The organism is Ostreibacterium oceani, assembly GCF_009362845.1.
GTDB classification, from domain to species: Bacteria; Pseudomonadota; Gammaproteobacteria; order Cardiobacteriales; family Ostreibacteriaceae; genus Ostreibacterium; species Ostreibacterium oceani.
On the sequence record NZ_WHNW01000012.1, the window covers coordinates 1 to 57671 of the forward strand.

General features: G+C 46.7%; 52 protein-coding genes, 2 tRNA genes and 1 pseudogene. 18 read left to right on the forward strand and 37 right to left on the reverse strand.

What is annotated here, in order from left to right; all coding sequences use genetic code 11:
* Positions 1-141: 141 nt before the first annotated feature.
* Positions 142-1335 (forward strand): annotated as a pseudogene (locus GCU85_RS08750) (alanine/glycine:cation symporter family protein); the annotation flags it as partial.
* A gap of 308 nt (positions 1336-1643) precedes the next feature.
* Here GCU85_RS08750 and GCU85_RS08755 read toward each other — a convergent pair.
* From GCU85_RS08755 to GCU85_RS08765, 3 genes are read right to left on the reverse strand one after another with little or no spacing between them, the layout of a single operon-like run.
* The gene (locus GCU85_RS08755) at positions 1644-2459 is read right to left on the reverse strand and encodes a TatD family hydrolase (protein ID WP_218110634.1); all 816 of its coding nucleotides are present in this window, start codon (positions 2457-2459) and stop codon (positions 1644-1646) included.
* 26 nt (positions 2460-2485) lie between these two features.
* A complete protein-coding gene (locus GCU85_RS08760) occupies positions 2486-2905 on the reverse strand; it encodes a PilZ domain-containing protein (protein ID WP_152810805.1) in 420 nt (139 codons plus the stop codon).
* On the reverse strand, positions 2892-3956 hold the full coding sequence (locus GCU85_RS08765) for a DNA polymerase III subunit delta' (RefSeq protein WP_152810806.1): 1065 nt from the start codon (positions 3954-3956) through the stop codon (positions 2892-2894). Before GCU85_RS08765 ends, GCU85_RS08760 begins: the two co-directional genes overlap by 14 nt.
* A 408-nt stretch (positions 3957-4364) precedes the next feature.
* On the opposite strand from GCU85_RS08765, the gene GCU85_RS08770 reads away from it, so the two are divergent.
* Positions 4365-4967 (forward strand): LemA family protein, encoded by a 603-nt coding sequence (locus GCU85_RS08770; protein ID WP_152810807.1) that lies wholly within the window; start codon positions 4365-4367, stop codon positions 4965-4967.
* 75 nt (positions 4968-5042) lie between these two features.
* The gene (locus GCU85_RS08775; protein ID WP_152810808.1) at positions 5043-7034 is read left to right on the forward strand and encodes a M48 family metallopeptidase; all 1992 of its coding nucleotides are present in this window, start codon (positions 5043-5045) and stop codon (positions 7032-7034) included.
* 91 nt (positions 7035-7125) lie between these two features.
* Here GCU85_RS08775 and tmk read toward each other — a convergent pair whose 3' ends face one another.
* The 13 genes from tmk to ilvA all read right to left on the reverse strand — a co-directional run bounded on the left by tmk (position 7126) and on the right by ilvA (position 22042).
* The gene (gene tmk / locus GCU85_RS08780) at positions 7126-7797 is read right to left on the reverse strand and encodes a dTMP kinase (RefSeq protein WP_218110635.1); all 672 of its coding nucleotides are present in this window, start codon (positions 7795-7797) and stop codon (positions 7126-7128) included.
* Positions 7798-7847: 50 nt separating this feature from the next.
* On the reverse strand, positions 7848-8918 hold the full coding sequence (mltG, locus tag GCU85_RS08785; protein WP_152810809.1) for an endolytic transglycosylase MltG: 1071 nt from the start codon (positions 8916-8918) through the stop codon (positions 7848-7850).
* Positions 8903-9781, reverse strand: a complete 879-nt coding sequence (pabC, locus tag GCU85_RS08790) for an aminodeoxychorismate lyase (RefSeq protein ID WP_152810810.1) — start codon at positions 9779-9781, stop codon at positions 8903-8905. Before pabC ends, mltG begins: the two co-directional genes overlap by 16 nt.
* Positions 9781-11130: an aminodeoxychorismate synthase component I gene (locus tag GCU85_RS08795; protein ID WP_152810811.1), complete on the reverse strand. Its 1350-nt coding sequence runs from the start codon at positions 11128-11130 to the stop codon at positions 9781-9783. Before GCU85_RS08795 ends, pabC begins: the two co-directional genes overlap by 1 nt.
* A 15-nt stretch (positions 11131-11145) precedes the next feature.
* Positions 11146-12390 carry a beta-ketoacyl-ACP synthase II gene (fabF, locus tag GCU85_RS08800; RefSeq protein ID WP_407944983.1) on the reverse strand — a complete coding sequence of 415 codons (1245 nt, stop codon included), beginning with the start codon at positions 12388-12390 and terminating at the stop codon, positions 11146-11148.
* 118 nt (positions 12391-12508) lie between these two features.
* Positions 12509-12745: an acyl carrier protein gene (gene acpP / locus GCU85_RS08805; RefSeq protein ID WP_152810813.1), complete on the reverse strand. Its 237-nt coding sequence runs from the start codon at positions 12743-12745 to the stop codon at positions 12509-12511.
* A gap of 275 nt (positions 12746-13020) precedes the next feature.
* Positions 13021-13096, reverse strand: a tRNA-Thr gene (locus GCU85_RS08810).
* Positions 13097-13756: 660 nt separating this feature from the next.
* Positions 13757-14731, reverse strand: coding sequence for an MBL fold metallo-hydrolase (locus tag GCU85_RS08815; protein WP_152810814.1), 975 nt, complete (start codon positions 14729-14731; stop codon positions 13757-13759).
* Positions 14732-14808: 77 nt separating this feature from the next.
* Complete coding sequence (gene msrB, locus GCU85_RS08820) at positions 14809-15255, reverse strand: peptide-methionine (R)-S-oxide reductase MsrB (protein WP_152810815.1); 447 nt, start codon at positions 15253-15255, stop codon at positions 14809-14811.
* A gap of 195 nt (positions 15256-15450) precedes the next feature.
* Complete coding sequence (gene putA / locus GCU85_RS08825) at positions 15451-18612, reverse strand: bifunctional proline dehydrogenase/L-glutamate gamma-semialdehyde dehydrogenase PutA (RefSeq protein ID WP_152810816.1); 3162 nt, start codon at positions 18610-18612, stop codon at positions 15451-15453.
* Between the two features lie 240 nt (positions 18613-18852).
* Entirely contained in the window at positions 18853-19632 is a 780-nt protein-coding gene (locus GCU85_RS08830) for an MOSC domain-containing protein (protein WP_218110636.1), read from the reverse strand.
* Positions 19633-19645: 13 nt separating this feature from the next.
* Positions 19646-20473, reverse strand: coding sequence for a ferritin-like domain-containing protein (locus GCU85_RS08835; protein ID WP_152810818.1), 828 nt, complete (start codon positions 20471-20473; stop codon positions 19646-19648).
* Positions 20474-20518: 45 nt separating this feature from the next.
* The gene (gene ilvA / locus GCU85_RS08840; RefSeq protein WP_152810852.1) at positions 20519-22042 is read right to left on the reverse strand and encodes a threonine ammonia-lyase, biosynthetic; all 1524 of its coding nucleotides are present in this window, start codon (positions 22040-22042) and stop codon (positions 20519-20521) included.
* Positions 22043-22060: 18 nt separating this feature from the next.
* Between ilvA and rpiA the strand changes: the two genes are divergently transcribed.
* Positions 22061-22714, forward strand: coding sequence for a ribose-5-phosphate isomerase RpiA (gene rpiA / locus GCU85_RS08845; RefSeq protein ID WP_152810819.1), 654 nt, complete (start codon positions 22061-22063; stop codon positions 22712-22714).
* A 92-nt stretch (positions 22715-22806) separates the two neighbouring features.
* On the opposite strand, the gene GCU85_RS08850 is transcribed toward rpiA, so the two are convergent.
* Positions 22807-22893 (reverse strand) — tRNA-Leu (locus tag GCU85_RS08850).
* 166 nt (positions 22894-23059) lie between these two features.
* On the opposite strand from GCU85_RS08850, the gene ilvD reads away from it, so the two are divergent.
* Positions 23060-24739 carry a dihydroxy-acid dehydratase gene (gene ilvD / locus GCU85_RS08855; RefSeq protein WP_152810820.1) on the forward strand — a complete coding sequence of 560 codons (1680 nt, stop codon included), beginning with the start codon at positions 23060-23062 and terminating at the stop codon, positions 24737-24739.
* Between the two features lie 133 nt (positions 24740-24872).
* Positions 24873-26045 carry a cell division protein ZapE gene (gene zapE, locus GCU85_RS08860; protein ID WP_152810821.1) on the forward strand — a complete coding sequence of 391 codons (1173 nt, stop codon included), beginning with the start codon at positions 24873-24875 and terminating at the stop codon, positions 26043-26045.
* A 78-nt stretch (positions 26046-26123) separates the two neighbouring features.
* On the opposite strand, the gene GCU85_RS10045 is transcribed toward zapE, so the two are convergent.
* The 5 genes from GCU85_RS10045 to GCU85_RS08880 form a co-directional block, all read right to left on the reverse strand.
* A complete protein-coding gene (locus GCU85_RS10045) occupies positions 26124-26294 on the reverse strand; it encodes a hypothetical protein (protein ID WP_218110638.1) in 171 nt (56 codons plus the stop codon).
* A 220-nt stretch (positions 26295-26514) separates the two neighbouring features.
* On the reverse strand, positions 26515-27171 hold the full coding sequence (locus GCU85_RS08865; protein WP_218110639.1) for a DNA-3-methyladenine glycosylase family protein: 657 nt from the start codon (positions 27169-27171) through the stop codon (positions 26515-26517).
* Between the two features lie 16 nt (positions 27172-27187).
* Complete coding sequence (locus GCU85_RS08870) at positions 27188-28714, reverse strand: peptidoglycan-binding domain-containing protein (RefSeq protein WP_152810822.1); 1527 nt, start codon at positions 28712-28714, stop codon at positions 27188-27190.
* Between the two features lie 82 nt (positions 28715-28796).
* Positions 28797-29219 carry a hypothetical protein gene (locus tag GCU85_RS08875; protein ID WP_152810823.1) on the reverse strand — a complete coding sequence of 141 codons (423 nt, stop codon included), beginning with the start codon at positions 29217-29219 and terminating at the stop codon, positions 28797-28799.
* 89 nt (positions 29220-29308) lie between these two features.
* Complete coding sequence (locus tag GCU85_RS08880; protein ID WP_152810824.1) at positions 29309-29917, reverse strand: NUDIX domain-containing protein; 609 nt, start codon at positions 29915-29917, stop codon at positions 29309-29311.
* A 194-nt stretch (positions 29918-30111) separates the two neighbouring features.
* Between GCU85_RS08880 and GCU85_RS08885 the strand changes: the two genes are divergently transcribed.
* The 4 genes from GCU85_RS08885 (at position 30112) to serB (ending at position 33998) form a co-directional block, all read left to right on the forward strand.
* Positions 30112-30750, forward strand: a complete 639-nt coding sequence (locus GCU85_RS08885) for a DUF192 domain-containing protein (RefSeq protein ID WP_152810825.1) — start codon at positions 30112-30114, stop codon at positions 30748-30750.
* Between the two features lie 3 nt (positions 30751-30753).
* A complete protein-coding gene (locus GCU85_RS08890; protein ID WP_152810826.1) occupies positions 30754-31716 on the forward strand; it encodes an LD-carboxypeptidase in 963 nt (320 codons plus the stop codon).
* A 418-nt stretch (positions 31717-32134) separates the two neighbouring features.
* Complete coding sequence (locus GCU85_RS08895; protein ID WP_152810827.1) at positions 32135-33088, forward strand: hydroxyacid dehydrogenase; 954 nt, start codon at positions 32135-32137, stop codon at positions 33086-33088.
* A 61-nt stretch (positions 33089-33149) separates the two neighbouring features.
* A complete protein-coding gene (gene serB / locus GCU85_RS08900; RefSeq protein WP_152810828.1) occupies positions 33150-33998 on the forward strand; it encodes a phosphoserine phosphatase SerB in 849 nt (282 codons plus the stop codon).
* Positions 33999-34026: 28 nt separating this feature from the next.
* Here serB and GCU85_RS08905 read toward each other — a convergent pair whose 3' ends face one another.
* The gene (locus GCU85_RS08905) at positions 34027-34605 is read right to left on the reverse strand and encodes a hypothetical protein (RefSeq protein ID WP_152810829.1); all 579 of its coding nucleotides are present in this window, start codon (positions 34603-34605) and stop codon (positions 34027-34029) included.
* A gap of 95 nt (positions 34606-34700) precedes the next feature.
* Here GCU85_RS08905 and GCU85_RS10050 point away from each other — a divergent pair, with 95 nt between their 5' ends.
* From GCU85_RS10050 to GCU85_RS08920, 4 genes are all read left to right on the forward strand, one after another.
* Positions 34701-34871 (forward strand): hypothetical protein, encoded by a 171-nt coding sequence (locus GCU85_RS10050; protein ID WP_218110640.1) that lies wholly within the window; start codon positions 34701-34703, stop codon positions 34869-34871.
* A 63-nt stretch (positions 34872-34934) separates the two neighbouring features.
* Positions 34935-35801, forward strand: a complete 867-nt coding sequence (locus tag GCU85_RS08910; RefSeq protein ID WP_152810830.1) for a DMT family transporter — start codon at positions 34935-34937, stop codon at positions 35799-35801.
* An 89-nt stretch (positions 35802-35890) separates the two neighbouring features.
* Positions 35891-36427, forward strand: coding sequence for a hypothetical protein (locus GCU85_RS08915; RefSeq protein WP_152810831.1), 537 nt, complete (start codon positions 35891-35893; stop codon positions 36425-36427).
* Positions 36428-36477: 50 nt separating this feature from the next.
* Positions 36478-37323, forward strand: coding sequence for a hypothetical protein (locus GCU85_RS08920; protein WP_152810832.1), 846 nt, complete (start codon positions 36478-36480; stop codon positions 37321-37323).
* On the opposite strand, the gene GCU85_RS08925 is transcribed toward GCU85_RS08920, so the two are convergent.
* The 9 genes from GCU85_RS08925 to GCU85_RS08965 form a co-directional block, all read right to left on the reverse strand.
* Positions 37318-38547: an NADH:flavin oxidoreductase/NADH oxidase family protein gene (locus GCU85_RS08925; protein ID WP_218110641.1), complete on the reverse strand. Its 1230-nt coding sequence runs from the start codon at positions 38545-38547 to the stop codon at positions 37318-37320. The genes GCU85_RS08920 and GCU85_RS08925 overlap by 6 nt on opposite strands.
* A 69-nt stretch (positions 38548-38616) precedes the next feature.
* Positions 38617-38919, reverse strand: coding sequence for an ArsR/SmtB family transcription factor (locus GCU85_RS08930; protein ID WP_152810833.1), 303 nt, complete (start codon positions 38917-38919; stop codon positions 38617-38619).
* Between the two features lie 196 nt (positions 38920-39115).
* The gene (panD, locus tag GCU85_RS08935) at positions 39116-39463 is read right to left on the reverse strand and encodes an aspartate 1-decarboxylase (RefSeq protein WP_152810834.1); all 348 of its coding nucleotides are present in this window, start codon (positions 39461-39463) and stop codon (positions 39116-39118) included.
* Positions 39464-39599: 136 nt separating this feature from the next.
* Positions 39600-40355: a 3-oxoacyl-ACP reductase FabG gene (gene fabG / locus GCU85_RS08940; protein WP_152810835.1), complete on the reverse strand. Its 756-nt coding sequence runs from the start codon at positions 40353-40355 to the stop codon at positions 39600-39602.
* A 33-nt stretch (positions 40356-40388) separates the two neighbouring features.
* Positions 40389-41414: an ACP S-malonyltransferase gene (locus GCU85_RS08945; RefSeq protein ID WP_152810836.1), complete on the reverse strand. Its 1026-nt coding sequence runs from the start codon at positions 41412-41414 to the stop codon at positions 40389-40391.
* Positions 41415-41608: 194 nt separating this feature from the next.
* Complete coding sequence (locus GCU85_RS08950) at positions 41609-42580, reverse strand: beta-ketoacyl-ACP synthase III (RefSeq protein ID WP_152810837.1); 972 nt, start codon at positions 42578-42580, stop codon at positions 41609-41611.
* Between the two features lie 15 nt (positions 42581-42595).
* Positions 42596-43717 carry a phosphate acyltransferase PlsX gene (gene plsX / locus GCU85_RS08955; RefSeq protein WP_152810838.1) on the reverse strand — a complete coding sequence of 374 codons (1122 nt, stop codon included), beginning with the start codon at positions 43715-43717 and terminating at the stop codon, positions 42596-42598.
* Between the two features lie 37 nt (positions 43718-43754).
* Complete coding sequence (rpmF, locus tag GCU85_RS08960) at positions 43755-43964, reverse strand: 50S ribosomal protein L32 (protein ID WP_152810839.1); 210 nt, start codon at positions 43962-43964, stop codon at positions 43755-43757.
* A gap of 9 nt (positions 43965-43973) precedes the next feature.
* On the reverse strand, positions 43974-44453 hold the full coding sequence (locus tag GCU85_RS08965) for a YceD family protein (RefSeq protein ID WP_218110642.1): 480 nt from the start codon (positions 44451-44453) through the stop codon (positions 43974-43976).
* Between the two features lie 215 nt (positions 44454-44668).
* Here GCU85_RS08965 and hemE point away from each other — a divergent pair, with 215 nt between their 5' ends.
* The gene (gene hemE / locus GCU85_RS08970; protein WP_152810841.1) at positions 44669-45754 is read left to right on the forward strand and encodes a uroporphyrinogen decarboxylase; all 1086 of its coding nucleotides are present in this window, start codon (positions 44669-44671) and stop codon (positions 45752-45754) included.
* 27 nt (positions 45755-45781) lie between these two features.
* Here the strand turns inward: hemE and GCU85_RS10200 are convergent, their stop codons facing one another.
* The 3 genes from GCU85_RS10200 to ttcA all read right to left on the reverse strand — a co-directional run bounded on the left by GCU85_RS10200 (position 45782) and on the right by ttcA (position 49974).
* Positions 45782-47599 (reverse strand): LTA synthase family protein, encoded by a 1818-nt coding sequence (locus tag GCU85_RS10200; RefSeq protein WP_218110643.1) that lies wholly within the window; start codon positions 47597-47599, stop codon positions 45782-45784.
* Positions 47600-47655: 56 nt separating this feature from the next.
* On the reverse strand, positions 47656-48903 hold the full coding sequence (locus GCU85_RS08980) for a PilT/PilU family type 4a pilus ATPase (protein ID WP_152810843.1): 1248 nt from the start codon (positions 48901-48903) through the stop codon (positions 47656-47658).
* Positions 48904-49035: 132 nt separating this feature from the next.
* Positions 49036-49974 carry a tRNA 2-thiocytidine(32) synthetase TtcA gene (ttcA, locus tag GCU85_RS08985; protein ID WP_152810844.1) on the reverse strand — a complete coding sequence of 313 codons (939 nt, stop codon included), beginning with the start codon at positions 49972-49974 and terminating at the stop codon, positions 49036-49038.
* A gap of 98 nt (positions 49975-50072) precedes the next feature.
* Here ttcA and GCU85_RS08990 point away from each other — a divergent pair, with 98 nt between their 5' ends.
* Positions 50073-50555, forward strand: coding sequence for an invasion associated locus B family protein (locus GCU85_RS08990; protein ID WP_152810845.1), 483 nt, complete (start codon positions 50073-50075; stop codon positions 50553-50555).
* A gap of 338 nt (positions 50556-50893) precedes the next feature.
* Here the strand turns inward: GCU85_RS08990 and GCU85_RS08995 are convergent, their stop codons facing one another.
* Positions 50894-52093, reverse strand: a complete 1200-nt coding sequence (locus tag GCU85_RS08995; protein WP_218110644.1) for an anhydro-N-acetylmuramic acid kinase — start codon at positions 52091-52093, stop codon at positions 50894-50896.
* A 5-nt stretch (positions 52094-52098) separates the two neighbouring features.
* The gene (locus GCU85_RS10340; RefSeq protein ID WP_152810846.1) at positions 52099-54009 is read right to left on the reverse strand and encodes a M23 family metallopeptidase; all 1911 of its coding nucleotides are present in this window, start codon (positions 54007-54009) and stop codon (positions 52099-52101) included.
* 78 nt (positions 54010-54087) lie between these two features.
* On the opposite strand from GCU85_RS10340, the gene tyrS reads away from it, so the two are divergent.
* Both tyrS and GCU85_RS09010 read left to right on the forward strand, forming a co-directional pair.
* Positions 54088-55281, forward strand: a complete 1194-nt coding sequence (gene tyrS, locus GCU85_RS09005; protein ID WP_152810847.1) for a tyrosine--tRNA ligase — start codon at positions 54088-54090, stop codon at positions 55279-55281.
* Between the two features lie 1203 nt (positions 55282-56484).
* Positions 56485-57597, forward strand: coding sequence for a BspA family leucine-rich repeat surface protein (locus GCU85_RS09010; RefSeq protein WP_152810848.1), 1113 nt, complete (start codon positions 56485-56487; stop codon positions 57595-57597).
* Positions 57598-57671: the final 74 nt, after the last annotated feature.

The following is a 57671-nucleotide window of genomic DNA, read 5'->3' on the forward strand; positions in this document are numbered from 1 at the left end:
ATCGGTTACTCGCCATTGTCTGGTTTGATAAAGACGCCAAATCTCTTGGCGATCAAGCGGTGTTAAGCGTATTCGTTTGTGCATGTTCATTACAGTATTCTCTCAAAAAATACTGTAAACAACCCGAAGAAATCTTACAGTTTAGGTAATATCGCAGGGGTTGCCGTAGCCGTGAGTATCGGGGGTGCGGGCGCGACATTCTGGATGATTTTAGCCGGTCTACTCGGTATGGCATCGAAATTTACCGAATGTACCTTGGGTGTTAAATACCGTAACGAATACGCTGATGGACGTGTATCGGGTGGTCCGATGTATTACCTGAAAAAAGGGTTTGAAGAACGCGGATTACCACTAGGTGGATTTTTAGCCATCTTGTTTTCTATTTTCTGCGTATTTGGCGCACTCGGTGGCGGTAATATGTTCCAAGCCAACCAAGCCGCAAGTATGGTGAATGAGCAATTAGGCATTCCTGCTTGGATTACAGGTCTTGCGCTGGCCGTTATTGTGTTTGTGGTCATTGTCGGCGGGATTAAATCGATTGCGAAAGTCACCGAAAAAGTCGTCCCGTTCATGGGGGTTGGCTACGTTTTACTTGCTCTAATTATCATTTTCATGAATTTCAACCTCGTTGGTTGGGTATTTGCCGAAATCTTTAAAGGCGCCTTTACCGACACCGGTATTGTTGGCGGTGTTGTCGGTGCGATTATCCAAGGTTTCAGACGTGCGGCGTTCTCTAACGAAGCAGGCGTTGGTTCGGCGGCGATTGCCCACTCGGCGGTAAAAACCAAAGAGCCTGTTACCGAAGGCTACGTCGCATTACTTGAGCCATTCATTGATACGGTTGTTGTATGTACCATGACGGCTTTGGTTATTATCATCACGCAACAAATGGTGACAGACCCAGCCACTGGCATGTATGTCCTTAATGAAGCCGGCCGAATTGAAATGGCAAGCGGCGCAACAGGCGGCGTGCCAATTACATCAGCGGCATTCGCTTCTGTATTTAGCTGGGCACCATTTGCCATGATGATTGCGGTCTTGTTATTTGCTTTCTCTACCATGATTTCATGGAGCTACTACGGCGTTAAAGCGTGGACGTACATGTTTGGCGAGAGCAAAGCCTCTGAATTGACATTCAAAATCATTTTTTGTGTGTTCACGTTCATCGGCGCAGTCATCAGTCTAGGCGCAGTGCTTGATTTCTCAGACGCGGCGATATTCGCGATGGCCATTGTCAACATCATTGGTTTGTACTTCTTGATGCCTATCGTTAAACGCGAACTAAATAGCTACAAGGCACGCCTAAAATCAGGTGAAATCAAAAAGTTTAAATAATGCATTAAGTCATTTAAACTAACCATTAAAAAAGCCGGGCATTGCTCGGCTTTTTTAATGTGCTAATGTCAGGACTAGTCAGGACTAATGCAAGGACTGGCGCAAGAGACAAAGCAAGGGACGTTAAGGCATCGGTATTTCAAGCGGCGCAACTTAATCGCTAAGCGAGTGGTGATAGTCGATGATAGCGGATAATAGCCGATGATAGTGAATGATCGTGCGCCCAAAAAATAGGCGATTACAGCGGTCTAATTCTGCGATGGGAAATCGTTTGTACGGCGGAAAATCGTTTGCGCGGCGGGAATCGTTTACGCGGTGGGGAATAGTCGATAAAAATTATCGGTGGTAATGCGGGCAACCTCATCGGTAGTACAATCCTTAACCTCAGCCACGCACTCGGCCACATAGCGCACATAGGCAGGTTGGTTAACCTTGCCACGGTAGGGCATCGGCGCCAAATACGGTGCGTCAGTCTCAATCAGGATGCGGTCAAGCGGAACATACGCACAGACATCGCGAATCGATTGGGCATTTTTAAACGTAATCACCCCCGAAAACGAAATATAAAACCCCAAATCCAGCGCGGCTTCGGCCATTGATAAGTCTTCGGTAAAGCAATGCATGATGCCACCGCCATCTTGTGCGTTCTCGCTGCGTAGCACATCTATCGTTGCCGTCCTTGCATCGCGGGTATGCACAATCAATGGTTTTTGATAGCGCCGCGATAGCGCGATATGACGGGCAAAGCTATCGCGTTGGATTTGCTGTTTATCGGGGTTATGTTCGTAATAAAAATCTAGCCCACTTTCGCCAATCGCAATGACTTGCTCGTCTTGCAATTGCGTCTCGAGCGTTACAAAATCTTGGTCGTCAATATAGCCAGGGTGAATCCCAGCGCTTAGTTTAACGCGGTCTGCGTGCGGTTCACACAATTGCTTCATCGCCGGCCAATCGACTGTGCTCACCGATACACAAAGCATCTTTTCAACGCCGTTATTGGTGGTATTAGCCAAGACCGTCTCTAGTGTCAGCGGTGTTTTGTCGTGCTCAACGACCATGTTTAGATGGCAATGCGAATCAATCACACGCGCACCTGTACGTAAGACACCGACCCGTTTTTCCAAGTGTATGACATGTATGGCATCACCAACTACATCGTCGCGGTTGGCAATGGCGATTTGACTTTTTTACCCAAAATTTCCTCGATTTTATCGCGCATCTTTTCGGCATCGCGGCCTAAAATCTGCACGCCAATACCTGGCACGCGTTTGCCTAATTTTTGTTTAGGGTTTAGCCACATCACTTTGGCGGATACGGCAAATTTGCCACTATCGGCAGGCAGTGTCGCGAGCAAAAACACTTCATCGCCTAGCTGATAGTCATCTTCCGTTGGCACAAAGATGCCGCAGCCTTTGACAAACGGCATATAGCAGGCATAAAGCGTTTTATCATCCTTAAAATTTAGTTTTAAGACACCCCGCTTGGCTAAGGCATCGTTACCTGCCCCCTTGCTTTTTTCGGCGCCCGCTGTTTGACTGCTGTCTGTTGTTGTTGATTTATTGTCTGTCATGTTGCCAATCCATTAAATAGGTTTTAAGTTGCATCATAAGATTCACGTTGGTCGATTGCAAGCGCGTTACCGTCTCAACGACATCTCGCAAGCGGTACAATCGGCGTGCGGTCAATCCATGCCAATGTTGATATTGTAACGAATTTTTTCCCGATTTGTCAGTTTGTTCCGCGCTTTTTTGAAACAACAGCATAATTGTTGCGTCAATATAGCGCCGATAGCGCACTAAGTACTCGCCTAAATCCGCTTTGGGGATGTCGCTAATGAGTGAATCGACATCACAACGTCCTTGCATAAACTGGGCGAATCGATATTTGTCTTGTTTAATTTTTGACACTTTTTCTGGGTCTGAAAATAGCGCAAAAGCGGCCCTGGGCGAATAATCGACTAGCGCTGCAACCGCACCAATTTCGGCTTCTGTTTTTGCATCACCGACTCTTGCCTCAGCTGAATCTGGTGCCGCCGATTGCGTCAATTGCGTCAATTGCGCCTGTAACCAATGTAAAATCACGTGCGTATCAACCGAAGGGTGTTTAAATCGCTGCACACGGCTCATCATGGTATTCAGCACACGCGCAGGTTGCTCAGCCGTTAAAATAAACACCGTTTTAGCGGGCGGTTCTTCGACATTTTTTAGTAGCGCATTTTGTGCCGCCACGCTCAAACAATCAACACCATCAATTAGCACAATTTGTGGTTTATCGAATGTCGGACTGCGCCAAATCCTTTGCCCCATTTGACGAACGGAATCAATATTGGCGGTATCTCGAGCCGCTAAGTGCAATACATTTGGATGCGTTTTAGCGGCATTGAGATGACAATGCTGACACTGACCGCATAATCGTCTCTCATCGCACAATATCAACTGTGCCATTTGCCACAATAAGGTGTCGTCGAAATAATCTGAACGCGATCGAAAAAACAACGCCTGCGGCAGGCGGTCAGTCGCTATCATCTCACGTAACTGCATCAGCAATGTCTGATGCCAAGGATATTGCGCGGATAGTTGCATGGCGTATTCAATGGGTTGTTTAATGGGGTGCGTTAGCATGTTTTATCGCTTGGTTCATTTCATCGGTTCATTTCATCGGTTCATTTCATCGGTTCATTTCATCGGTTCATTTCATCGGTTCATTTCATCGGTTCATTTCATCGCTTAATTACCTGCTATTTTAGCATAAGTTAAGCACCCAGACTGATAAGTCTCATGCGCATATATCCACGCACATATCCACGTGCATCCCTTCACCGTTTTATCTACACTTAGCGGAAAACACCTTGTAAAGTTTGTTTCAGTGCGTAAATTGCGCTAAAGTATTGACTGGTTTAGTTGCCTACTAGTTGACTACTTAGTTGACAATTAGTTAATTGCTAGTTGAGCGTCAATCAACTACCAATTGACTACCGATAACAAATAAACAATTTATTTCAAAAAGATACTTTAAACGAGGAGACAAGCATGGATTATGGTTTTTGGATTGCACTGATATTATTAGTCGGTATCGGTATTTTTTTAGTCACCATCTACAACAAACTCGTTTCATTACGGAATCGATTTAAAAACGGCTTTGCACAAATCGATGTGCAGCTCAATCGCCGCTACGATTTAATTCCTAACCTGATTGAAACCACCAAAGCCTACCTGCAACACGAAAAAGAAACTCTAGAGAACGTCATCCAGGCGCGAAACGGCGCACTAAACGCAACCCAAGCCGCTGCCGCCCACCCTGAAGACGGTGCCGCGATTAAAAATCTCAACCAAGCAGAAGCCAAACTCGATTCTGCGCTCGGTCGCTTGTTAATGCTATCAGAATCTTACCCAGATTTAAAAGCCAACCAAACCATACAAGAACTAATGGAATCGCTCAGCAGCACCGAGAATAAAATTGCCTTTGCGCGCCAAGCTTATAACGATGCCGTTATGCATTACAACGAATACCGCGAGCAATTCCCCAATCTGTTTATTGCCAATAATTTTTCCTTTTCAGCCGCTGAATACCTCGAATTGCCTGACGAAAAAATGCGCGAAGCCATTAAAGTCTCTTTTAATAAGGCGCCTTAGCTTGTCATTTAAGGCGTTAATTTGTCGCTTTAACCTATTGCCTAACCTATCGCTTTAACCTATCGCCATGCACTAATGGATTTTTTTGAACAACAAGCCCTAGCCAGACGCAAAACCAAATGGCTAGTCGGTTATTTTTTAATCGCGTTAACGCTGATTGTGCTAACACTTAACACGGTGGCATGGTTAGTTTATTTACTCCTTTCTCAGCAACAAACACAAGCCGCTATACGGGCCATTGACAGTAGCATTGACGGCAGCATGGACAGCATCAATCAGACACTGCATTTTGGACAATGGCTTATCACGCCATGGGGCATTGGTATCGCACTAGGCATTATCGGCATTATCGCGGTAGGTAGCTTGTTTCGTTGGATTAGTTTAAGCGATGGTGGTTTGGCCGTTGCGCGCCTGATGAACGCGCGTTTTATTTTACCCGACACCAACGATCGGCTAGAAAAACAGCTCATCAACGTGGTCGAGGAAATGGCCATTGCATCAGGCACTTTTGTCCCCCATGTCTATGTCATTGACCATGAGCCTGGTATCAATGCGTTTGTCGCAGGAACGACCCAGCAAGACACCGTACTCGTGATTACCCAAGGCGCACTCACACAGCTCAGCCGTGACGAACTCCAAGGCGTTGTCGCCCATGAATTTAGCCACATTTTTCATGGCGATGTCAGAACCAACATGCAGTTAATTGCGATTTTAGCCGGTATTCTTTTAATTGGCCAAGCAGGCCACTATATATTGGATTCTGCCACTCGCATTCGCGGTCGTGATTCTGAAAAAGCCATTGCCGTAACACTATCTATTGGCGCGGCAATGACCGTTGTTGGCAGTATCGGCTTGTTTTTTGGTCGATTAATCAAAGCCGCCATCTCTCGACAACGCGAATTTTTAGCCGATGCGTCAGCCGTGCAATTTGCCCGTGATAACCAAGGGCTTGCGGGCGCATTGATCAAAATCGAGCAACAGGGTGCTTTGTTGCGCAGCGCGCACGCTGAAGAAACCAGCCATATGTGCATTGCTGAGCCTATTCGCATGGCATTTGGTGGCAGCATGGCATCCCACCCGCCGATTGACAAGCGTCTTGATGCCATTATGCGCCATTGGAAGCTATTTAAGCTAGAAAAATCACGCGACATCGGCACAGAAAATCAAGCAACACAGGCAGCACAGACAACACCCCAAAAGGCAAAAAATAGCGCTATCGACACCATAGGCAACCCAAACATCCAAGACATTCAACAAGCCGCCATCCTAATCGGTGCATTGCCAGAAATACTCAAACAAGCCGCGCACAGCCCGCGTAACGACATCAATGCGACCCAAGTCATTCTCGCGTTGTTATTTAGCGACAATGGGCAGTTTAGCGACACCAGTGAAAAGGCGATTGTGGCCGCTTATGATGATGCAACGCTATCTAATAGCAAAATGCTCGCCGCGCATTTGCCTGCTGATACCGTTACGTGGCGCTTACCTATCGTTGAAATGGCGATGCCAAGCATCCGCCGCCTCAATCAAACCGAACAACAACGATTTGGGCATCTATTGCAGCGATTGATTATGGACGATAAGCACGTTACGCTGTTTGAATACGTGCTCTATTGTTTAGTTATTAAATCGATTGACCCACAAAAGCCAAACCACCGCTTGATAAAACAATTTGCGGCGGTCGCTGATGACATCCAACAACTCCTTTCAACGGTAATCAACGCCAGCGATTATGACGACAACAAGCCACCCAAAGACAGGAAATCGGTCGTATTCACCCAGCAATGGCAACATTTTAGCAGCGAACCACGCCAATTAATCAGCGGTGCATTCAACGCCACTGCCGTCCATCAGGCATTAAAAAACCTCGATCAACTCGACATCTCTCGCAAAAAAATCTTACTCAGTCGTTTAGAAGCCGTCGCACTCGACGATCACCAATTAAATCCTCACGAGGCCGAGCTGCTTCGTGCAATTGCTGAGTATCTCGGTTGCCCCATGCCATTATCCGTACAGCAATATCGCGCGGACAAACTAACGCAATTGGATTTACATCAAATTCGCTAGGCCCTAAATACACTAAGCCACCATCAAGTATTGGCCCACCAAGTATTAGCCCCCAAGTATTGGGCATGCGCATCATCTAGTCGCTTGCACGTTACAAGCGACTGACTGCCTGAGAAATCACCGCTGCCATTTGCTCAACCGACTGTGTGGCATCAACCACCACACAGCGCTCAGGATGCGCATGGGCGATAGCTAGATAGCCGTCACGAACACGCTGCATAAACGACAGAGCTTCGGCCTCAAATCGGTCTATCGCTTCACCGCGATGCTGGCGACGAACCGCGGCGGCCTCTGCAGGCAAGTCCAGCAAAAAACTCAATGATGGTTGAAAATCATCATGCACTAACGCCGCCAACTGCGTAATCACGGCCAAATCAGCACCTCTGGCATAGCCTTGGTAGGCCATTGTTGCATCCGTAAACCGCGAACAAATCACCCAATCACCTGCCGCCACTTTGGGCTTTAACACGGTTTGAATATGCTCTGCACGGGCCGCAAACATCAGTAACAACTCGGTCATGGTCGTCATTTGTTGCTCGGTGGACAGCAGTAATTCACGAATTTTCTCAGAAATTACCGTCCCACCTGGTTCACGCGTGACATGCACGGTTTTTCCTTGCTGGCGCAATGCATTTGCCAGTAACTCAATCTGTGTGCTTTTACCCGCGCCGTCAATCCCATCAAACGTGATAAATTGTCCTGGCGCTATTTTTTCATGCGGTGCTGGCTGTCGCTGCTGCTTTTGTTCATTCATTGAATTCATTCATTTCCAACTGGTTATTGCGATTACTGAGATTACTGTGGTTATTAGGATTACTGCGATTCCTGCGATTGCTGAAACTGGCGATAGACTTTCACCGCCTCGCGATGGGCTTCGTACGTCTTGCTAAAGGTATGCCCACCCTTGCCATCTGCGACAAAAAACAAACTCTCGCCGTCGTCGGGCTGCCCTGCCGCAATCAACGATGCCATCCCTGGCAAGGCAATCGGTGTCGGTGGCAATCCATGTCGCGTATAGGTATTATAGGGCGTATCGAGGCGCAATTGACTGCGTGTCAAACGCCCAGTATATTGCTCGCCTAGCCCATAAATCACCGTTGGATCGGTCTGCAATCGCATCCCTTTGGCCATGCGGCGATGAAATACGCCAGAGATTTCATGGCGTTCACTGTCTAATGCCGTTTCTTTTTCAATAATCGATGCCAAGATAAGCAATTCATAGGGCGTTTTAAGCACAATATCGGGGTGCCGTGCCTGCCAAGCGGTCTCAAGATTTTTTTTCATCAAATCATGACTTTGTTTTAAAATATCAATATCTTTGGCTTGCTCCGCAAACTGAAAAGTATCTGGAAACAGCAAGCCTTCATAATGCGATATTTCGCTACCTAAAATCTCAGGCATGTCTTTGGCAGGCACAAACGTTAGCGTTTGTTCAACTTTTGGGTGCGAACGAATAGCGGCTAGTGCATCAGCAAATGTCCAACCCTCGATAAACTGCACGCGATAAACAATCGTCTTACCGCTGACAAACAAATCTAGCAGTTCAGGCGGCGTCATCCCCGCGATTAATTGGTACTGACCGACCTTTAGCTGGTGCGCTTGCCCTTGTTGCTGGGCCCAAAACTTGATGTACGCCGCATAGCGTTTATTTTGAAAATTAGCCAAGGCTTGGCCGTTACTCCCTTGACCTAACACGCCTTGGCCTTGCAACCGCCTAACAACGGTGGCAACGCTGTCTCCTGACTGGATACTAAAAGTTTGCGCCGCCGCATCATCGACCGCGCTAGCTCGTATAAAACGATGATAATCGGTATAAAGCCAAACGCCTGCTGCCAACGCAACAAAAATTAACAGCAGCAAAAAACGAATCAAAAATCGGCGCATGGGTGATCAACCATTTGTTTAAACGGATGGACTGCATCGACTGAAAACACTTTATCGATGGATTGAATGTGTCGGACGGGTTGCACACCCATCACGGCATTGGTTACAAAAACGGCATCGGCTCGCGCCAGCATCTGATAATCAATCGGCATCACCGCGACATCGATGTTTTTTTCTTGGCATTTATCCAATAAGTGGGCGCGCATCGTCCCTGCAACACCCGCTTGGGTTAAATCTGGTGTTAACAAGCGGCGGTCTGCGACTAAAAACACATTACTGATAAGCCCTTCGATTAGCAGCCCTGTCGTATCAAACAAAAGCCCTTCGTGATAATCTTTATCCGCTGGCTCGCGCCTAGCTAGCACATACTCTAGGCGATTGCAGTGCTTCATGCCTGCCAATACAGGCTGCTGCGCCAATTTCATCTGACAAATACGCACATTAAGCCCTTGGTACAGGGCGCTATTATACGCATACGGAGACACCGAGTAGCTGAAATAGCACGGCTGTGAGTCAATGCTTTGATAACCCCGCATGCCTTCGCCTCTAGACAATATCAATTTAATCACCACATAACGAGAATCTGAACAGGGGATGTCCGTCAATGCTTGCTGGATAATCGCTTCAAAGTCGGCTTTCGTTAACAATGGCATCCCGAGACGTTGACAGCCGCTAGACAACCGCCGCCAATGATAATCGCGCTGGTGTACGCGCCCGTCAATCACCAGCATCGTTTCAAAAATACCATCGCCATATTGCACCAAGCTATCATTGTGGGTGTACGTTTGGATAACTTTAAACGGCGGCGCTTTAAGCGACTGGGCTTTAAGCGGCTGAGATTTAGAAGGCTGAATAGCAGACATTATCGCTCCAATGCTTTGAGTAAGCCTTTGGCCTTGTTTCGTGTTTCCGCCAATTCTGATTCGGCAACAGAGTCATAAACAACGCCCGCGCCTGCACGAAACAAAACCCCATCATTATGGCACGCAAACGAGCGAATCAAAATATTGGTATCCATATCGCCGTTGTGATTAACATAACCAACAGAGCCCGTATAAACACCGCGGTAGGTTTGTTCTAATTCGTGGATAATTTCCATACATCGGACTTTGGGGCAGCCCGTTATTGTACCACCAGGAAACACAGCACGAATCACGTCTGCAGGCGTTATATCATCACGTAATTGCCCCACGACATTCGACACAATATGATGCACGTGTGCATAGGATTCAATCACCATTAATTCATCCACGGTGACGGTACCTGCTTGACAAATGCGGCCCAAATCATTGCGCTCTAAGTCGATTAGCATAATATGCTCGGCGCGTTCTTTAAAATGTCCTAGCAGCTCCGTTGAAAAGGCTTTATCTGTCACTTCACTGTCGCCTCTGGGGCGTGTGCCAGCGATGGGGCGTGTTTCAGCGCGTCCATTGGTTACCGAAACCAACCGCTCTGGCGAAGACGATACAATAGAAACACCCGGCAAATGACAACTCGCCGCAAACGGTGCGGGATTATTCTGTCGAAGCTGAGTATAAAGTTGGTCGGTCGCGGTTTGTGGCATCGCAAACTGCCACGCTCTGGATAAATTAACCTGAAAAACATCGCCTTCGATGATGTAGTTTCTTGATTTTTCAACCCCTGATAAAAAACGACTTGGCTCATCCTCTTGGAGGTTAATCAGCGGCAACGGATTCGCTGCGATGGCTTCTGCCGCTGCTGCCACCTTTGCTGCTGTCAGGCGAACACAGTCAACACAGTCAGCCATTGTTTGCAGTGCGGCATTAGCGTCACCACCATCAACGACCAAGTAAGTCAGTTTCGCGACATGGTCAACGACAATTGCCGCAGGGCAGCGTGCCGCAAAAGCCACAGGATAAGGCGGTGGCGTGAGCGATAAGCTGGGTTCAATCTGCTCGGCAAGCTCATAGGCAAAAAAAACAAACCAGCCACCGCGAAAAGGAATATGCGCTGGGATACTGGCATCTGCTTGCGCTTGATGCGCCAACCAATTTTCATTAAAGCCGGCTAAGAAATCCGCCTCGCTAGGATGCGTTAATGCATGGGTTTCGCTGGGGCGATAAAACAGCAGGCTGTAACGCCCTGTTTTGTCGTTTTTAGCAACAGATTCAAGCAAATAAGGAAATTTATCTGGCCATCGCTGGTGCAGTTGACACACATCAACTTCGCCCGCTAACTGCTGATATGCCATGATTTAATCAATCCACTAATCTGAGAATTTTTTAATCAGCAAAGAGCCATTGGTTCCACCAAAACCAAACGAATTCGACAGTGCATAATTTATCTGACTGTCTTTTGCCGTATTCGCGACCAAGTCAATATCAAAATCTGGCTCAGGTGAATCTAGGTTAATCGTTGGTGGCGCAACATTGTGATTAACGGCTAAAGTCGTAAAAATTGCCTCAATCGCACCCGCTGCGCCCAAGGCATGGCCTGTCATTGATTTGGTTGAGCTCATTTTTAATTGGCTAGTCTCTCCGTTGAATAGTTGCTTGACTGCCAAAAATTCGGCGCGGTCACCTAGTGGCGTTGATGTCCCATGTGCATTAATGTAATCTACTGACTGGACATCAATACTGGCATCTTTGACGGCATTCGCCATTGCACGCCGTGCACCGTCGCCATTCTCAGGCGGCGTCGTGATATGGTAGGCATCGCTACTCATTCCAAACCCAACCAGTTCGGCATAAATATTAGCGCCTCGTGCTTTGGCTGTCTCTAACTCCTCTAGCATAATAATGCCTGCGGCATCGGACAATACAAAACCGTCACGGTCTTTGTCCCACGGACGACTGGCCGCCGCTGGATTATCGTTTCTTGTTGATAGCGCCCGCGCAGCGGCAAACCCGGCAATACCCATGGCACAGGATGACATTTCTGCACCACCAGCCAGCATCATATCGACTTCGCCGTACTGAATCATACGAAACGCTTGGCCAATACTATGCGTCCCTGACGTACAGGCTGTTACGGTGGATAAACTCGGACCTTTGATGCCATACGCCATCGAGACATGCCCAGCGGCCATATTGATGATACTACGTGGTACGTAAAATGGCGATACTCGTCTTGCCCCTTTGTCAACGAAGGTTTGATAGCCTTCGACAATCCCTGGCAAGCCGCCAATGCCAGCACCAATAATGACGCCAGCGCGTTCGCTATTTTCGTCATTCACGATATAGCCACTATCCTGCACGGCCTCATGCGCTGCAACCAATGCATACTGAATGAATAAATCCATTTTACGAATTTCTTTGGCGTCGATGATACCCGTTGCGTCAAAGTTTTTGACTTCGCCGCAAAATTGGACGGACAAATCGCTAGGGTCGTAACTTGCAATGGTTGCAATGCCGCTTTGTCCATTAAGCAAACCTGACCAAGTAGCTGGCACGGAATTTGCCAAGGGCGTGACTGCACCTAATCCTGTAATGACAACACGTTTTTTCATGATAATACCACCGCCGATATAAATCAAAAAGCAGACTAGTCAACTAGTCTGCTTTTTGATTCATTAAACTGTTAACTGACTATAAAACAATACGCAACCGAAATGCTAGCCAGTTACCGCATTAAGCGGCATTTGCATCGATTTGATCAATCGCAGACTGAACGGTTGTGATTTTTTCCGCTTGGTCATCTTCGATAGTGATATCGAACTCAGTCTCTAAGTCCATCACTAACTCAACCAAATCCAAAGAATCTGCGCCCAAATCATCAATAAAGTGTGATTCATTTTTAATCGCGCTTTCCTCGACACTAAGACGCTCTGCAATAACTTTTTTAACCCGTTCTTCAATGCTGCTCATGTTGGTGTTTCCTCTGTTGGTTTAAAATTCATCCTATTGTAATAAAACTTTGCCAATTGTGCCACGATTTTTTCGCATCTATTTCGTATCTATTTTTGTATCTAAACAGATTGGCTACCGCTAACAAGTATTCGGCATGCTTAATCTGTCCAAAATATCATGTAGCAAGTAAGTAGCAAGTAACAACTGACGGCAAGTATTCCAACAATACGTTTTTATAGCGATGATAAAAGGATAGAAAAGGAAATAAGAAAAAACTGGCGGGGGGAATTAAATGGAGCCGGCGATAAGAATCGAACTTACGACCTACTGATTACAAGTCAGTTGCTCTACCAACTGAGCTACGCCGGCTCACGAAGTGCGTATTATATAAATCTAGTTTTCTTTTGTAAAGCACTGTTATCTTATTTTTCACCTGATTGCGACTAATTATTGCCGCTACATGGTTGATACATGGCTTACATATGGCTTGCACAGGGCTAATACCCTAGATAATTGATGATAATCCATAGACAAAAAGGGCGGTTAGTGGCTTAAAAACTAACCGCCCCATAGGCTGCCCTGTAATTGTCTTTCAATTGTCTTTCAATTACCTTTCAATTACCTTGCACCGCCCCTTTGGTATAAGAAAGAAGCCCTAGCAAATGTAGGCGAATAACCGCTTAGGTGCATTTAGGCGCTTCTACCGTGTCTTCGCGCAGCCGCAGTCGCTCTTGCCATGACCATTGCTGCCATCGCCGCGAACATCATCACGAGCAGAACAACTGCCAGCAAAAACAACCACGCTTTTAGATATAAAAAACCGCATGCAATTTCTCCATTTCATTCGTACAATCTATTAATTATACGCAATAAAAGGCGGCGATAAATTACCATTCATTAATATTTACTGACAGACTAAGTCTTATGAATTCGCTACATTTACATGACGTTACTACATTTCACGGGCTAGCTAACTGCTGCGCATGGCAGGGTTAACCGTTGATTGACGCTAATTGACGCTGATTGACGTCAATCAATCACCCAACACGACAGATCCGTTGCAAACGCAAGCGCGCCTTGGTAATGCGCGCGGATGCCAGCCGTCATTGCTTCCATTCGATTCTGACTGCGGTTCATGAAGTGTGACAAGACCACTTTTTTGGCGTTGGCTTGTTTTGCAATACGCCCAATCGTCGTCGGCTTCATATGCAAAAACGCCCCTGCACCTTGTGTGTGCTCGTGAATCGCTGCATGCGCGACTAATAAATCAGTTCCCTTTGCGAGTCTTTCGAGCGTCTGGCGCTCACCGTTCATATCACCGCTGATGGTGACTGATTTGCCAGCCACATCAATACGCCACGCCATCGCAGGCAAAAACCCATGATTAACAGGAATGCCCGATATGTCGAGACCCGGCGCTGGTTTGGCTGTATACAGCGCATCACCACTGACAGGCACATCATGGGCAATATAATTAAATGGTGTCTGACGATTCGCGTCAAAATACCCCGACAAATAAGGATACACACCACGTTCTTTATCAAATAATCTATCGACAAACACTGTCGAATTAACCAATAAATCGCCTTTGCCTTGATTGTCTGGTCCATAAATTGGCAAATTCTGGGTCCTTTCAGTAAAAAATCCTGCCTTTACAAACACAGGGAAATCTGCAGAATGATCCACATGAAAATGGGTAAATAGCACCGCATCCAAGTCGGCCAAGTTAGCACCGCTTTGCTCAAAACGCCAAGCGCTTCCTCCACCCATATCAATCATCACTTTGGCTTTACCACCCACCCACAACAAGTAAGCAGTAGAAGCCCGCCCGTCATCAATCTCAGGCCCGCCAGAGCCTAATACTTGCAGCGCAACGTTTGCCTGCTGGCAAGTTTGGCTTTGCGAGTCGTCTGCCCTGACAGGCGACACCAGCATAATCAGCATAACTAGCATCGCTAAAAACGAACCCCCAACATACCCTAACCGCTGCCATACCATTTTCATATTATACCGTCATCCATTTTATTTATTCGTTCATCGTATTGGTGCGTTCATCGTGTTGGTGCGCTCGTCACACGTTGTCAATCTTCGATTCGCACCATCGCTTCTGCATTAATACAGTAACGCAATCCGCTAGGCGGCGGCCCATCAGGGAATACGTGCCCCAGATGCGCATCACAGACATTGCATTGCACTTCGATGCGTTGCATACCGTGCCGCGTATCGGCGATATATTTAATCGCGTTTTCCTGTATTGGCTGGGAAAAACTCGGCCAACCCGTGCCTGAGTCAAACTTTAAGCGTGCATCGAATAGCATTGCACCACAGCATACACAGGCGTATAACCCTGGGTGATGCAGGCCACAGGCGTCGCTACTAAATGGCGGCTCGGTACCGTGTTGCCGTGTAATGTAATACTGCGCTTCTGTCAGCATTTCTCGCCACTGAACGTCACTTTTTTCGACGCGCTGGGCGGGTGCCAAATTGCCCTGCTTTACTAATTCATTCACGCGATTCCAGTTCAACATATTTTGCCTGCCTAAATTTGATGTTAATTACCTATTACTGGCATTACTACGGGCATTACTACGGGCATTACTACGGGCATTACTACGGGCATTACTACGGGCATTACTACGGGCATTGCTACGGGCATTGCTACGGGCATTATTACGGGCATTGCTGCTCATCTATTGCTTATCTATTGCTTATCTATTTATCATCTATTGTTCACCCATAGCCAACAGCGTTGCATTGCCACCGATGGCGGTGATGTTATTACTAATGGTTTTTTCATTAATAAAGCGCATCAAATAATGCGGGCCGCCCGCCTTTGGCCCTGTGCCTGACAATCCGTGTCCACCAAATGGATTGACACCAACAATCGCGCCAATCTGATTGCGGTTAATATAAATATTTCCTGCATCGATTTTACGAGCAACCGCCTCGTAAAATGTCTCGTTGCGAGAATGAATACCAAAGGTCAGTCCATAGCCCGTGCTGTTAATTTCTGCAATCACGTCCTCTAAGCGCTGACGTTTAAAGCGGATCACATGCAAAATCGGTCCGAATTGTTCTTTTTCTAGTGCAGCAATCCCATCAATCTCAATGACAGTGGGTTGGATAAAGTAGCTGTCCGTTGGGCAGTCATCTGACAACGGCGTTTGGTAACGCAGGGTGTGGGTTTTGCCCATTTCATCGAGGTGGGCTTGCAAACCAACTTGCGCACGGTTTTCAATCACACTACCAACATCGGTTTGATAGTGTTCTGGATTGCCTAAGCGTAATTCGGCCATCGCACCTTGGAGCAATGCTAAGGTTCTATCGGCAATTTCTTCTTGCAAATACAGCACACGCAACGCCGAGCAACGCTGCCCCGCCGAGGTGAATGCGGACTCAATCACATCTTTGACGACTTGCTCAGGCAATGAAGTGGAGTCAACAATCATCGCGTTTTGCCCGCCCGTTTCGGCAATCAACGGCACAATCGGCCCTTCGCGATTTGCCAGCGTTTGATTAATGCGCCGCGCCGTTGCTGTCGAACCCGTGAAACACACGCCATCAACCCGCACATCTTCCATTGCTTGCTGCCCAATGACCGAGCCTTTGCCACAAATCAGGTGCAATACATTGGTCGGCACGCCCGCTTCGTGCATCAATTGTACCGCGCGATAAGCGATTAAATTAGTCGGCTCAGCTGGCTTTGCCAGTACCGCATTGCCTGTTACCAATGCCGCCACGACTTGCCCTGTAAAAATAGCCAACGGGAAATTCCAAGGGCTAACACAAAAGAAAACCCCGCGCCCCGTCATATGCAGTTCGTTAGTTTCACCCGTAGGGCCTGGTAATACGGTGGGTGCTGGCCAGTTTTTCAGTGCTTCGTTGGCATAATATCGACAAAAATCAACCGCCTCTCGCACTTCATCAATGCCATCTTGCAGTGTTTTTCCTGCTTCTCGCGTACACAGCGCAATTAATTCGTGTTGGTTTGTCTCAAATAAGTCTGCAATGCGATCAAGCACCGCCGCCCGTTCGCTGGTCGGGCGCTTGGACCATTTTTGCCAACTTTGTTTGGCGCTGGCAATGGCCGTATTTAATAGCGCATCATCCGCAAAACTCACCGTACCAACAGCCTGCTGAAGGTTATACGGGCTATTGACTGCCAATGGCGCCTGTACTGCGACGGTTTTCCCATCGACAATCGATGCGCCATCATAGGTTTTTGCATAATGCGAGCGCACAGCGCCAATGAACGGTTCGCGTTGACAGGCGATATGCAAATTAAGCCCAGCAGAGTTTTGTCGATTGGCAAAAATCTCTGTTGGTTTCGCAATCGCCGTATTATAAAAACTGGCATATTGTCTGACTTCGCGAACGGGGTGCACCGCCAGCTGTGATACTGGCGTTTTCGGATCGATTAGCTTGTGCACAAATGACGTATTCGCTCCGTTTTCTAGCAGCCTGCGAACCAAATAAGGCAGCAAGTCTTTGTGTGCACCAACGGGTGCATAAATCCGACAATTCAATTCAGGGTGTCTAGTCAGGACTTCGTTATACAGTTCTTCCCCCATGCCATGTAGCCGCTGAAATTCAAAGCGATGGTTGTGATGCGCCTTGGCAAACGACAAAATACTCAACACGGTTTGTGCGTTATGGGTGGCAAATTGTGGGTAAATCGTCTCGTGCGCGGTAGCCAACAAATAATTAGCACACGCCAGATATGACACATCCGTGTTCGCCTTGCGAGTGAACACAGGATAGCCTGTCAGCCCCATTTGCTGGGCGAGTTTGATTTCGCTATCCCAATAAGCGCCCTTGACCAGGCGCACAGGAATGGTCTTTTTCTGCGCCTTGGCAAGCAAATGAATCCAATGCAACACAGGCAGCGCGCGACTGGCGTATGCTTGCACGACCAAACCAAACCCATTCCAGTCTTGGCAAACCTCGGCGCATAGGACTTTTTTAAATAAATGTAACGACAGCTCTAGTCTGTCCATTTCTTCTGCATCAATCGTGACTTGTACGTTGTTATGTCTCGCGTGAGCAACCAGTGCAACCACGGTCTCATAAAGCTCTGACAATACCCGCTCACGCTGCGACTCTTCGTAGCGAGGGTGTAGCGCCGATAATTTAATGGAGATATTGGGACGCGCGGCATCGCCTTTATAATGATGCGCTCCCAATGCACTAATCGCATCATAATAGCTTTGGTAGTAACGCGTTGCATCGGCTGCCGTAATCGCAGCTTCGCCCAACATATCAAAGGAATGCGTGTAGCCCAGTTTTCTATCGTCGTCCGCTTCGTTGAGGGCTTCTTTGATCGTGCGCCCCAAAACGAACTGCTTACCCATGATTTTCATCGCTTGGTTCATCGCGGTGCGGATAACGGGCTCGCCTAGACGATCAATTAATCGCCCTAGCGCCGTCCCTGGGTTTTCTTCGTTTTTCTTACCCCAACGGGTGACTTTGCCCGATAGCATCAACCCCCAAGTCGATGCATTGACAAATAATGAATCGCTTTTACTTAGGTGCTTGTCCCACTCGGCACTGGACAGTTTATCCTCAATTAGCGCATCGGCCGTTTCGCTATCAGGAATGCGCAATAACGCCTCTGCCAAACACATCAGCGTGATGCCCTCTTCAGTATCTAGGCTATATTCTTGTAAGAAATTATCAATACCACTGCCACGCCCTGCTGTTTTTCGAACCGTTGTAATCAGGCCTTCAACATCAGATTTCAAGGTATCTAGGTGCTTGTCATCCTGATTTATCGTTGCTAACAAGGAATCCATGTAGGTATTTTCGTCCACGATATAATTCTGGCTCAATGCTGACAACAAGGTGTCGGCATCGGTAAAATTGGCAAGCATTTTGGGGGTAATCATAAGCCACCTAAGCAATAAAATGAGTGAATAAGAAGCGGTCATTTGACCGTTTATTTGTTGTTATGTTTTTTGGTGTTACTTTAGACCGACAATCAGTCCAAACATCGTCTATGGTAAAGGCAATACCTGCTTTCGTCAACCACTGAAATAAACAGCGAGTTATCACCCTCGACACGCATACATACGGCATTTTAGCTGGCTGGTTTATTAAGCGCCACCATTACTTTCGTGCCACTGCATTCACAACCTGACATTCATCACATCCCCGACACGTAACCGCCCTAGCTTTGTTACCCGTGTTGTTACGCCAAAAATACTCACCCGTCTGCCCTCAGGCAACCGATAGCGCCGCAAATAATCCAGCACGGCTTCCTCGTGTTCGCCACTGTCTGGATTAATCGCAGGGACATTACAGCGTTCGCAAGGCATCTGTACATGCATCGAGACTCCGCACGTTGTGATGCGTTGCCAATCATCTTCGGCAAACGCATCAACCGCGCCAGAGACCACAATATTCGGACGAAAACGCCGATAATCTATCGCCGCCCCAGCAATCTGTTGCTGCGCATGCGCCAATGATGACTCGCTGACCAAATGAATGGGCTGCGCGTCTTGAAATAGCACTTGATACCCCTTGCTATACGCAAGACTTGGGCACATGTAGACCAAGCGTACTGGCTGCCCGACAATGTCACTTAAATATTCAGCGACTGCTTGCCCTTGGTCGTAGGCGGCTGTCTGGCGCTGCCAGACACTGACTATTGTTTGCGTTGATTGGTCGGTATAAACCACCTGCTCGCCGCAGGCTGGATGTTGCAAAGACAAGCCACCTTCAATCAAACGCACCGCGATGGACGTCAACTGGGGGTGCGAACGCTGCGTAATAAACTGCCCATGCTCATCCACTATCATAAAACTGCGGTCATGGTTTAAGCCGTAAGGCCTGACGATCACATCGTCTAACGAGACCCCTTGACAAGACTTTATTGGATACACAAATAACCCTGAAATCGTTAACATTTTATTACTCCTTTCATTGCATCCGCTTCGTCTCAGTCGTTGATTCGTTGCCAAACGCTTCGTCGAGCAACGCCAACTCCATATCGTCAAACCCTGCTTGCAGCCGTGCTGGTCGATTAAATGCCGTATCCATGCCATTTTTAAGGTAGTACTTCAATAGCGTTCGAAACGTCCGATACGGGCTTAAACAACGTTGCTGACAGCAATACTTAAACCACCGCGACCCAATCGCCACATGCCCAATTTCGTCTTGGTAAATGACATTGAGCATTTCAACCGATTCCATATCGCCGATGCTGGCGAGTTTGTGTTGGATTTTTGGTGTCACATCCAACCCTCTGGCTTCCATGACGCGTGGTACTAGCGCCATTCTTGCCATGACATCATGCTCAGTATCAACACACATCGCCCATAGCCCCGTATGCACAGGAAAATCGCCGTATTGACAATCTAACGCCGCCATACGCGCGGTGATTAATTGAAAGTGCTCGGCTTCTTCTTTTGCCACGCGCAACCAGTCAACATAATAATCCATCGGCATTTGGCGAAAGCGATAAACGGCATCTAGCCCAAGATTAATCGCATTATATTCAATATGCGCAATGGCATGAAGCATGGACTGATGTCCTGATTTACTGCCAACGCCTCGCCTTGACAAGTGCGATGTCGCTTTGACCGTCACCGCATCAGGTAACGGTGGATTGTGGATGGGTTTGACTGGCTTGCCCTCAATCACTAATGCGTGGTCACAAGCCGCACGATAGAGCGCCTCGATTTGGCGCTGCTTGCCCAAAATATCACTGGTCATTAACGCCTGATAAACATGATTTAAATCAAACATATTAATCACCTGCCCTGTCAAAGCCGTCCATTGCAAAAACGGCCATTACAAAAACATCGTATACGCGGGATTATCCGTTTCATCCACATAATAATAACCAATTTTATCGAGCATCGCATTGAGCCTAGACACCTCATCAGGGCTTTCAATACCAATCAATACCCGCCCATAATCAGACCCATGGTTGCGATAATGAAACAACGTAATATTATGCCCACCGATGTGCTGCAAAAAATTCAGCAAAGCGCCTGGACGCTCTGGAAATTCAAACCGATACAGCAGCTCGCTTTTATCCGCGCACTTGCCGCCAATCATATACCGCATGTGTAATTTAGCAATATCGTTATCTGAAAAGTCACTAACCTCGTAACCCGCCTCGCCCAGCATGGCAATAATTTCGGCAATTTCCGCGCTACCTTGACCGATTGCAATCCCAATAAAAATACTCGCCGAGTCCGTCGCCGCATAGCGATAATTAAATTCGGTAATCGCTCGGCCGTTAATGATTTCGCACAATTGTCTAAATGCGCCAGGGCGTTCTGGAATCGTCACACCCAATAAACACTCGGTCTGTGCGCCAATCGCCGTGCGTTCGGTGACATGGCGCAAGCGATCAAAGTTCATATTTGCACCACTGACAATGGTAACGAGATTCAAGGGGTTACTTGCTTGTCCACGGACTGGCTGCGCTTGACACCACTTTTTTAGCCCCGCAACCGACGCCGCCCCTGACGGCTCAACAATGGTGCGTGTTTCATCAAAAATATCATTAATAGCGGCACAAATCTGGTCGGTTGTCACCGTCACCATTTCGTCAATTACTTGGCGCGCAATGGCGAAGTTATTTTCACCCACGCGCTTAACCGCAATACCATCAGCAAACACCCCGACATGCGGCAAAGTCACTAATGCTTGTTGCGAAATAGCAGCCTGCATTGATGCGGACTCGACATGCTCAACACCAATAATTTTAATACTGGGTTTAACGGTTTTGATATACGCGCCAACACCAGCGGCAAGTCCGCCGCCACCGATGGGGATAAACACCGCATCAATGTGGCGTAATTGTTCGACAATCTCTTTGCCAACCGTGCCCTGCCCTGCGATGACATCCATATCATCAAACGGATGTACAAACACCAATGATTGTTCGTGCTGCAGTTGCTTGGCATGCTCGGCGGCTTCGTCAAAGTTATCCCCGTGAATCACGACGGTTACCCACGATTGACCAAAGCGCTTAACCGCATTAATTTTAATCGCTGGCGTAATATTGGGCATCACAATCGTTGCGCGAATACCGAGCTTACTTGCCGCCAACGCAAGCCCCTGCGCATGATTGCCAGCAGATGCCGTAATCACGCCTGCCAAATCAGGCACCGCATCGACTAGTTTCGCCAGTTTATTGTATGCACCACGGCATTTAAATGAAAAAACAGGCTGTAAATCTTCACGCTTGGCATATACTTGATGATTCAGCTTTGCTGACAATTGTGGCAACAGCTCAAGCGGCGTTTTTTTAGCGACATCATAGACGGGTGCTGTTAGAATGTTATTTAATAGGTCTTTCATCATACGTTAGAGGTTATCATGGATTCAACAGATATTCTAAAACAAAATGCCGCAAAAAAGGCAATCGAATGGGTGCGCCCCGATGAAATAATCGGCATCGGCACAGGCTCGACAGTGAATTACTTCATTCAAGAACTCGCCGCACTCGCCCACGATATTCCTGGTGCGGTTTCTTCTAGCGAAGCAACCAGCGAAAAACTCCGCGAAATCGGTATTCCCATTGTGTCGCTTAATTATGCGGGGGAGATTAGTTTGTACGTAGACGGCGCTGATGAAGTTAACACCTTCAAACACCTTATCAAGGGTGGCGGGGGTGCACTCACGCGCGAAAAAATCATCGCCGAAGCCGCCAATACCTTTGTCTGTATCGTTGATAGGCAAAAAGTCGTCGATGTGCTTGGCAAATTCCCGCTGCCTATCGAAGTCATCCCAATGGCGCGCAGCCTCGTCGCGCGTAAAATCCAACAAATGGGCGGCAAACCCGTCTGGCGAGAAAATTTCATCACCGATAACGGCAATGAAATTCTCGATATTCATCATTTGCAAATCGCCGAGCCGCAAGCCCTAGAAACCGCATTAAACGAAATCCCAGGTGTCGTGACTGTTGGGTTATTCGCACACCGCAAAGCCGATGTCGTGATTGTCGGTGACGAGCCCGTCCGTGTTCAGTAGTCACACCAAGTAGTCATGCCAAGTAGTCACGTCAAAATTTGCAATATTTTTTGACCCAGCAGGCTTGAAACCTGCATAGCTACGTTATCAAGTGGTGCCTCCGGAGAGAATCGAACTCTCACTCTGTTGCCAGAACCGGATTTTGAATCCGGCGCGTCTACCAATTCCGCCACAGAGGCTAATTAAAACGATCTGTATTCCCTGTATTTTCGCTGTATTACTTTACTCAGTACGTTTTGCGTTCGCTATTTTACCCTTGTTAACACGAACTCACAAGTTTTATGATAAAATTTTACCCAGCAGTAAAATACCAAGCAAACATCATAACCCTATTTCGAGGATCGCATGAGCAAACCAATCAATCAAATCAGCAGTCGTATCACACAACCTAAATCCCAAGGTGCTTCACAAGCGATGCTATACGCAACTGGCATGACCGAAAGCGACATGAACAAGGCGCAAATTGGAATCGCCAGTGTTTGGTACGAAGGAAATCCCTGTAATATGCACTTGCTAGACTTGGCAGAAGCCGTCAAAGAAGGTGTCAACGGCGCCGGTATGATTGGCATGCGATTTAACACCATTGGGGTTTCAGATGGTATTTCAATGGGCACAGATGGCATGAGCTATTCGTTGCAGTCTCGCGAAATTATCGCTGACTCGATTGAAACCGTAATGAGTGCGCAGTGGTACGATGGTAATATTTCTCTCCCTGGATGTGACAAGAACATGCCAGGGGTTATCATTGCGATGGCACGCGTCAACCGCCCTAGCATTATGGTTTATGGTGGCACGATTGCCGCAGGCCATGCGTGCGGCAAAAAACTCGACATCGTCTCCGCGTTTCAAAGCTACGGTGAGTTTCTCGCCAAAAAAATTGACGAAGACGAGCGCCAAATGATTGTTCGTCATGCTTGTCCTGGTGCTGGCGCGTGTGGCGGCATGTACACTGCCAACACAATGGCATCGGCTATCGAAGCACTAGGTATGTCGTTACCGTACTCTTCATCGATTCCTGCAAACTCACCTGACAAACGCCATGAATGCCTTGCCGCAGGTGCGGCGATTCGCCAGCTACTCGAAAAAGACATCAAGCCCAGCGACATTATGACCCGAAAAGCTTTTGAAAATGCTATGGTCATCGTTACCGCACTCGGTGGCTCAACTAACGCAGTCTTGCACTTATTAGCGATGGCGCGTGCAGTCAATGTGCCACTCACATTAGACGACTTTCAAACCATATCCGACCGCGTGCCGTTTATCGCTGACTTAAAACCCTCTGGGCAATATGTGATGGAGGATTTACACGAGGTCGGTGGCACGCCAGCCGTCATAAAATATTTATTAGAAAAAGGACTGATGCACGGTGATTGCCTGACCGTTACGGGTAAAACATTGGCTGAGAACGTTGCCAATCTGCCTGGACTTAGCGAGGGGCAACAAATCATCTACCCGCTTGAAAAAGCGATTAAATCGACAGGGCATTTGCAAATCCTCAAAGGCTCGTTAGCGCCCGAAGGCTCTGTTGCCAAAATCACAGGTAAAGAAGGCCTGTTTTTTGAAGGCCCTGCCCGTGTATTTGACCGCGAAGAAGCCATGCTGGCAGCAGTCGAGCAAGGCAAAATCCAAAAAGGCGACGTGATTGTTATTCGCTACGAAGGCCCCAAAGGCGGCCCTGGCATGCCAGAAATGCTGACACCAACGTCTGTTATTATGGGCGCGGGGCTTGGCAATGATGTTGCCTTGATTACGGACGGGCGTTTTTCGGGTGGCTCGCATGGCTTTATCATCGGACATGTCGCGCCAGAAGCACAGGTAGGCGGCCCTATCGCATTAATAGAGGACGGTGACATTATTACCATTGATGCAGAGACCAATCGCCTAGATGTCAAGCTATCGCCTGAGACGCTTGCCGCACGAAGCGCCGCATTCACCCCACCCCCGTATGAGGCCACACGCGGCACCTTGCACAAATTCATTAAAAATGTATCTAGTGCGTCTTTTGGCTGTGTCACTGACGAATAATATGCACCCATAATACACGTCACAATCACTGCCGCTGTGTTGAGATAATCCCGATTATTCCAATTATCCCCGCACAGCGGTCACATCGTCACGAGATTGACTCATCCACACCCGAACAACCCGACAATACCCTATGGCACAATGCAACCAGCAACGCTGGCAACAGCTATATCAGCGACACATTCACGCGGCTGGCTATGAAATCGATGCCGCTCAATGCGTCATCGTTGATGAATTTGCACGGATTGATACTGGCTTAAAAAGCACAAACCATCAGGCTAAAACGGCGGTACCTACGATGCTGTCTACGATAGTATCTACGATGGCGTCTACGTGGAAGCACTGGCTAAATTTAGCATCAACACGCGAACCAACACGCACGACGACATACCAAGAATCATGCCAAGGACTCTACCTGTACGGCGCGGTGGGGCGTGGCAAGACGTTTTTAATGGATTTATTTTGCGAACACGCCTCAGCGCCTGTTTATCGCGTGCATTTTCATTATTTTATGCAAGAGGTGCACCAGCGCCTTCGTCAACTCTCCGTTGAAAACCCACTCACGATTATCGCCCGTGATTTTTCCGACCAATATCGCGTGCTTTGTCTGGACGAATTCATGGTCAATGATATTACCGATGCGATGTTGCTGTACCAGTTATTGGACAGCCTTATATCACAAGGCGTCGTTATCATCACGACCACCAATATCGCGCCTGATGATTTATATCGAGGGGGATTACAGCGTGAACGCTTTTTACCTGCGATTGCGTTGATTAAAGACACGATGGTCATCCACGCCATAGACAACGGACAAGACTACCGCCGCCTAAGCGTTGCCAAAAGCCCGCGATTCTTTAACACCCACGAGACAGATAGCCAAGCACAACTCACCGCCATCGCCGAGCAAATCAATCACGGCTTAACCGTTTCCCATGAGGGACAAATCATCATTGAAAACCGTCCAATCACCTACCAGCAACAATCGGCGGAAATGATTTGGTTTGATTTTTCACAGTTATGCGAAGGCCCACGCTCGCAGCATGACTATATTGCGCTTGCTAAGCAGTTTCCAGTGATTTTCTTAACCAACATTCCTGTATTAGACCGCGACCAAGAAGAAGCCGCCAAACGGTTTTTATTGCTAATTGACGTGCTGTATGACCAGCAAATTTTATTATTTCTATCGAGTGCCGCACCAATCGAACAGATTTACCAAGGCAAAAAACTGGCATTCGAATTCGCCCGCCTGCAATCCCGACTGGCTGAAATGCAACAAGCGACTTATAGCCAAAATAATCGCTAGGCCGTAATCATCTGAATTTAAATAGCCCCTGTTTTGCTGTAATTGTCAGTATATGAACTGCGTGTGACTTTGATTGCTTTAATCCATGAAGTTATACTCTGCAGTTTTCACCACCCCGTTTTCAAGCACTACATGACAGCCCCAACGACCAAACGTTTTGGACTCTACAAGAAGAGTAGAGCCTGTCTCTGCGTGAGGCGGTCTAAGCCCATGCTCATCGGCGAATGACCTTAAGATATCAACAGACATGCCCGGTATAATCTCAGCACAGATTTGAAGATTTGACGCATACGGCTCTCGGCACTAATGAAAGGATAACCATATGAAGATAAACCACCAACGATAAAAATACCAGCGATTAGATTGACTAGCTTACGACTTTTTCCCATCTGTTTTTTCAATGATTAGCGCCATTAGGATTTTCACTCAGCGCAAAGCAATATTGACCATTATATTTTCATCTATTCAATTATGTCACTACGCGCAAAGCCTGGCGAGATTTTATTTCGTGGTAATACGACCACAGCAAATAGCACGCGGCGCTGCGATGGGGCTGCCAGTCCTCAGCGATTTCACGTAATTGACTTTCCTTAGGTCGCGTTTTAAGCGATAAACAATGTTGCGCGGCAACCTGAAGCGCCAAATCATTCGCCGCCATGACGTCGGGACGATTAAGGGAAAATAATAAATAAATCTCTGCCGTCCAGCGTCCGATACCCGTTACTGCTGTCAGCTGCGCAATCACCGCTTCATCATCCAACGAAGCCAACTCCGCAAAATCAATCCGATGCGAGACCAACGAACGAACATAACGAATTTTCTGGCTAGACAATCCACACAGCCTGAGCTGTGAATCGCTTGCGGCTTTAATTGCCTTGGGCGTGACCAGTGATGCGGCACTAAGCCTTTTCCAAATGCTACTGGCGGCGGCCACGGATAACTGCTGCGAAACAATCGTACGATAAAGCTGAGTAAAATCATTGTCGCGCAATCGTAACTCGGGCAAACCCGTCACGGCAAAAACGTCTGCAAACACGGGCGCGACAGCAATTAAGCCTTGCACCTGTGTGGCAAGAGATGATGGGGTTAGAATCCGTGAGCATTGCAAACGGGTTGCGTTTAACATGATAAAAACAACCGACTTATTTACACCACAAATTAATCACGTCGCCGTCTTGTGGTTTAAACGACGCTTCACAGTGGTTGTTTTTGGGTAGCGGATAAAAAGGCTCGCACCACTCGATTGGAATATTTTTGCCCGCAATACTGCACCCTACGACACGACCGCTTTGGCGATTAAACGTCATCACCCCTTTTGCGGCGGTTGCACTAACCGATGAGCTGCGTTTGGTACCCGTGGTGTTTTTGACCACATCTTCACTGGGCTTTTTGCCCGTGGCGGTCGATTTTTTCGGCGTTTTCGAGCTGGTTGCCTTGGTCGTTGATGTTGCTTTGGTCGTTGATGTTGATTTTGGCGCGGTGGTTTTCGCTGTTTTAGTGCTCGACTTAGTGCTCGATTTAGTACTCGCTGTACTGCGATTCGCGTGGCGACTATTAACCGAAACCATCAAATTCGCATCAATGCCAGTACTCTTTACCTTATATTTTTTGGCATAGCTGATTAGTGCTTGCTGTGTGCGCTTACCGATGACACCATCAGGGGTGCCTGAATTAAACCCAAGTGCGTTTAATTTTTTCTGCGTGGCTTTGACTGCTTCAGCGGTTAATTTGCTTTGGGTTTTATCGTCTAATTGACCAGTCGATTTTAACCCATATTTTTTCTGAAAGGATTTCAACGCATTCTGTGTTTTGCTGCCAAACACGCCGTCCACTTTGCCCACACGATAACCTAGTATTTTAAGTGCTGCCTGCGTATAGCGGGTTTCTTTTTCTTTGCTTTTTTGTGCTTTGGCTTTGGTCGCGGCGATCGCTTGTTGGCGTTTATTTTGGTAGCGTTGATTGATGTGTCCGACCAATAATGCATCTAAGTCAGGGTATGTCACATCGGTTAATTCGCTCGATTCTCGATAACGTTTTAACGCCGCCTGTGTATTGCCGCCCATTAATCCATCAATCCCTTTGGTATCGTAGCCCAAATCCGTAAGCTTAAACTGTAAATCTTTTAATATATCTTGGTAAAAAAATCCTAACCACTGCGGCCCCAACCGTCCTGTTTCAGCCAAGTTATTGTCTTTTTGATAGGCTTTGATGGCACTGGTTGTTTTTTCGCCAATCAACCCATCGGGCTTGCCCGTGTCATAGCCCAATGCACCTAGACCTGTCTGAACAAAAGCAATCGACGCTTTGCCAAAACGATGGTTTTCAGGTTTATACTCCTTGAGCCACAGCATGATTTCAACGCGTTTTCGGAGCTCATCAGGCTTATCGGGGTCGGCATGCATCGCCGCCAACTCATAAGGAATAAAACCACGTTCATCGGGGATAAATAGATCCTGGCCTTCAAATCGCAGCTGCCTTAGTGTATCTAAATCCCCGTCGCGAGCGGCGTTATGAGCAGTCGAATTGATCGCATCATCAGCCTCTGCGGCATCTGAAGCCTGCTCCGAAGCTTGCTCCGAAGCCTTGTTTTGCGCATTTTGTGCGTTTTGCGCGTAGAGGTTGCCACAAGACAACACAATCGCACATAGTAAAAACCACTTTCTCATCATCGTTATTGCGTACCTAAGTTATCGCTTTTTATGTATTTTTCCCAGATTGACCCTTAATTGCCGGGCTTCATTAACGCCTACATTAACGCCTAGACTGTAGCGTTAATTGACCGTCAAACAAAGCCTGCTCAGCAAAGAATGCTAGCGTTTCTTCGGCACTACGCGGCAAATCAGTGACACGAAAGACAGCTGATTTCGTCGTAATCAACGCAGAATCTGGCCCTCTGGGTAAGCTAGCATTATTGCCTGTTTCTGGCGTTTCTACAAATTTAATCTCTGTAATGTTAGCAAACGGTATTTCTTCAATCTTTCCAAGCCCAACAAGATACAGCATTGCACGCGATTTATCTAACACCATAATCGGACGAGACTCCACGCGTAGCGATGTTTCAACACCCGATTCAGCGAGTTGTTTTAAGTCGTCAAACGCTTGTTGGCGTTGTTTCCACGCATAAACACCCACCGCAATACAAGCCAAAATAAAAAAAATCACCCAAGGTTTCATTCTGATACACGCCGTGTTTAAACCCTACATTATAACGTATTTTTAATTGGTTTCGTGCATCTTTGGCTTGTTTGTGCATTCCAGTTTGACTATTGACTGGCTAGTTGTTTGATTTTGCCTTCCCAATCGTGCATAAAAAATTGTTGAAACGCAATCAAACTGGTCGCATTATTTAACCGCCCCTCGCTTACTGCATCATACATTTCTTTGACGCTGACCGTATGCACACGGATATCCTCACCTTCTTCGATAATTCCCGTAAACTCTCGACGTGTTGTCGCGTCAATGGTTGCCAAATAAACTTTTATCTTGGCAGCACTACCGCCTGGGCCTGAGTAATATTCAGTCATAGGGTAAACGGCTTGGGCCTCGCAGCCCGTTTCTTCGAATAATTCACGCTGTGCCGTGCGCACCTCGTCTTCACCCTGCACATCCATAAACCCTGCCACAATCTCCAACGTCCACGGATGTTCGCCCCGCACCAACATGCCGATACGAAATTGCTCGACCAACAAAAACTCGCCCCGCACAGGGTCATAGGGCAATACCGCCACCACATCGTGTTTTTTACCGCATTCTCTAATCACTTGCTGGACTTGACCGCCTGTAAATCGATCAAACGAAACCGTATAAGCATAAATCTTAAAAAACCCTTCGTAACAAGGCTGAGTATCGTGTAATGTCACTTGGTACTGCATAGCTGTTTCCTCTATTGTTATCTATTTATCTATTGTCTTAAAATGAACACCTACCAATGAGCTCAAAATCTGATGCGCTGTCTGTTATGTTTTAACCGCCCTGTCCTATGTTATGATAAAATTCAAACAAAGCAGCAATCAAAATAGCACCCCCATGCACTGATAGCCCATACACTGATGACCCATACTTTACCATGAAAAACCTAACCCGAACACTCGCCGCCACACCCTATTTTGCGCTTTCCTATCGGTTTTCGCCGTTTTTTTCACCTCGACTCGTACGTACTTTCGTAACGCAGTATTTAAAAAACACACCACAACGGCCAACCCGCTTATTCGTGACGCGGTTAATTAGTCTGTCAATCGTTTTTTTGTGCCTCAATCTACCCGCCGCCAACGCGCTTGAACGCGATAATAAAAGCACAACACAGGATTCCGCTGCCAAATTCCAAGAAAACTATAATAGTCTATTGTATTTGGGTGAGCACCAGTTTGAGCTAGAAATTGCCAACACTTCACAAACCATGCAAAAAGGCATGATGCACAGACCCAGCATGCAAGCCAATCAAGCCATGATTTTTGTCTTTCCCGCTCCCAGACAAGTGAGTTTTTGGATGAAAAACACCTTAATCCCGCTTGATATGCTGTTTTTCGATACCAATGGTGTGCTAAAAGAAATCAAACACAATGTGCCGCCCTGTCGCCAAGCGCAATGCCCAACTTACCCATCAGCAACCAACGACATTCAATATGTTGTCGAAATAAAAGGCGGCGAGGCAAAAAAACGTAACTTGCAAATAGGGCAACGTTTTTATGCCTGCGGATGGTTATAGCCGATGGCGATAACGGCGGGTGGTCATTTCCGTTTAAAAACGGGCGATGCGGTGGCGTTAATTGCGCCTGCATCAGGGCAAAAATCACACGAAACTGGCTACCTAAACGAGGCGGTTGAGCTGCTCACTAGCTGGGGGCTAGTGGTTAAAATTTTCGCAGCGCAGCAGCCCACGCACTACTTAGCTGCCAACGATGATACGCGTGCCACGCAGCTAAATGCCGCCCTTACTGATCCGACAATCAAAGCCATTTTCGTCACCCGCGGTGGCTACGGCTGTGCGAGAATCGTCGATGCTATCACCCCAGTCAGTTTTGGCGAAAAATGGCTCGTTGGATTTAGCGATATCACCACCCTTCAATTGTGCTTAGCCACACATAGCAACATACATCGCATTCACGGCCCTAACTTAGCCACGGCGCAATTTTTAGCACCAACGCAAGCAGCAGAGACCAATCGTCAACAACTCTATCACGCGTTATTTACTGGCGAATTCCCCAAATTAACGCTTGAACCCCTCAATGCAGCCGCCCAGAAACACGCCCAGAAACACGCCCAGAAACACGCCCAGAAACACGCCCAGAAACACGCACAAACGCAAACACAAACACAGCCGCTTAATTTATCAACAGCCCCACTAACGGGTGGCTGTTTATCGATTGTTGTCACCACGCTGGGCACGCCCTTTGCGATTGACACAACCAACAAAATACTCATGCTAGAAGAGACCAACGAGCCGCCTTTTCGTATTGATCGTATGCTGACCCACTTGGCGCTTGCTGGCAAGCTAACCAACCTTCAAGGGCTAGTTTTCGGGGAAATGCAGGCCTGTCATTCGCCCCAAATTGATTTATTTGATATCCTAAAAGCCCAATTTACCGACGCCCATTTCCCCGTCTATTGCAGCCCAGATTTTGGGCATGGCGCACGTAATTTATGCTGGCGCTACGACACGGGTGTTGCCTAACAGCCCATCAGTAGAAAACTCAGCAGAAAACTCAGCAGAAGCGCGATAAAGAAGCTGGCAATAAAATCGCTCGCTTCGTCGATATAAAAAATAACCCATAATTCTTTGCTTAAGGGATTGCTTTTCCACGAAAGCCATCGTATATTAGCCGTTATCAGAATAACAAACGTCGAATATTAGCAAATTTATGCAGATAATACCGCTACTTCATCCGCTGATTACCGCACCGCTATCGCTTGTCGCATTGACCTGCGCTGCTAGTCGCATTCGTGTTTCGTCGATGTGCTGGCGCTAACATCACCCATTCTTGCAATCTTGTTAGTCGCCAGCCCAGCCTCCTCGCTTAGCAAAGCCGCCTAAGCACCTGTTATCAAAGATTGCTCCCACTGATTTTTTTATTGCGTTTTTAGAGGTAACGATGAAAGTAATTATTGCAGACAAAATGGATACCAAAGCACAGACCGTATTAGCTAACCTCGGTCTAACGGTTGATGCGCGCCCCGCTAACGGTGAAATTTCTATAGAAACCATCATTGGCGAAGCCGATGCGTTACTGGTTCGCTCGGCGACCACAGTCGATGCCGCCCTTATCGCCAAAGCACCCAACCTAAAAGTCATTGGACGCGCAGGTATCGGGGTCGATAACATTGATATCACGGCAGCATCCAACGCTAACATTATCGTGATGAATACCCCAATGGCCAACGCGATTAGCACGGCAGAACATACCCTTGCGCTCCTGTTTGCCGTCGCACGACACGTCCCGCAGGCTAACACCAGCACACACGCTGGTCACTGGGAGAAAAATCGCTTCACAGGCGTTGAGTTATCCCACAAAACATTGGGTATTATTGGCTGTGGTAATATCGGCAAAATCGTCGCTAATCGTGCCCAAGGCTTAAAAATGCACGTCTGCGCATTTGACCCCATGCTAAGTGACGCGCAAGCGGCAGAAAACCAAATTGAAAAGGTCAGCCTAGTCGATTTATTCGCCCGTTCTGATTTTATCACATTGCACACACCGCTCACGGCAGACACTAAGCACATCATTGATGCTGATGCCATCGCCAAAATGAAGACAGGCGTTTATCTCATCAATGCGGCTAGAGGCGGATTAATCGATGAAACCGTGTTAAAAGCGGCTTTGGACAGCGGACAAATCGCAGGCGTTGCCATGGACGTGTTTGCCGAAGAACCATTGACGCAGCACCCCCTCATGCAACACCCACGGGTTATACTCACCCCACACATTGCCGCCGCTACCAAAGAAGCACAAGACAATGTGGCAATACAAATTGCTGAACAAGTTGGCGGCTTCCTAACCACTGGTGCAATCACCCATGCAATCAATACGCATTCGCTTAAACCATAACGTTTCCTAACCACTGGTAATTACCCACAGACTATCCATTGATTATTTCAGGAATGAGCGCATGCACAAAACATTGACCTTAGTTGCGAATCAACCATTACATACGCAAGCGATACGCCAGTTGATTGCACCATTTACCACCATACTCAATATAACAGCACGCCATGAAAACGTCTGGGATATTGACTGCCCAACCGCCACGATACTGACTGAAGCCTTTCGCCAGACGTTATACCAACAGCACATTGACTTTGCGCTACAAGAGTCCAAACACGTCACGAAAAAGCTATTGCTCTCAGATATGGACGCCACCATTGTGGTTGGTGAGACCATCGAAGAAATGGCCAGCGTCCTCGGTCTTACCGAGCAAGTCAGCCAAATCACCACCGCTGCAATGCAAGGCCATATTGATTATCGCGAAGCCCTCGCAAAGCGATTACAACTGCTCAAAGGCATCCCCAAAGCAACTGTCATCGAATTAGCCGAAAAAGTCACCTTGGCCAAAGGCGCACAGCAATTAATGCAAGGCATTAACGAAAAATCAATGGATAGCTGTCTAATCTCTGGCGGATTTAGTTTATTTACCGAGGTGGTCAGCCAAAAACTAGGATTTAAACGCCATTTATCAAACCGATTATCCTACGATGACGCGGATTGTCTGGATGGGCATTGGATTGGCGACTTAGTCACGGCGGAGGTCAAAGCATCAACCCTGCAAACGCTAGCCGCAGAAAACGACATCGACATTAAACAAACCGTTGCAATCGGCGATGGCGCCAATGATATCAAAATGTTACGCGCAGCGGGGCTAGGGGTCGCCTACTACGGCAAACCAGTGGTACAGGCATCGGTGAATGCCGAAATCCACGCAGGGACAATTGACAATTTGCTTTGGTTTATTAACGATTAAGTTGATTGGCGATTAAACCTACTTAGGTCTATTGGCGCACGGCAATGCGGCGCAAATGGACTTTGTATGTCATCTCGTTAGATAAATTATCTGTCGATAGCTGGCATTGCAAAGTGCCGACTTTTTGTTGGCGGTTATACTCGCCTTCACAATTTAGTCTCGACTGCTCACCCACCGCATCTAGCTTAACTTGTTGATTATTGTCGCGCACTGTTTGTACGCGAGGGGTTGCATAAAACCCTGAGTGCCAATAGACCGAGTGCCCTGGATAACGATGCCGCGGCCCCACGGCATTGAAACCAAAGTAAGATTCACCCCATGGATCGATCGCAGTTGTTTGTGTTGATGACGCCTCTAAGAACGTCATATGCCCTCGAACGATTTCGCCATTTGGCAACCGAATGCTTAACTGCTCGGGCGGATGGCCGCTCGCGTATTGATGGTAATGCGTAAATGCCCCCAGCTTTTCAGCCGCAGAATTGCTGGGGTAAAAATTAAGCGTCTCTGTGATACTTGCAACGCCACTGGCGCAACCACTCAAGGCAGACATCACTGACAAGGCCAATAAGCCTCTAGAAAAAATAGTTAAAGCGTTTTTATTCGCCATATGCTAAGCTGATTTGTAATGGGTTAATTTAGGGGTTAATCTGAGTTTGAACTAATATTATAGACACAGACTGCTGTTCTAAGCGTAACCAATGCATGACGTTTAAGTGGCCGTTAGGTGGTCGCTTAGGTGGTTGTTTAGGCGGTTACTGCCATCGAGTGACCGATGGGCGTATCAATAGCGATACAACGAATCTGACGCAGCAAATGTGGCACAGCACATCTGGCATAACGACTCAAGAAAAGCGAACAAAAAAGCACGAATAAAGTGCAAAACCGCAAACAAACAATACGCGGCAAACAACACACAACCTAACGTAACAATAAAACATGAAAAATATGATGCTGTGGTTTCTGCTGGCCTGTATTTGGGCAGCGACATTCCCTGCCATTAAAATCGGCATCCAAACGATGCAACCGATGACATTGGTCGCCCACCGCATGATTATTGCCGCGTTGGTATTATTGGCGTTTATCGTATATAAGCGCATCCCTTTGCACACAAGTATTAGCATATGGCTGCACGGTATCGCGATAGGACTGACCGGTAATGTCATTCCTTTTTTTCTGATTAGCTGGGGCGAAACCACCGTCGACAGTAGTGTTGCCGCCGTATTGATGGGGTTAACCCCAATTGTCACGGTATTTTTGGCGAGTTTATTATTTGCTGACGAACCCCTTACTGGCCGCAAGGTGGCAGGCCTAAGTCTAGGCATCAGTGGTTTGCTTATCCTTGTCGGTGTTGGCGTTTTTTCAGAAGCAGGACAGCACGTCCCTGGTTTACTTGCCATTGCCATGGCCGCGGTTTTTTATGCCTTAAACACCCTGTATGTCCGCAAATTCGTGCATCAAGGCGGCATCATGCTCGCCTTTGTCGCCTGCTTGGCTGGCGCACTAATCACCTCACCTGTGGCTATCGCCGTCGATAAAGAACAATTTTTTCAAATGCCTAGCCTATCCGCATTACTTGCCTTACTTTATCTGGGGGTTATCGCCACCGCGCTGGCGACCTTTGTTTATCTGTATTTAATCCCAAAAATTGGCGCAGGGCGTATGTCACAAATTAACTTTTTAATCCCTGTCTTGGGGGCATTTTTTGGCGTTGTCTTATTAAACGAAACGTTAGACGCCAATCTCATCATTGCCTTAATCACCGTCATCGGCGCGGTGTATCTAGTCAACCGAGAAAAAGGTTAGCTATAAACGGATGTGATAAAAAATTGGATTCCGTAATCACATATGCGATACTGGTAAGCTAACGCCATTCAAAAAAAGCAAGAAAAACAATGAATCACAGACTGCACTCAAAGCCTTTTATCGGCCTTATCGCCCTATACACCATCATCAGCACATCATCTACAAATGCCTGCGAGCACATCCTCGGCAAATGGCAATCCTCGAAATCACTGAGCTTAGACTATGCCAAACAGCGCACTGACAAAAAATACAGTGACAAACAGATACAGCTTTTGCAAGATATTTTTGGGATTGGACAAGTTGAGTTCACACCAACATCCTACATCTTTTTCATACCGGAACACACAACCAGAATACAAGATCAGCTGAAGAAAAATGCAGAACAAATACATACCAACAACATCGTTTACACCGTATGTCAAAAAGATAAAGTAATCATCGCTGAAAACCAGACCAAATTGAAGGAAAATAAACATACTATTGAGGCCTTAAAAATAATGGACATCAGCATTGAAGAGTTCACCACACACACACTGCATTTTGTCGATAAAAATACTTATTGGACGTCTCCGCTGCCAAGAATGTCAAACCTACGAGAATACTTCGTACGCATTCCTAAAGACTAACGGAAGCTTTACCCAGAACCCCTTATCCGCCAAAAAACACCACACCACCGATGAATTTCAAACATAACTGCCCAAATTGCAAAGAAAAATCATTCTTCCTTACCCATAAAATAACGAGCAAAATTATCGGCTGTAGTGTAAAGCGTACGCCATATTATGCCTGCCCAAAATGCGGGGAAATCATAAGACCTGTCTATGAATCACGAAGAACCAATAAGACTGGTTCTTTTTTATCCCAAAAAACTTCGGCATCAAACAGAATCAGAGTGTCATTTTTATTTTTCAATCGCTATCATCCAGTCATTAGAGAATATTTTATTCGAGCCAGCACAACGCCCCATTCTTTTGCCCTAAAAAATAATGCGTTTATCTATTTGGCCTTACTGATGATGACGCCTGCCACTGTTTTTTTACCTATACTCATGTTAGTAAAATTATTCAGAATCAAAACTAATTTATTTTTCAAACGCGCATTTTTTATGCATACTTTATTATTTTCAGCTAGTTGTGGTTACGTCATTATCTCTTTTGCTCTCTATCCAAAAACAATCAGTATTTTTATTTGGTATATTTCTATTTGCATCGTATTACTTTGCATTTTTTTGTTCATAAATAGCTATATAGACTATGGCATTCGCTATAAATCCAAGCCCGCACCTCCACACTATAACGGCTTAATATCAGGACTGATTATTGCTTTCTTTGGCTTTATCTCCTTGTACCCCATTCATATCATTAACCGCACTGGATTTGACCAACTTGACCCGGGGGAAACCATACTTTCTGAATGGCAAATAGCCATCTATTTCGCATTACCCATTTTGATGCTGACAACTTTGACTGCACCCTTATTTAAAACTTATCTGCAGACACTCAATGGTAAACGCATTTTATAATACTCGAGCAGCAAGAAAACGATCTGTTAAAAATTTAATCGCTGCCAGATAGTTCTCATGACCGTCGATGACAGATACCGCGATATCTGAGTCACCATTTTCACCGTGAAGCGCTAGCTGGTGGCAAAACCAATTTAGGGCGGCATTTCTGGGCAGTTCCTCAGCAGGAGGAAAATCTCGCTCTACGGCTGGAGCCATTTCAATTGAGCCATTCAACAGCTTTGTCGGAAACTCAGGATCAACAATAAACGGACGCCCCATTCCTATCAAATCGGTCGCGCCACTAGACAATGCATTGTTCATCACTAAAGCCGAGCGAAATCCGCCAGTAACCATGACAGGTATGTTAAGTACCGCTTTAATGTCGCGAGCATAGTCTAGGAAATAGGCTTCACGCTCGATGGTGCTTTGCTTAGTTTTATACTGATACGAGGCAGGTGCCTCAAAGTTCCCGCCTGAAATTTCCAGAAAATCGATACCTTCATTCTGCAGCATCTTGGCAACTTCGATACTGTCCTCATGAGTGAACCCGCCCTTTTGGAAATCCGATGAATTCAACTTAGTGGCTAGAATAAAATCGTCTCCGACTTCGACACGCACCGCTCGAACTACCGCAAGTACGAGTCGTGCCCGATTTTTCAGAGACCCACCCCAGCGATCATCACGAGTATTTATCCTTGGCGACAGCGACGAACTCAACAGATATCCATGCGCTGCGTGGATTTGTACGCCGTCAAATCCAGCCTCTTTCGCCAATGCCGCTGATTTCGTAAACTTCCTAACCACGTCCTCGAAATCAGACTCAGTTGCGACTTTTGGTGTCCCAAATCCTGGGAGATTAAGGCGAAGGCTGGACATCGACAGCGGGTGAGGATTAATCAGCTCTGGTGTTTGCCGACCCGCGTGGGCTAACTGTACGAGCGCCACCGAGCCACCACTTTTTGCCGCTGTCGCCAGCTGCCGTGCCCGCGCCATATCTGATTGACAGTCCAGCACAAAATTACCCGCATGCTCCAGATGGCAACGATCGACTGGTGTATTACCCGTAATTAAAAGTCCAGCGCCGCCCTTGCTCCAGCGAGCAAAAAGGTTGACAAGGCCTTGCGTCGGATTGTTGAATCGATCTCCCAATGCTTCGGACATCGCCGACTTAACGAGACGATTACGTAGGACGGTACCATTGGGTAGTTTGAACGCGCATTGAATCATATTGGCATACTCCATTTATATATTCAGAATGCTCGATATCTCGATACAAATTGATTACGAGCGCTTCGTATTTTGGCGTTAAGGTTACAAAATCTCTTCTCTAAAGGCGGTTATAAATTGACGGATGGTATCTTCGTCACGACGATAAAAAGTCCATTTGCCGTGACGTTCTGACTTCACCAAACCCGCTTGTTTTAATATACCCATGTAGTTCGAGATCGTTGACTGCGACAGCCCAGCCTTATCCTGAATATAGCCGACGCAAACTCCTTCCAAATTTCTGTGCTCGGGCAACGCAGAAGGAAAGTTTGACCTGTCTTTAAGCCAGACGAGAATTTGACGCCGCACGGGGTTGTTGAGTGCCACTAAGGCGATTTCTATTTTCATATATTTAAATATATCGATATTTAAATTAAATGCAAGTGTTTTTAACTGTCATTTGGTTTCAACGTGTTGCTCTGCAAACGAAGACAGACAAAATTTTTAACGTGATGTTTTTTGATTGTATTAATTGTTTGTCAAAAACAGTTCGAAACAGCTGCCTATCAGAAAAATTAGACGATAATTATTTTAAACCAATGACTTATTCATTCATATCACGGAGGACGCGATTGTCCTTATCCACCAATATCGCTTTGGCTTTGGGGGCTTTGTCTGCCAACTCAAAACCGATAATGATGATTTCTTCGCCAGCCTTTATCAAATGCGCTGCCGCGCCATTCATACTGATTATGCCTGAATTTTCTTCGCCTTCGATAATATACGTTTCTAGCCGTGCGCCCGAGGTATTGCTAACGACAAGCACTTTTTCATGAGCGGCTAACCCAGTTGCGTTTAATAAGGCTTTGTCAATCGTGATACTGCCGACGTAGGCAACATCGGCTTGTGTCACGGTCGCTTTGTGTATTTTGGCGTGCATATAAAACCGCATGATACTCCTCTACTTTGTTTTCTGCATGAATAGCCTACTATTTATCGGCTATTTATTTAAGCTTCAACTGCCCTGACATGCCGCTATCCGCCTGCCTAGCCGTCTGTCTAGCCATTTACCTAACGCCTGCCAGCGTTTAGCCCATGTACATACCGCCATTGATATGCAGTGTTTCACCCGTGACATAACCCGCTTCAGGCGAAGCAAGGAATTTAACCGCATGCGCAATATCCGCCGCCGCACCTAGTTTGGCCGCAGGGATGTTTTTCGCCAATTCGGCTTTTTGCTCATCGGATAACGCGGCCGTCATATCGGTCTGAATAAATCCTGGTGCAATCGTATTAACCGTAATCCCTCTAGAGGCAACCTCGCGCGCGAGAGACTTGCTAAACCCAATAACACCCGCTTTGGCCGCGGCATAATTCGTCTGCCCAGGGTTGCCAGTTACCCCGACAACCGATGCAATATTGATAATCCGACCAAATTTTTGCTTCATCATCGGGCGCAATACGGCTTTTGATAAGCGATAAACCGAGGTTAAATTCGTCTGGATAACGGCGTCCCAGTCTTCGTCTTTTAGTCGCATCAGCAAATTATCGCGTGTAATGCCCGCATTATTGACCAATACCGCAATGCCGCCAAAATCGGTCTCAATCGCGGCGAGGCATTGTTCAATAGACGTCGCATCAGCGACATTAAGCACATAGCCTTTGCCGCTTAGCCCTTGGGCTTTAATCCGCTCATTAATGGCGGACACCCCACTTTCTGACGTGGCTGTACCCAGTACAGTCGCGCCATTTTTGCCCATTACCTCTAAAATCGTTGCACCAATTCCACGGCTTGCGCCAGTGACTAATACAACAGGGTACTCAGCTGGTTTTTCGTTTGTCATTCGTTCACATCCAACAGTTATTTAATTCATCCTTTATTTTAGCAAGTCTGCAAGACTTTCCAAAGTTTCTTGATCGTGCACACAAAAAGCAGGCATTTCTTTATTAATTCGCTTATTTAAGCCTGCCAACACCTTGCCTGGCCCGACCTCAACAACTAAATCAATTTGCTCATCGGCAAAATATTGCACCGTCTCTACCCAGCGTACAGGCGCAATGAGCTGTTTGGATAGTGCGCTAATAATGTCTGCGGTATTAGCGTGGATAGCAACGTCCACATTATGTACAACAGGCACTTTTGCGGGCGTCCAAGTCGCCATTAAAAAAGCCGACTTCATCGCCTCGGCAGCGCTTGCCATCAAAGGGCAATGCGACGGCACAGAAACGGGCAAGGCCAACGCCCGCTTTGCACCCGCTTGCTTTAGTGCTTCGCAGGCTTGCGCCACCGCAGTCGCGTGACCTGCAATTACCGTTTGCCCTGGTGCATTATCATTGGCTGCCCAAACGCCTTGATTCGCACCTTGATTCGCACCTTGATTCGCACCTTGATTAGCGCCTTGATTAGCGCCTTGATTGACTTGTTGATTAGCTTCTTTATTGGCATTTGAAATATCCTCACAGACCTGGCGAATATGGGTAATTTCTAAGCCTAAAATAGCGGCCATTGCACCTTGCCCCTGTGGCACGGCGGCTTGCATGCATTCAGCACGTTTTCGTGCTAATCGCAATGCCTCAGCAAAGGTTAACTGACCCGATGCGACCAGCGCAGTATATTCGCCCAAGCTATGACCTGCTAATAACTGTGGTGAAATAGCGAATGTCTCATTAAGGGCACGGTAGGCCGCAACCCCAGCCGTTAGCATGGCGGGCTGTGTATTAATGGTTTCATTTAGCGATTCGGCTGGGCCTTCGGCCGTCATCTGCCATAAATCAAATCCTAATACCTCATTGGCTTCTGCATACGTTTGGCGAACCGTTTCATACTGATTATAAAGCGATTGCATCATACCCACTGACTGAGAGCCTTGCCCTGGAAAAACGAGCGCGATACGTTGAGTCATATTAATTACCTGCTGTAGTTATCTTTATCTTGCCCACCTATGTCAACGCCGCAACCTGCTTGCAGCATTTGATGGTTAGGCAATCAATACGCGAACCAAAAGCACAAACTATAAGCACGAACCAAAGGCGCATAAACTAAATAAAATTTCAAATAGAATTCTGACAGCGTATTATCGCATAAATAGGGTGTGATTTAAAATCGCAATAATGCACCGCCCCACGTAAACCCACCGCCGAAAGCTTCCATGAACAACAAATCGCCGCGCTTTATTTGCTTTGCCTTGACAGCACAATCTAGCGCCAACGGGATAGAAGCAGCCGATGTGTTGGCATGAAGCGCCACTGTACTCACGACTTTTTCCATCGGCAAATGTAATTTTTCGGCAACCGCTTTGATGATTCGGATATTGGCTTGGTGCGGGACTAACTTGTCGATTTGATGACTGCCGTAGTCTGTCCCAGCAGTGACTTGTTCAACCAAATCACGGAGCTTAGATACCGCCACTTTAAAAACCTCTGAGCCTGACATCTGAATATAATCATCAATGCGCTCATCAGAGTGCTGATAAGACACCCCGTTAGGCACCCACAATAATTCCTTAAACGCACCATCGGCATAGAGTTTGCTGCTAATTAAGCCTTCTTCGCTTTCACTCGCGGACAACACAACAGCCCCTGCGCCATCACCAAATAGCACACAAGTATTGCGGTCTGACCAATTTAAAATTTTTGACATCGTTTCTGAACCAACGACTAATGCATGCTTTGCTTGGTTTGTCTTGATATACTTATCTGCAATATCCAGTGCGTAGATAAATCCCGAGCAAACCGCCTGCACATCAAATGCAGGGCAAACCTGCGTACCTAGACGTTTTTGCAGCCCGCTGGCACAGCTAGGGAAAATATGGGTTGGCGTGGTGGTCGCGACGATAATTAAATCAATTGCGTCGGGCGTCAGCCCAGCATCAGCAATCGCAAGCCGTGCGGCGTGCTCTGCCATATCGCTAGTGGATTCATTATCGCCTGCAATATGGCGTTGCGAAATACCTGTTCTTGAAACAATCCACTCGTCAGACGTGTCTAAGGTTTTCGACAGATCTTCGTTTGTCACGATTGTTTTTGGCAGGTAACTCCCCGTCCCTTGGATATAGCTTCGTGTCGTCATCGTGCGTTTCTCGTTTTAATCCGATGCTGATACTGAATGTAAATTTAAATCTGAATTTGTCGCTGTCGTTTCAGGCATGTTGTTTTCAGATAGGTTCGCTTCAGGCATATTGGCGACAGCGTACTGCGCTAGCATACCACGTATCTTATCTGGAAGCTGTTTTTTAACCTCAACAGACGCAATTTTAATCGCGTTTGCAAACGCGTCTTTGTCGGCATTACCGTGACTTTTGATGACGATACCATTTAATCCAAGCAATGACGCACCATTATAGCGGCGTGGATCAATCTTATCAACGACAGCACGCAATACGGGTTTTGCAACAAACGCCGCCATTTTTGTCAAGGCATTACGCGTAAATTGTTCTTTGAGCAGGCTTTGAATGAAATGCGCTAATCCTTCGCTGGTTTTTAAGGCAATATTGCCCACAAACCCGTCGCAAACAATCACATCAACGCGCCCATTATAAATATCGTTCCCTTCGATAAATCCACAATAATTCAATGGGCTATTTTGAATGAGTTGCGCGGCAGCTTTTACTTGTTCGTTACCTTTGATGGCTTCGGAGCCATTATTCAACAGCCCAACCTCTGGTGAGGCCTTTCCATCCACAACAGAGCACAGCGCACTGCCCATCACCGCAAATTGCATTAGCTGCGCGGCATCACTATCCACATTCGCACCCAAATCCAACCAATGAACGTGCCCATATTTATTTGGCACGGTGGTACAAATCGCGGGGCGATCGATGTCGGGTAGCATTTTGAGAATATAACGCGCCAACGCCATCAGGGCACCCGTATTACCTGCGCTAACGCAGGCATCGGCTTCACCACTTGCCACCAATTCAATCGCAACCCGCATGGACGCATCCTTTTTGCTTCTCAATACCGATGCAGGCGAGTCGTCCGATTGAATGACTTCTGTGGTGTGTTTAACGCGAATGGCTGGATGCTGCAAAAGACCCGCTTGCGTCAATGCACGCTCAATCCGCTGCTGATCCCCAACTAAAATCAAATCGAGGTGCTTTTCGGCTGCTAAAACAGCACCAGCAGCAGCGACAATAACCTCTGTGCCAGCATCGCCCCCCATTGCATCAATCGCAATCGTTGAGCTCTCCTGCGCCAATTTTTGCATACTAATTCGTTAACAATTAATTAAAGAATCGAGTAAATTAAGCGTCGATATCGTCTTGGGTTATTTCAGTTTGTGCTTTTGGTGCGATAATCTGCTTGCCTTTATAAAATCCATCTTTAGTCACATGGTGCCTATGGTGCAACTCGCCTGAGGCATTGTCTACGGAAAGCGTATTGCCCTTTAATGCATCGTGGGCACGTCGCATGCCTTTTCTCGAGGGGGATTTCTTACTTTTTTGTACAGCCATGGTTGACTCCTAATTCAATAAATCTTTCAAATTTGCAAACGGGTTTTCCCGCTTATTTAGCTTGATATTTTGATAAGCTAGTTCACAATTCTCGTGTTTAGCAACTATCGGTAACACCAAAATAAATTCTTGCTCAATCAGCGGTGCCAATTCTAGCATATCTTGGCAAACAACCGCATCTTCTTCAATGGTTTCTAGCCGTTTCTCGTGCTTTAGCAAAACTAAATGCAAATCAACAGCCAACGTTAATGTCATCGGCTCAAGACAGCGTTGACAGTCAAGCACCACGTCAATCGATGCCTGCCCTGTTATCACTACCTCGCCATCATCGCGCTGGACGACCGACAAACTGACCGCCGCCTCACCACTATCACGATTTTGCGATGCCAAGAGATAGGGCATTTCTGCCAGTGGCAGCTTCCCGACAATAGTACTCCCATGACGATAAAGCGCCCAAGGGTCGATAATCAATGGCAACATGTCAGACATAAGGGCAAGCATACTACAACGCAATGAGAAAATTGTCAAAGGTTTATATTAAAATCCCCCTCGAAGCATACTGAGAAAGCCACCTAAATCGCACACCAAACCACACGATTTTTTCAAAAAAGACTTTTTATTATTCAATCTCACGCGTTAAATCCGTATAATGAGCGGCTAACGAAGGCCTGGCTCTTTTCACCGCTACTTTTACCATTATAATTATGCCACCACTACAAAACGACCGTTTAATTCGCGCTTTGCTCCGCCAACCTGTTGACCGCACGCCTATCTGGGTCATGCGCCAAGCTGGGCGATACCTCCCTGAATACAGACAATTGCGCGCCCAAGCGGGCAGCTTTATGGCGCTATGCCAAAACCCCGAACTTGCCTGCGAGGTCACCTTACAACCGTTAGCACGATTTGATTTGGATGCCGCCATTTTATTTTCTGATATTCTCACGATTCCTGACGCGATGGGACTAGGGCTTTATTTTTCGCCTAACGAAGGCCCTATGTTCGAGCGCACGATTACCTGCGAAAAAGACCTCTTGCAACTCAAACCCATCGACCCTAATCAGGATTTACGTTATGTCATGGATGCCGTTTCAACCATTCGTCGCGCACTACAAAACCGTATTCCACTGATTGGTTTTGCGGGCTCACCTTGGACGCTCGCCACTTATATGATTGATGGCGGTGGCGCCAGCAAAAAAGGCTTCCCCAAAGCCCAAACCATGCTTTATAGCAACCCTAAACTGCTGCATGCATTATTAGACAAGCTAGTCGACGCGGTGAGCGACTATCTGGTCGCACAAATTGAAGCAGGCGCTCAAGCTTTGATGATTTTTGATACGTGGGGCGGCCTATTAACCCCTGCCGCTTACGAGACCTTCTCTCAGCAAAAAATGGCTGAAATCGTTGCCAGACTCCCAAAAAACCACGATGGACAGCGCATTCCTGTTGTTCTATTTACCAAGGGTGGGATGCGCAACTTGCCTGGTTTTGTTGCCGCTGGCACCGATGCAATTGGACTAGATTGGACCGCTGACTTGTCTGATGCCAAAGCTATCGTTGGTAACCAGTTAGCACTTCAAGGCAACTTAAACCCCAATATACTGCTCTCTTCATCCGAGACCATTGAAACAGAAGTCAAAAAGGTATTAGCAAGCTATGGCAACGTCCACTCTGGACAAGGGCATGTCTTTAATTTAGGGCATGGTATCACGCCTGATGTGCCGCCTGAGAACATGGCGGCACTGATTGAGGCCGTCAAGCAACACAGCCCACAGTACCATCAAACGAATTAAACAAACCTGCGAATTAGACGAACCTAGCTAAAAACAAATCTCATTGGCAAATGTGGCTTGCCTTGTTACCTTGCTTGATGCCTCGACGTTTGATACCTCAGCGCTTGATGCCTCGGCCTGTGCGCGGCGCGTCAACTGAATCCGTCGAAAATTCACATAATCAATGATGTCACTCTCGTCTGTTAATCTCCCTGAAACCAGACGGGTATCGTCACCCGCAAATTTTATCGCCCCTGACTCTTGGCCACAGAACACATTAATTGCATCACGACGGTCGCCTCGGCTATGATAAACGCACTGCGCGGATTTCGGTTGCTCACGTAGAAAGCTGCCCATATGAGGCTTCTCACAATCTGGGCTTAGCCATGACACTAGGCTATTCAACAAATCATTTTGCTGAACCAATGCTGTCTGCGCTCCTGAGCTAAAATCACCACCAACAACAATCAGCGGCACTAGAGACGCTGCACCCAGACCAAACTGGTCAATTTCTGCGGCAGAAATTGGTGTCATTGCACGATGATCCGCCGTGATAATCAGCACACCATCCTCAAAAAAATTATTTTTCACCAAATCATCGTATAGCGTTTTGACTGCCGTATCAACGTAGCGCATTGTTTTCTCTTGGTCGAGTTCTCGTGTTTTCGGCACAACAAACGGTAGGTGGCTAGTGACCGTCACCGCCATGACAAAGTAAGGCGCTTGTGCCGTTTGCGCATAGTCGACAACCCGTCGATAAAAAACCAAGTCTTCCACCGAATCAAACTGATACCTATCCGCCCCTTGGTAGCCTGGGTATTCCGAGCCTTCAATCACATCAAACCCCATGCTCTGGGCAAATAAATCACTGTCTGACGATGACAACACGCCTGCCTTTAAAAATGCCGTTTCATAGCCTACAGCAGATAAGAATTTTGGTAGCGTATAATCAATATTTCGGTAGCCTTCGACTGGTTTTTGCTGAAGAAACGGTTTAATTGGCACCATCGTCGGGTACCCAGAGGCTAACGCAATTAACCCATGCGAACTGCGAAAGGTATTGGCATGAAAATTCGTAAAGTATCGGTTTTCTTTCGCAATCGCATCAATATTCGGCGTCCAGTCATTGATACCAGAAAATAGCTGGCTATGATACATCGACAAGGATTCAACGACCAACACAATCACGTTTGGGCGATGAGTCGCATCGGAAAACTCACAGCTGGTGCAGCCTGAGTTTGGATATTTTCTATCTAAGGCAGCAATATAGTCTGTAGAGTACGATTTTGAGCTACCGTGATCTAAGTTCACAGAAATAAAATTGCGATAATACACATCGTGCACATAGCTTTCTTTGATCGGAATGGCCGAAGCGCCCCAACTAATCATCGCTAGCAAGCCAGTCAGGTATTTCAATCCACGATGCGAATGCTGCCATAATATTAGGACGATGGCACTCGTCACCATAATCAAACAGAGTAATAGCAACAGCCTTGTGTCAAGGTGTAAAAATTCGACAACCGTACTCGGGTCAAAATAGGTTTTTATATCATAAGAATTCAACCGACTATTAAATAACTTGATTGCCACAATATCAGCTAAATAAAGGAGTGTCACCAAGAGCGCAGTCATTCGCAAACTGAGTCGAATCACGCGCTGTTTAGCCCAAAAAGACAACCAAAGCAGCGTAAAAATAGCCGCTACAACCGTGGCATCGCTGATAAGTGTCCACTCGACAAAGCACCCTTGGCAGCGCGTATAATCGCCTAACATGCCTTCGACACTGTAAGCACGATAAGCCATCGCACCGAGTAGCGCAATGGCAGGCCAAAACAACAAGGCATTGATGGCTATTTTTTTACCCACCCGTAACATCCGTATTTTCACCTCAACAAGTCGATTTTAAACAAAGGCGACCACTATTATTCACGAACAAATGTCCCCATACCGCCTAACGCGTCTCCCTCTTGGGCTTTTTCGGCTTCTTCTTGTCGGCGCGCTTCTTCGCGGATTTCTTCGGCACTCTTCTCTAAGCTCCAGCTCTGTGTTGACGCACTGTTTGCCGCGTCATCAATGAGATGATTCATGCCATGTTCACGCAGTTTTTGCTTGAAATTATTCGCTGAATCGACATAAAGCAGGGCTTCCTCTGCTGTTACTTTCTCTGCTTTGAGCAAATCTAAAATGTAGTTATCAAAATTAATCACCCCTTCACGCATACTGGCTCTATCCATCGCTTCTTCGATAGCGCTTAGCTTGCCCTCAGAAATAAGCATTTGAATATGCGGCGTATTAGTCATGATCTCCAGCGCCGCCACTCGACCCGAACCCGACGCATGGTGCATTAATCGCTGACAAACGACGGCATTTAGCGATTCTGACAAATCATGCAATAATTTTTCACGGCGTTCAAAAGGAAATAAGTTAATAATGCGTTCCAAAGTGAGCTTCGCACTGGTGGCATGGAGCGTCGCAAAGACCAAATGCCCCGTTTCGGCAAATGTCATCGCTTGTTCCATGACTTCCATATCTCGAATTTCACCGACCAACAAAACATCTGGCGCTTGACGCAGTGCGCTTTTCATTGCTCGTGCATAGCTGTGGGTATCAATACCAATTTCACGCTGACAGACAATCGACTTTTTGCTTTGGTGGACAAATTCAATCGGGTCTTCTACGGTAATAATATGATCTGAAAAATTACGGTTACGATAACCAATCATCGAGGCCAACGAGGTGGATTTACCCACGCCTGTCCCGCCTGTAAATAAGACCAAGCCTCGCTTCAGGCTAGCCAAGTCTTTTAAATAATCTGGCAGGTTAAGCGATTCGATTGTAGGAATCTCGATAGGAATACGACGCAACACCATGCCAACCGTGTCTTTTTGCTTAAATACATTCGTTCTAAACTGCGCACGCCCTGGATAATCAATCATAAAGTTAATTTCTAAATCCTCATTGAATTGGCGATACATGGCATCCGACAGTTTAGCGCGAACCATCATGTCTACTGCTTCGGCGTTGGGCTTTATGCCCTCTACATATTGCACTTTACCGTTTAATTTAATCCCTGGGTGGTTGTCTGAGGTAATGATTAAATCCGACCCGTTTTTGTCATTCATCAGTAAAGCCAGTTTGTCTAATATGGCTTCTGCTTGTTGTATATCCATTAAATTTCTCCCATTACTTGATGTTTATTCATTTTTAGCTGGTTTTTTAACTATTTTTCACCAACCCGTTAGCACATTCGCAGAGGCGGCGCCATTGGATTTACGTTAGGTTTTTATAGGCTTGCGTTAGATTTACGTGGGCCGAAACACAATCGGCTGCTCGGTTTTATCTCGTGTACTGCGCTCAACTTTATCAACCATATCAACCGTATCAACGTCATCAGTGCTCGCTGTCTGATGACGCTCAGGCAATAGCCAGCGATGACTTATTGCCGACTCCGTGTCAACGGTTTGCTGACGTGTCAAGCGCCCAAAATCAAACAAGGACGTATCCAACAAATGCGATGGCGAGACATTAGACAGTGCACTAAACAAACTATTTTTTCGGTTCGGGTGTTCTTTTTCCCAGTTAGTTAGCATAGCTTTGATGTGTTTGCGTTGCAAGTTTTCTTGTGAACCACATAAATTGCATGGAATAATCGGAAATTCACGGACTTTAGCGTAGGCAATTAAATCCTGCTCATCGACTAAAGCTAACGGCCGAATGACCACATGATGCCCATCGTCACTTCGTAACTTAGGCGGCATGGTTTTTAGCCGACCGCCAAAAAATAAATTCAAGAAAAACGTCTCCAAAATATCGTCTTTGTGATGGCCTAGCGCAATCTTTGTTACGCCATTGGCCTTGGCATACGTATACAAAATGCCGCGTCGCAAGCGTGAACACAGGCTACACATCGTCTTGCCTGCTGGTATTTTATCCGTTACAATCGAGTATGTATCTTCGGTAATAATATCAAACGGCACGCCCAGTTGCGCTAGATAACTGGGTAAAATCGTCTCATCGAACCCAGGCTGCACCTGATTGAGATTAACGGCAAGCAGTTCAAAATCAACCGGTGCCTTGCGCTGTAGATTCATCAGCATATCCAGCATCGCATAAGAGTCTTTGCCGCCCGACAAACAGACCATGATTTTGTCACCTGCTGCTATCATCTGATACTGCTCAATCGCCGTCGCAGTCAAGCGCCGAATACGTTTCTGCAATTTCTTACTATTCACACTACTCATTTTTCACCGAACCGTTACCAAATTATGCTTTATATTTATCGTCATTATGCCTAGAATGATAGGTTAAATTTCTCACACAACACACGGAGAATCTCTATATGTTAAAACTAAAACGTGCCTTTTCAGTTGCTATTCTAGCATTTGCTTGCTTTATTCCAAACGCTTATGCGGTAAAAGATGGTGATCAGTTCAGAGACTGGGAAGGCAAATGCGAAACCGTCGAAGGTCGTCAGTTCTGCGGCATTTCGCATACGATTTACGATGCCGACCAAAAACCAGTCGTCAATCTCTTTATTCGTAAAATCGACGGCCAACCCGATCCAATCGCTTTTATCAAGGTTCCGTTGGGTGTTAATCTACAGGCGGGGCTAGGCATTGCCGTTGATCGCGAAGAGATTGCACAAGTTCCCTATACAGTCTGCGACCCTGCAGGATGTAACGCGATTGTTCCGCTAAAGTCCGAAACCGTTGAGACGATGAAAAGAGGCAAAGAAATCCAAATTGGTATGCTACTGGTCAACCAAGAAGTCATCTTGACTGGCTCGCTCTCTGGTATCACCAAGGCACTAGGCGCATTGTAGGTATTATAGGCTAGGTATTAGGCGCATTTAGGCGCCTTAGCGGCAATATTGCAGCCAATTATTGCAGCCAATTATTGCCGTCAATATTGTCGCTTGTATCATCTTCCATTTGCCTCTTCATCAAGTGACAACCCACAATAACATCCTGCACAGCTAACAGCTTGGGCTGAGTAAACCCGTGTTGATACGGGCTTATTTTATGCTCGGCATGCATCGTGAAGCTGCCCTACCATGCGCTACCTTACCACGTGCTACTTTACCATGCGCTACTTTAACCTGCTTAGTCTAATTCTAGCGTCCACTAGGTGTTAATAGTAGCCGCCTAGACAGCTATCCAGCTAATCCGAAAAATACACCGCACCCAACAGCACAGGAGACGCTGAGCCCGTCATTTCACGCGTATCTATCGGCTGCCTCGACAGTGTTTTTGACGCTAAAATGGCAAACCCAGCCGCCTCAACCTGCTGCACATCAACCCCTAACACCGCCGTGGTTGTTACCTTCGTTTGCCTGCCGCACGACTGCAAACAATGCGATAATTCTTGTAACAACAGCGGATTTTTAGCACCGCCACCACTGGCAATTAGCTGACCCGTTGCGCCTGGCAATGCGCTTGGCAATGCATCAGACAATGCATTAACAATACTTTGTGCCGTCAACCGCGCCAACGTCCGCATAACATCGACTGGTGCTTCGTTACCTTGCAAATAGGTCGTGAGCCAATCTAAGTGAAAATAATCTCGTCCTGTGCTTTTTGGTGGCGGGCGACTGAAATAATCGTCTGACAAACAACGTGCCAGCAATTCTGGCAAAACCTGTCCCTGGCTTGCCCATTCGCCATCATGGTCGTAAGTTTTCCCCTGATGAAGTGCAATCCAGTCATCCATTAGCGCATTACCAGGCCCTGCATCAAATCCTAATGGCAACCCTAATGGCGAGGCGAAGTTGGCGGCGGTGGCGTTTTCGGTGTTGATACTGAATATACTGATATTGCTAATCCCACCAATATTAACCATTGCTGCCGCAGATTGCATTGGTTCATCACCAGTTAGCCTGTGCCCAAACAACGCTTGATGAAAATAAGGTGCCAGCGGCGCACCCTGCCCCCCTGCTGCGACATCTTTGCGGCGAAAATCACACACGACTGTTTGCTTTGTTAGATAGCTCAATCGCGCACCGTCCAATAGTTGCAGTGTATAAGGCGTTTCGGCATCGATTGCATGGCGTATGGTTTGTCCATGTGCACCAATCGCCGCAATTGCCTCGGGTTTGATTTTTACCGCCTCCAATAATCGTTGATACGCGTTGGCATAACAGGTTGTCAATGCAATTTCGGCACGGCAGGCCACATCAAGTTCATTCTCCTGTGAGCTGTTAAGCGCATAGAGCTGGCTTCGTAGCGCGGTGGGAAACGGCACATTGACATGGCCTTTGACCTGCCAATCGCTATCGTTGGCCTGCATAATTACGGCATCAACACCGTCTAAGCTGGTGCCGCTCATCATCCCAACCCAGTAAATGCTTCGTGTTGACGACACGGTGCTTATTGCCTCGCCAATTGCCGCAAGGTCGGCAGATATTGCCGCGCCAATGCGCGCGCTTCAGCCAATGAATCCTCTTTGGCACCACCGGGTAAAGACACCGTTAGTGGGTTACGGTGCTTGCCGCTCACAATGACCTCATAATGCAAATGTGGCCCTGTGGAGATGCCTGTATTGCCGACTTTACCAATCGTTTGTCGCTGTTTGACTGTGCTACCTTTTTTCACCAGTATTTTCGATAAGTGGGCGTAGCGGGTTTTATATCCATTTTTGTGGTCGATTTCAATTAATTTGCCATAGCCACTTTGCCGCCCTGCAAAAGTCACCACGCCGTTTGCAGGCGACCAAACAGGCGTCCCCGTTGACGCTTTAAAGTCTGTCCCTAAGTGCGGACGAATTCTTTTAGTCACCGGGTGGCGGCGACGCATACTAAAATGCGAAGAAATACGCTGATAACTCAGCGGGTATCGCAGAAATTTTTCATCGACACTGATTTTGCCTTCGCGATTTGCCCAAAACCATTTCCCTGTATGTTTAATAAGCACAAACTCCGCATGGCGATTATCACGTACAACGCGAACTGCTCGTAAATACTGGTTAGCGCCATCGCGTTTAAATAATAGGTAAAACTGACGAGGCGATTTGGCGGCTTTCATCACAGGAATTTCAGCCACTAACTGACGCTGCAGATTTGACAGCGAAATGGTTTTAGCCGCGTCTAGGATACGCTGACCTGGTTTTTGCGAAAAGCTCAGCATCAACAAATCACCTTGTGTCGCGGTACGCGGCAAGGCGGCATTATCTCGATTGGTGCTTGGTGCGCTTGTTGTGCTTGGTGCGCTTTGTGTTCTTTGCACGGTTGGCTGGCCTAGACTGGCTAGCGATTCCGATGCTTGTTGCGGGGCCGCTGGCGAAGCAGCCTGTAACGAAGACTCAAGTAACGCGGCATTGTCAAATGCGCGCTTTAACTGCGTTTGCAGGGTTTTTTCTAGGCTAGATAAACTCAATAATTGATTGGCAGAAGGTCGATAAAAGTCAGCCCGCAGTGCCCCACGTTTAACGCTAATGCCTCTGACCTGACGCTGGTTTGCTTCTGCCTCAAAAATCAGGGCAAATTCGCGGTCACTTTTGGCGTCTGGAATAATCGGTGCTGATTGAATTAATTGCAGCTCTTGGGCGCTGAGGTTAGCCTTGTTACACGCGACATCTAAGGGCTCACCTTTTTTCTGTATGAACGCTAATTTTTTCCATTGTCCTGCGGCGCGTAACAGCGTTTTTTCGCTACTCGCTGGACTTTTATCCGCTCTCGCCTCAGCGGTTTCTTCAACGTTTTCTTCAACGCGTTCTTCACTGTTTGCTTCGACATTCGCCAAAGATAGCGTTGTCGTGTTTTGTTCTCCTCCCTGCACGGCAACGCGGCGGTCTATTTCATCCTGATTAGGTAATTTACTGGGCAATTGACTGGGGTGGCTTTTGGCGACGCGCGCTCCCTGCACCTCTGTCACCAAAAAATTAATCATGCGGTTACCGCGGGTCACACGGATTTCTTGCAATGCCTTAGTCAGTGTGCTGGATTGCTTGGCAGGGATATCGCCTGATTTGTCGGCTGATTTATCGGCTGATTTGTCGGCACGATATGCCAAGCGAAAATGCCGCTCGGTATCAATCTTGGTAATCAATGGCAACTTGGCAATCATTGCTTTGTCGGCAGCGGCGATTGGCGTATTCTCAAGCGCTGCTGTTAATGTTTGGTTGCTTTTTTGGGTGAATTCGACAAATTCATATATAATGTCGGACTGATTCAATTCAGATTGCGGTGTAGGTTGCCCCTCAGATTGCCCCTCAGATTGAGACTCGGGCTGAGGCGCTGACTGCAATTCAGATTGCGCGATAGCTTTGGGGGGAATATTCACCCAAATAACGCAGCAAATTAATACTAACCGTGTGATAAACGTCAATTGTTGCACTTACTAAATAGGACTAAATACGAGATGGGCGTAAATGATACCTTAAAACTCCTAAAACGTGGAGCAGAAGATTGCCTACCTGAGGCAGAGTTAATCAGCAAGTTACAAGAAGACCGACCGCTGCGTATCAAACTTGGCATGGACCCCACCTCACCCGACCTACATTTGGGGCATACCGTCGTGATTAACAAATTACGCCAATTTCAGGAATTAGGGCATGAGATTTTATTCTTAATTGGCGATTTTACCGCAAGCATTGGCGACCCAACGGGCAAAAGCGCCACTCGTCCGCCACTATCACCCGAAAAAATCAACGACAACGCCAAAACCTACCAACAGCAGATTTTTAAGATTCTAGACCCAGATAAAACCACCGTGTTGTTTAATTCGACATGGATGAGCAAAATGACCGCATCGGACATGATTCGGTTATCCGCCCAATACAGTGTTGCAAGGATGCTAGAACGAGAGGACTTCAATAACCGCTACAAGTCTGGTCAGTCCATTGCCATCCATGAGTTTTTGTACCCGTTGGTTCAGGGCTATGACTCGGTTGCGATGCGCGCCGATATCGAACTGGGCGGCACAGATCAAAAGTTTAACCTGCTCGTTGGCCGCGAATTACAAAAAGCCTACGGTCAGCCACAGCAATGCATCCTGACCATGCCGATTTTAGAAGGCCTAGACGGGGTGCAGAAAATGTCCAAATCGCTGAATAACTATATCGGCATTTTTGACGCACCTGATGAGATGTTTGGCAAAATCATGTCTATCTCCGATGCGCTGATGTGGCGTTATTTTGAGCTATTGTCGTTTAAATCGCTGACCGACATTGCCCATTTAAAACAAGCCGCAGCCGACGGCAAAAATCCCCGCGATATCAAATTTGAACTCGCCGTAGAGTTGATTGAACGCTTTCACGATAAATCCGCCGCCACCCGCGCACGCGATAATTTTATCGAACGTTTCCAAAAAGGCCAGCTGCCCAGCGATATTGAGAAAAAAACCATCCGCATCGATAACCCGACTAAAATCGCTAACGTCCTAAAAACCGCAGGGCTGGTCAACACGACTTCCGAAGGCATGCGCATGATTCAGCAAGGGGCGGTTAAAATTGATGGCGAAAAAATCGACAACTCGGATTTACAACTAGACAAAGGCTTTGACGCCATTATCCAAGTCGGTAAACGGCGAATTGCGCAGGTTGTTTTGCTGTAATGCCGGCTTGATCGCTTCTGATTTAAATTCTGTTGTATAATGACGTCTTGGTTTCATAATCGAAGTCCTCTAATATTTCGTTAAAAGGACTCCGCTTTTTGTTGAGCAGATCATTTTGCTTCCTCAAACGCTATGGTAAACGGATACAAATGGCTTGGCACGGACAGCGCCAATGACAGGGTCAATAATCCGTTATCACCCAATTAATTAACTTCACAAATCAAAAACCGTCACATGGATTGCGTGACGGTGACGATTAGTCGCCATTTCTCTGGTTTGATTTAATGGGAAATTGCATCTCATTAAAGTTCCTCATTCTAGTAGCGCTTTCAATACACAAAGGATCCCCTGCGTCATCAGTACTTGCATAAAAGTCGAGCAGCCGTATCTTATCGCCAGCATTTTTATCCAATTTCAAGCTATAACGTTTTAAATTAACTGATGTGGGATGTTTTTTCAAATCAACAGAAATATAGTACAGCTTTCCGTTGCCCCATCGTTTCTCCTTTTTTATTATTTTTAAATCAGCGACAACGTCCCAAGGGATATATAAAAAATAAGCATAGCTGCTGGAAAAAATAGTTATCCATTTTTTTTCTATAAAATAAATACCATTGATATCCCAAAAAACAGAAGAGAAGAAATCTTACATATAGTTTAATTGAAATGTCAGATTAAGTCATTACTATTACACCTTGCCTAAGATATTAGGTAAATCGACTGATAAATCTTGAGCTAATTTTAGCGTATGCCGCTTTTTCGTCTTTTCGTCTGATTATCACTAATCTTTTGCAAAGCTTCGTTGCTCCTGAATTTACTGGGCTCATTTAATCTAGCGATACGCGCATTTTTTCCGTTGTCTTTTTTTGTCCACTACCTCAATGAACCCAAAAGAGTCAATAAATACTGGGCGTATCATGTAACGATAGTGATAACCAATCAGCAAAAAACCACAACCCTTCAATTAACGTTTTCAATTCAGCATTTTAATTACATATTTTTCTGGTATAATGTAGTAGAGAAAATAATTAATTTTAATTACAAGCTGCTAGTGGGTTGTTAATTACAGGGCGATGTGTTGGTTGCAGGGTGTTGGTTGCCATTGATTTAAAAAAATGTGTAGCGAGAGATGCGTTGCGAGAGACTTATTTGGCGTATCAGTAGCTAATCGAGTTAAACAAAAAGTTAAAAAAGGTAAAAAACATGATAAAGAGCAAAATAAAGCACGTATTCGTTAAATGGTCAGTGGTTGTGTTGTTATTGACGGTAGGCAAGCTAGCACAGGCACAGATTACGGTAGGGTCTACGGATAATTTCATCACCACATGGAACACTGAGGCACAAACCTCGCTTATCATCCCGACCACGGGTACGGGTTATAATTTCACGCTGTATTGGGAAGAGGTTGGTAATGCGGCGAACAATGGCACACTAACGGCCCAAACGGGGAATCCCACCATTACGGGATTGACGGTAAATACCGATTATCGTGTCGAAATCACGGGCGCTTTTCCGCGTATTTTTATTAGCTCTCAACCGCCACAAAGGACGCAAATCCGCACAGTCTCTCAGTGGGGCACGATTGCATGGCAATCCATGGTAAGCGCTTTTTCAGGAACAAGTAATTTACAGGTGACTGCGACAGACACCCCTGATTTATCAGCCGTCACTGATTTAACAGGCATGTTTGTAAATACTCAGGCGATGACCGGAGCTGGCGCCAACTGGGATTGGGATGTCAGCAGTGTGACGAATATGCAGTTAATGTTTCAAAGTGCTGTCAGTTTTAACCAAGACTTGGGTGATTGGGATACCAGCAGTGTGACAAATATGGAAGCTATGTTTTCCAACGCATTAAATTTTAACCAAGACATTGGCGATTGGGATACCAGTAGTGTGACGAATATGGAGTTCATATTTTTGGATGCATTAGATTTTAACCAAGACTTAGGCGATTGGGATTTAAGCAGTGTGACATCGACTAGTCTTATGCTATTTAACTCAGGGCTTGATTGTGGCAACTACTCGCTAACATTAATTGGCTGGGCCGCTAACGCAAATACCCCTGATAATCTAGCCTTAAGTAGCGTATCACCATTGCAGTATGGTACTGGAGCAGAAGCCGCGCGTGATGCCTTGATAGCTAAGGGTTGGAATATTACTGGCGATACACTGGATGCGACCTGCGTTATACCGACCAATACTACTGGCAATGCTGCAGCGATTCCGACGGTATCTTGGTGGGCGCTGTTAATGACGGTGTTTGGTGTGATGGGAATTGCTGGGGTTGCTCGTAGACGCAGCAATAGCTATTAACATTAGCGAGTATTAAGCAAAACTTCGCTTAGCAGAAAATTTAGCAGGAAATTTTAGTAGCCAAGGGAAATATT

Coding starts and splice junctions, on each gene's coding strand:
- ilvD (WP_152810820.1), top strand. CDS start 23,060: ATGAGCAAACCAATCAATCAAATCAGCAGTCGTATCACACAACCTAAA.
- GCU85_RS08930 (WP_152810833.1), bottom strand. CDS start 38,919: ATGAAAATAGAAATCGCCTTAGTGGCACTCAACAACCCCGTGCGGCGT.
- serB (WP_152810828.1), top strand. CDS start 33,150: ATGCACAAAACATTGACCTTAGTTGCGAATCAACCATTACATACGCAA.
- GCU85_RS08775 (WP_152810808.1), top strand. CDS start 5,043: ATGGATTTTTTTGAACAACAAGCCCTAGCCAGACGCAAAACCAAATGG.
- GCU85_RS10045 (WP_218110638.1), bottom strand. CDS start 26,294: ATGTCTGTTGATATCTTAAGGTCATTCGCCGATGAGCATGGGCTTAGA.
- GCU85_RS08835 (WP_152810818.1), bottom strand. CDS start 20,473: ATGTTTGATTTAAATCATGTTTATCAGGCGTTAATGACCAGTGATATT.
- GCU85_RS08920 (WP_152810832.1), top strand. CDS start 36,478: ATGAATTTCAAACATAACTGCCCAAATTGCAAAGAAAAATCATTCTTC.
- GCU85_RS09010 (WP_152810848.1), top strand. CDS start 56,485: ATGATAAAGAGCAAAATAAAGCACGTATTCGTTAAATGGTCAGTGGTT.
- zapE (WP_152810821.1), top strand. CDS start 24,873: ATGGCACAATGCAACCAGCAACGCTGGCAACAGCTATATCAGCGACAC.
- mltG (WP_152810809.1), bottom strand. CDS start 8,918: ATGCGCCGATTTTTGATTCGTTTTTTGCTGCTGTTAATTTTTGTTGCG.
- pabC (WP_152810810.1), bottom strand. CDS start 9,781: ATGTCTGCTATTCAGCCTTCTAAATCTCAGCCGCTTAAAGCCCAGTCG.
- GCU85_RS08765 (WP_152810806.1), bottom strand. CDS start 3,956: ATGCTAACGCACCCCATTAAACAACCCATTGAATACGCCATGCAACTA.
- GCU85_RS08965 (WP_218110642.1), bottom strand. CDS start 44,453: ATGTCTGACATGTTGCCATTGATTATCGACCCTTGGGCGCTTTATCGT.
- GCU85_RS08980 (WP_152810843.1), bottom strand. CDS start 48,903: ATGGATATACAACAAGCAGAAGCCATATTAGACAAACTGGCTTTACTG.
- GCU85_RS08895 (WP_152810827.1), top strand. CDS start 32,135: ATGAAAGTAATTATTGCAGACAAAATGGATACCAAAGCACAGACCGTA.
- msrB (WP_152810815.1), bottom strand. CDS start 15,255: ATGTTGAACTGGAATCGCGTGAATGAATTAGTAAAGCAGGGCAATTTG.
- ilvA (WP_152810852.1), bottom strand. CDS start 22,042: ATGAAAGACCTATTAAATAACATTCTAACAGCACCCGTCTATGATGTC.
- fabG (WP_152810835.1), bottom strand. CDS start 40,355: ATGACAAACGAAAAACCAGCTGAGTACCCTGTTGTATTAGTCACTGGC.
- GCU85_RS08815 (WP_152810814.1), bottom strand. CDS start 14,731: ATGAAAATGGTATGGCAGCGGTTAGGGTATGTTGGGGGTTCGTTTTTA.
- GCU85_RS08770 (WP_152810807.1), top strand. CDS start 4,365: ATGGATTATGGTTTTTGGATTGCACTGATATTATTAGTCGGTATCGGT.
- GCU85_RS08865 (WP_218110639.1), bottom strand. CDS start 27,171: ATGTTAAACGCAACCCGTTTGCAATGCTCACGGATTCTAACCCCATCA.
- GCU85_RS10050 (WP_218110640.1), top strand. CDS start 34,701: ATGACGTTTAAGTGGCCGTTAGGTGGTCGCTTAGGTGGTTGTTTAGGC.
- plsX (WP_152810838.1), bottom strand. CDS start 43,717: ATGCAAAAATTGGCGCAGGAGAGCTCAACGATTGCGATTGATGCAATG.
- rpiA (WP_152810819.1), top strand. CDS start 22,061: ATGGATTCAACAGATATTCTAAAACAAAATGCCGCAAAAAAGGCAATC.
- tmk (WP_218110635.1), bottom strand. CDS start 7,797: ATGAATTCAATGAATGAACAAAAGCAGCAGCGACAGCCAGCACCGCAT.
- GCU85_RS08795 (WP_152810811.1), bottom strand. CDS start 11,130: ATGGCATATCAGCAGTTAGCGGGCGAAGTTGATGTGTGTCAACTGCAC.
- GCU85_RS08870 (WP_152810822.1), bottom strand. CDS start 28,714: ATGATGAGAAAGTGGTTTTTACTATGTGCGATTGTGTTGTCTTGTGGC.
- GCU85_RS08875 (WP_152810823.1), bottom strand. CDS start 29,219: ATGAAACCTTGGGTGATTTTTTTTATTTTGGCTTGTATTGCGGTGGGT.
- GCU85_RS08890 (WP_152810826.1), top strand. CDS start 30,754: ATGGCGATAACGGCGGGTGGTCATTTCCGTTTAAAAACGGGCGATGCG.
- hemE (WP_152810841.1), top strand. CDS start 44,669: ATGCCACCACTACAAAACGACCGTTTAATTCGCGCTTTGCTCCGCCAA.
- GCU85_RS08905 (WP_152810829.1), bottom strand. CDS start 34,605: ATGGCGAATAAAAACGCTTTAACTATTTTTTCTAGAGGCTTATTGGCC.
- GCU85_RS08945 (WP_152810836.1), bottom strand. CDS start 41,414: ATGACTCAACGTATCGCGCTCGTTTTTCCAGGGCAAGGCTCTCAGTCA.
- GCU85_RS08990 (WP_152810845.1), top strand. CDS start 50,073: ATGTTAAAACTAAAACGTGCCTTTTCAGTTGCTATTCTAGCATTTGCT.
- ttcA (WP_152810844.1), bottom strand. CDS start 49,974: ATGAGTAGTGTGAATAGTAAGAAATTGCAGAAACGTATTCGGCGCTTG.
- GCU85_RS08760 (WP_152810805.1), bottom strand. CDS start 2,905: ATGACAGACAATAAATCAACAACAACAGACAGCAGTCAAACAGCGGGC.
- GCU85_RS08910 (WP_152810830.1), top strand. CDS start 34,935: ATGAAAAATATGATGCTGTGGTTTCTGCTGGCCTGTATTTGGGCAGCG.
- acpP (WP_152810813.1), bottom strand. CDS start 12,745: ATGAGCAGCATTGAAGAACGGGTTAAAAAAGTTATTGCAGAGCGTCTT.
- GCU85_RS08880 (WP_152810824.1), bottom strand. CDS start 29,917: ATGCAGTACCAAGTGACATTACACGATACTCAGCCTTGTTACGAAGGG.
- putA (WP_152810816.1), bottom strand. CDS start 18,612: ATGATTACCCCCAAAATGCTTGCCAATTTTACCGATGCCGACACCTTG.
- rpmF (WP_152810839.1), bottom strand. CDS start 43,964: ATGGCTGTACAAAAAAGTAAGAAATCCCCCTCGAGAAAAGGCATGCGA.
- GCU85_RS08830 (WP_218110636.1), bottom strand. CDS start 19,632: ATGTTAACGATTTCAGGGTTATTTGTGTATCCAATAAAGTCTTGTCAA.
- panD (WP_152810834.1), bottom strand. CDS start 39,463: ATGCGGTTTTATATGCACGCCAAAATACACAAAGCGACCGTGACACAA.
- GCU85_RS08950 (WP_152810837.1), bottom strand. CDS start 42,580: ATGACGACACGAAGCTATATCCAAGGGACGGGGAGTTACCTGCCAAAA.
- tyrS (WP_152810847.1), top strand. CDS start 54,088: ATGGGCGTAAATGATACCTTAAAACTCCTAAAACGTGGAGCAGAAGAT.
- GCU85_RS08925 (WP_218110641.1), bottom strand. CDS start 38,547: ATGGAGTATGCCAATATGATTCAATGCGCGTTCAAACTACCCAATGGT.
- GCU85_RS08885 (WP_152810825.1), top strand. CDS start 30,112: ATGAAAAACCTAACCCGAACACTCGCCGCCACACCCTATTTTGCGCTT.
- GCU85_RS08915 (WP_152810831.1), top strand. CDS start 35,891: ATGAATCACAGACTGCACTCAAAGCCTTTTATCGGCCTTATCGCCCTA.